This is a genomic window from Micromonospora sp. NPDC047707, assembly GCF_040704235.1.
Taxonomy (GTDB): domain Bacteria; phylum Actinomycetota; class Actinomycetes; order Mycobacteriales; family Micromonosporaceae; genus Micromonospora.
This window is the reverse complement of sequence record NZ_JBEYSU010000036.1, coordinates 1-57,412: the sequence shown is the minus strand read 5'-3', so window position 1 is coordinate 57,412 and position 57,412 is coordinate 1. Positions and strand designations below refer to the sequence as shown.

Genomic DNA, 57,412 nt, shown 5'->3' with positions numbered 1-57,412 from the left:
ACGACGAGCTACGCGACCAGGCCGGCGTGGCGGACGGGCGGCCCATCGGGCGCCTGCACGCCACCCTGCGGGGTTACCGCATCCTCAGCTACACCGACGACGAGGCATTCCTGCGCCTGCTAACCGAGGCGCCGGACGCCTCCGGCAGTCCACTCACGGTCAGCACCGAGGTGCGCGTGCGCTGGACCGGGTCGGACTGGGCACTGCTGGCACCCGCCAACGGCACGTTCGACCAGGCCGTGGCCGCCGCGTCAGACCCCGACATCGCCACGTTCCTCCCCTTCACCGCAGTCAGGTGATCCTCGTGCCGTTGTGTAACCCCTTCGTACCCGTCACCTGCACCGGCGTCATCGTCGACGGAGTCAACGCCCCCGGAGCCGTCCGCGACTCAATGGTCAACATGATCCTCGACGGGCTCGCCGGCGCGGTCCGGGAGGCGATCCAGTGGGTCGCCGGCCTGCTGACCAGCTGGACGCTGATCCCGTCGAACAGCCTGTGCCCCACCAACGGGTCGGACCCGGGCCAGTGGGCGGCCGACTGGGTTGCCCAGTGCAACGGCGCCGCCGGGCCGGCGCAGCAGCTGCGCGGATTCATGCTGCCGATCACGATCCTGGTCCTGGTCGGTGGCCTGGTCTGGCAGGGCATCACCATCGTCATCAGCCGCAAGGGTGAGCCGCTTCTGCAGGCCGTACGCGGTATGTGGAACACCGCTCTGTGGGGCAGCATCGGGGTCGCCGGCACCCACCTGATCCTCAAGGCCGGGGACAGCTACTCGATGTGGCTGCTCAACGATGCGGTTTTCAAGGACTCCGACAAGCCACCCAACGCGGCAATGAGCGAAGCGCTCGGTGCACTGCTGCTTCCCGGCGCCGCGGTGGCCCCGCTCGTGATGATCCTGGTCGGTGTCGTCGTCATCCTCGCCGCCGTGGTGCAGACCATCCTGATGGTCTTCCGCGAGGGCTCGGTGGTCATCCTGGCCGGACTGCTGCAACTGGCGGCGGCCGGCTCCGTCACCCGAGGCACCAGTCAGTGGCTGCACAAGACCCTCGGCTGGTCGCTGGCGCTCGCGCTGTACAAGCCGGCGGCGGTGTCGGTGTACGCCACCTCGTTCGTGATGATGCGCGGCAACGGGCGGGACTGGCTGATGGGCCTCGGGATGCTGGCCCTGTCGGTGATCGCCCTGCCGGCGCTGATGAAGTTCTTCACGACCTTCACCGGCGGCGTCGCATCCGGGGGCGGGGGCCTCGGCATGTTCGGCGCCGGTGCGGCTGCGGGCCTGCACGCCGCCTCGTCGGTGCGCGGCGCGGTCGGTGGTCACAGCGCCGGCGAGCACGCCCGTTACCTCGACTCCCGAGGACCCGGTAGCGGCGGAGGCAGCGGCAACGGCCCGACCGGGGCCATGCCGGCCCCCTCGGCACCCTCGCCTACGGGCGGATCCGGCGGTGGTGCGACTGGAAGCGCGCCGAAGGTGGTGAACGGTAACGCAGGCGGCGGCGCATCCAGTCCGGTAACGCCTACGACCACTGTGCCGGCCGGCACCGGCGCTACCGCGTCCACCGGTGGTAGCGCGGCGGTCGGCGGCAAGGCTGGGGCCGCAGGAGCGGCGACAGGGCCGGCGGCACCGGTCGTCATCGGCGCCGCACTGGTCGCTCAGGCCGGGGTCGCCGCCGCGCAGGCGGGCGCGAACACCGCCAGCCCCGCGATGCGGGAAGGGAACCCGCCGTCGTGAGCAGTGAGCAGGCGCAGGTACGTACGTACGGGGGCTGGCGGCGGGCGCGGGGTATGGGCCTGTTCGGCCTGGGACCGATGCAGACGTTCACCGTGCTTGTGGCGATCACCGTGCTGATCGTCTCCGGGTCCATGGGGCTGCAGGCGCTCGCCGTCGCCGCCGGGCCGTGTGTGCTGCTTGTAGCGCTGCTGGTGCTGCGGTGGGACGGGGTTCCGCTGTCGGCTGGGATCGCGCAGCGGGTGCGGTGGCGGATCGGCACCAGCCGCGGCTACACCTCGTACCGCTCCGGGGTGATGGTGGCCGGTGAGCACGCCTGGCAGTTGCCGGGCGTGCTCACACCCACCACCCTGCTGACCGTCAACGACGAAGGCGGCGGCTACGGGGCGGTCTACCATCAGCGGCTGGGCACCATGACCGTGACGCTGCGCTGCGCGGCCACCTCCACCTGGCTGGCCGACCCGGACGCCAGCGCAGCCTGGGTGGCCAACTGGGGCGGGTGGCTGGCGAACCTGGGCTACCTGCCGATCGTCGACCACGTCACGGTCACCGTGGACACGGCGCCGGATCCCGGGTCCCGGCTGGCCGATCACGTCAGCCGGCGGATCGTGCCGCACGGGCCGGCATCAGCTCGACGGGTGCTGCAACGGCTGGTGGAGGTGTCCCCGGCGGCCGCCGCGGACGTGGAGACCCGGGTGTCGGTGACGTTCAAGCCCGGCGCCTCCCCCAGCAAGCCCAAGAGCCTCGACGAGGCCCTGGAGGAGATCAGCCGAACCCTTCCGGGCCTGCAGGACTCGCTGGGCAGCTGCGGTCTGACCGTCCTCGGCCGGGCCAGCGCCGCGGACATCTCGGCGATCGTCCGTACGGCGTTCGACCCGGCCGGCCGGGGAGACGTGGCCCGGCTGGCCGCGACCCCTGGCCTTGACCTAAGCCAGTGGGTGGACTGGGAGACCGCCGGGCCCGTGATGGCCGAGGAGCACCTCGACCGGTACGTGCACGACTCCGGCACGTCGGTGTCATGGGCCTGGCACGAGGCACCGCGCCAGCACGTGCACGCCGACGTCCTCGCCCGGCTCCTGGCGCCGGGCCCGTACCCGAAGCGGGTGTCGCTGCTCTACCGGCCCTTCCCTGCCGGGGAGGCGGCGCGGATCGTGGAGAGCGAGGTCAACGCGGCGGCGTTCCGCGCGGCCTACAACCGGGCGCAGAAGCGCGACGAATCCGCCCGGGACCACGCCGACCGGGAACGAGCCCTGCAGACCGCGCGGGAAGAAGCGACCGGCTCCGGGGTGGGCCTGATGTCGCTGTTCGTCACCACCACCGTCCTCGCCGCCGAGGACCTGGGCCGGGCCATCGCCGACGTTGAGTCCCGCGCGGACGTGGCCAAGATCCGGCTACGTCAGCTGCGCGCCAGCCAGGCCGCCGGCTTCGCCACCACCCTGCCCTGCGGCGTGTGTCCGCCGCAGCTGGCCCGCCACTGGCCCCACTGACCCACCACCAGGAGGATCGATGAAGAGCACCGTCGTAGACGCGGCCGGGCCAGCACCGGCATGGGGTGTACGGGCACCCGGCGCCGGGCGGGCCAGTCACGTCTCCCCCGGCATGGAGTACCAGGGCACCACCGTCCAGCTGTGCGGACTGTTCCCCTTCGTCGCCGGGTCCGGCGCACCCACGATCGGGGTGCCGATCGGGCGGCACATGCTGTGGGGTGAAGTGGTCTGCCTCGACCCCCTCGAATGGCTGCGCGAGGGTCTGATCACCAACCCGGGTGTGTTCGTCCTCGGCCAGCCCGGCGTCGGCAAGTCCACCGTGGTGAAACGGCTCATCACCGGGATGACCGGGTTCGGCACCAGCGCCCTGATCCTCGGCGACACCAAGCCCGACTACACCCGGCTCGTCGAACATCTGGGCGGGCAGGTCATCCGGATCGGACGCGGCCTGGACCGGCTCAACCCGCTGGACTCCGGCCCGCTCGGCACCGCGCTCGCCCGAATGGGCACCGCCGACGCCCGGCAGCTGCGCCTGGAGATCCGGGGCCGACGGATGTCGCTGCTGCTGGCGCTGTGCGCGCTGGTACGGGGGCAGGCGCTGAACAACACCGAGGAGATCGTCCTGGGCCGGGCGGTCGACGTACTCGCCGAGCGCCTCGACAACGACCCCACGGTGCCCGACGTGCTGAGCCTGGTCGAAGTCGGCGCCGACGAGCTGCTGACCGCGGCCCGGGCGCGCACCGACGGCGAGTACCGCCGCCGAGTCGACCAGCTGGTGCCGACCCTCGCCCTGCTGTGCGAGGGCAGCCTGCGCGGCGTGTTCGACGGACCCACGACCAAGCCGCTGGATCTGGACGCTCCGGCGGTCAGCGTCGACATCTCCCAGGTCGCCGCCGCCGGCGATCAGCTGGTGGCCGCCGCGATGCTGTGCACCTGGGCGTACGGCTTCGGCATGGTCGACGCCGCGTCCGTGCTGGCCGACCAGGGCCTGGCGCCGCGCCGGCGGTACCTCGGCGTCATGGACGAGCTGTGGCGTGCGCTGCGCGGCGCCTCCGGGCTGGTCGAGCACGCCGACGCGCTCACCCGACTCAACCGGCAGCGCGGCATGGCCAGCGTGATGGTCACCCACTCCCTGGCCGACCTGGACGCCCTGCCCACGCCCGAGGACCGGGCCAAAGCGCAGGGCTTCATCGAACGCTCCGCCATCAAGATCCTCGCCGGACTACCGCCACGGGAGCTGAACCGGGTCAACGAGGTGATCAAACTATCGGGACCCGAGCGAGAACTGGTGGCGTCGTGGGCCGCACCGGAAGCCTGGTTCGCAGGCTCCGTGCATCCAGGCCGCGGCAAGTACCTGATCAAGACCGGTGAACGCAACGGGCTGCCGGTGTCGCTGACCCTGGTCGGCGAGGAGTGGGAGCTCTACGACACCGACACGGCGATCCGGCAGGTGCAGCCATGAACACCCGCCCCGTCCAGCCGCGCGGCACCGCCGGCGGACCGCTCACCCCGCTCCTGGTGCTCGGGCTGGTGTGGGCAGCGATCGCCCTGATGTGGCTCTCCTGGCTGGCCGGGCGGATCGCTGCCGCCATGACCGGGCATCCGGCCGGCCCTGGCTTCGGATCGCTGTACCTCGAGGGACTGCTGCAGGCCGACTGGCCCGCGCTGTGGCCCGGGGTGTCCCCGGCCGCAGTCGGGGCCGTGTACGCCGTACTGCTGCTGGTTCTGGTCGGCATGGTAACGGTCGTGGCTGTTTGGTGGCACGAGCGCAAGCCCGACGCGGAGGATCCACTGCCGTCGCTGGCCGGCCCCACCGACGTACGGCCGATGACGTTGTCCGTGGTGGCCATCAAGGCCTGCCGGCTTCGACGCGGCCTGGCGAACACGCCGGTGAAGGAGATCACCGCCGCGTCGGCCGGGGTGATACTTGGCGAACACCGGCGCCGCCGTGGCTCCGGTCCCCGCTTGTACGCCTCCTGGGAGGACGTCATCCTCGCGGTGATGGCGCCCCGCGCCGGCAAGACGACCGCGCTAGCGGTGCACTCGATACTCAACGCGCCCGGCGCGGCCCTGGCCACCAGCAACAAGGCGGACCTGTGGGCCACCACGGCGGCTGTCCGCGCCGAGCGCGGCACCGTGTGGGTATTCGACCCGCAGTCCATCGCCCACGTGCCGCAGGGCTGGTGGTGGAACCCCCTCGCCGCCGTGGAGGACGTTGAGGACGCTCACCGGCTGGCCAACCATTTCGTCCAACAGGTCCGCAAGTCTCAAGGCAGCGACGACTTCTGGATCCAGGGCGCGTTGGACCTGCTCACCTCGCTCGTCCTGGCTGCCGCTCTGGAAGGCCGCACGCTGACCTCGGTGCAGGCGTGGCTGTCGGACTCCACGTCACGCGAGCCGGCGACCATCCTCAAGCACCACGGGTTCGTAGCCTCCGCCCGGGCGATGTCCGGCCGGCAGGCCGGCGCCCCGGAAACCCGCGAAGGGCTCTACGAGACCGCCCGGACCGCCGCCGCATGCCTGACCAACCCGAGCATCATGGCCTGGGTCACGCCACCCGACCGGCCGCTTCCCGCGCTCGATGTCGAGGCGTTCGTCGAGAGCACCGACACGCTGTACCTGCTGTCCAAAGAGGGTGCCGGGGCGGCGGCTCCGCTGGTCGCCGGCCTGACCGACCAGGTACTGCGCGCCGCGGTCACCGCCGCCGAAGCGCACGGCGGTCGACTCGACCTACCCCTGGTCGCATGCCTTGACGAGGCCGCGAACATCTGCAAGATCGCGGACCTGCCAGAGCTGTACAGCCACTTCGGAAGCCGATCGATCATTCCGCTGACCATCCTTCAGTCCTACCGCCAAGGCACCCGCGTCTGGGGCGAGCAGGGCATGGACGCCCTCTGGTCCGCCGCCACCGTCAAACTGGTCGGCGCCGGAATCGACGACGCCCGGTTCGCCGAGGACCTGTCCCGGCTCGTCGGCGAGCACGACGTCACCGTCGTCTCCCGCACCCGCGACGGGATGGGCCGCACGTCGTACCAGACGTCCGTGCGCCGACAACGCATCCTCGGCCCCGCACGGATCCGAGCCCTGCCCAAGGGGACAGCGCTCCTGCTCGCCACCGGGATGAAGGTGGCCATGATCGACCTGCTGCCCTGGTACGACGGGCCAAGCGCAGACCGGCTAGCCGCTTCCATCGCTGCCTCCACCGCTGACATGACCCGCCAGGCGGAACGCACCCGGGCCGCACGCCGGAGTCGCATGTCCCAGCGCTCGTGGCGGGGAACGGCTGGCTGACGCTAGCTTGGACATCGGAGGTAGGCCATGGGCGCACCTCAACTCAACCATCCAATGCACACGGTCCGCGGTGCCGGCGTTCAGCCTCGGCGCTTGTTGGCGGCCGTCGACGCCGCAGTGGCGTACTACCGCGCCCAACTCGAACGCGCCGACGGCCCCCGCGCCTATCTCGCCCAACGCGGTCTCGGGATCCTCGTGCAGCGAGAGTGGCCGTGGCGGATCGGATACGCCCCACCCGGCTGGAACTCGCTGATCAACCACCTGCGTGCCGCCGGCTTCACTGCGGAAGAGCTCGTGGGCGCAGGACTGGCGATCCGCACGCGGGCGGAACCGGACCGGCTCATCGACGTGTTCCGCGACCGAGTCATGTTCCCGGTACGCGACCCGACCGGCCACGTGGTGGCGTTCCTCGGCCGCTCGCGACCTGGTGTTGGCGAGGGCGTGCCCAAATACATCAACAGCCCAAAGACCACGATCTACGACAAGGGACACCTGCTGTTCGGCGTCGCGGAGCAACAGGAGCGCCTCAGCGCTCGCTGGACGCCGGTCCTGGTCGAAGGGCCCGCCGATGTCCTCGCTGTATGGCTGTCCTACACCCGGTCCGGGCGTCCTGGAGCGGTCGCTCTAGCGCCGTGCGGCACCATGCTTACCTCCGCTCAGGCCGCGATCCTGCGAGAGCTGCCCGGCGCCGCACAGGGCATCGTCGCGGCCTTCGACGCCGACCCGGCGGGTCGGACTGGGGTGGACCGCGCGTGGCAGTTGCTCCGGCACCCGCGTCCTCCCGGCCAGCTGCTGGCAGCTGAATTCAGCGCCGGCGCCGACCCTGCAGACCTGCTGCGCCGACCGGACGGCAGGGCTCAGCTGCGGGCCGCATTGCAGCGGCGGGCGCGGCCCATGCTCGACGCGGTGGTCGAACACCGCCTCGCTCAGCTCGTCGAGCGGCATCCTCGGCTGCTCGAGGACATCGACGGCAGGTGCGCCGCGGTGCGCATCCTGGTGCCGCTCTTGTTCGAGGCGACGAGCCCGGATACGGCATTCCGAGTCGCCCGGCGCATCGTCGCCGTCACCGGGGTTGGCGTAGACACGGTCGCGATCGCCGCGATCGCGCACCTGGAAGACGGGCTACACCACATCCGTACGCCTGCCGGGGCTGCTTTGAAAACCAGGTGATGCCTGAAAGCAAGAATTAACGAGGTCTACCTGATCGCTTGCGACCATGCGGCGGCCATCTATCTAGCCGGACTCCAGTCCTAGGTGATTCTGCTCATTGGAGTGACTTGAAACTGCAGATCACTTCGCACCTTGAAGATGCCGGGCGAGATCTCCTCGGACCGCTCCCGGATGGTTTCGCGCAGCGTCGGCGGCCACCGCGTTCCCGCCGACCAAAGAGCCGACGTAAGGCCAGCCTCGTTCAGATCGCTGGTTGCCAAGTCGGCGCCGACCAAGCGAGCACCTTCGCAGGCGGCATGCCGGAGATCTGCTCTGGCCAGGTCGGCACCGGTCAGGTCTGCACCCCGCAGGTTCGCCCAGCTCAGATCCGCCCCGGTCAACCGCGCTCCCGCCAGATTGGCATTCTCGAACCTGGCTCGGCCGAGCTTGGCATTCTCGAACGTCGAGTCGGAGAGATTCGCCCGGTCGAGCCGCGCGTTCCGGAGGTCCGCGTCGTGGAAGGTGGCACCGGGCGCGACCGCTCGGATCAGGCTCGCTGCACGCAGGTTCGCGGCAGACAAATCGCTTTCCCGCATTGCTGCGTCCTCGAGTCTGGCTCCTCGCAGGTCAGCGTGGCGCACCGTCGCTCCGCTGAGGTCGGCCGAGGTCAGGTCCGCCCCGGCCAGATCGAGGCCGGGCAGCCTGGCGCCTGTCAGGTCGGCGCCGCCCAGGTCCACACTCCGCCACCCGCGGCCGGGCGGGACGTCTGGCTCGAGGCCTGAACGCTGTGCCGCGACAACGGACAGCATTGCGTGCCGTGCCGTCCATACGTCGTCCGCCTCTGGGTACGCGGCAGCGAGCAACTCGACCGCCACGTCGAAGAACTCCCGGCGCGTGTCGTCGCTCATGCTCGACTCCGTTCTCGCCGACGTGGTCGCGGCCCCAATCCGGGAGATACACAGATCGGGCACCGATTCCTCAGTGGGGGTTGGTCGAGAACCGCGACGGCGCCGAGTACAGCTTGCCGGATCGCCTCGGACCCTGACGCGTTCTTGTCCACGGCGGTGCTGTCGAGCACGTGGGCGACTATGCGTTCCCAATGGTCCTGGGCTTGTCGCCAGTCGTCTCCGTGCAGTTTGACGAAGGAGGCGGCGAACCCTTCCCGTACAGCAATATGGCCCTTGGTGAAGACTAGGTCCTGCAACCGTGGGATCAAGTCAGGCATCGTCCTCGCCACCGAGCACGCGTAGGGGTGTCGCCGTGCGCCGAGACGAGATGGAGTTGTTCACAACCCAGCCCGCGACCGCGCCTGCGACTGCCGGACCGACAAGCCATCCGGCGAGCGAGAGGGGCCAGGCAAGGTAGGAGAATGCGACCTGCCCCGGTGAGGTGATGCCGATGGTGACGTCGTACGCCTTCTGCCATCCGATGCAAAACCCGTTAACGATGTAGAGGGCCGCCATCAGAGCCACAATGCCCAGGCCCCAGGACCAGATCCAGAAGCGAAGTCCACCATGGCGGCGCATCGAGCGGCGCGACCGCCGTATCCGCTCCCATAGGCGTTCCTTGGGCGGCGGTGGCAGGTCTAAACTACCCACTGATTGGGTCGGCACTGGATAAGGCTACCGAACCGGCGGCCGACGAGCCACATTCGACCATGCGCCGGAGGCCGATCTTCATGCCGAGCGAGGACGAGACCAGGCTAACGCTCGCAGAGATCGCGGCGCTGCTTGGCCGGTCGAAGCGGCAGACACAGTCGCTGATCAAGTCCGATCCGAAGTTCCCAGGTTCAGTTGCGTCCGGTGTGTGGAAAAACGCCGACTTCCAGCGCTGGGCGGCCACTCAAGACGATGCAGGAACGGCTCGTATCGCCGCACCCAAGTATCACCGGGCACCGGCCCACCCGGCGCACTATGTCGGAGCGTCCGCGCTCGACGGCCAGCACATCGTGATGACCTGGGCCACCGCGGTCGGTGATCTGCATCTTGTTTACCCACCGGTGAACGCTGCGCACACTGATCCCGCTACGGCCGCCCAGTGGCTTCCCACGGACTCGTACGCAATCTGTGTGGTCTGGCCGGACTGGGGTTTCCACGGGCCAGCGCTGGAGTCGGTGCTGGGTGTCAGTCCTGGGCGGCGGATTCCGATCACGTGGGCCGACCTGCGCAGGTTCCTTGGCATGCAGGCACCGTACTGGCTTACGAGCTTGCGCGATCCCAAGCGGATGCTGGAGTGGAAGCCTGGTGACCCCACCGTAACCGTGGCCGCCCCCGCCGACGTCGACATCACCCCATGGTTGCTACTGGCCGCGCTTGAGGACGGCGAGACCCCCGTCCGCCGCACACTAGTCAGCCTCGCTCGTGAAGCGCAATCGAGGGCAACCGCGTCGGCCGAGATGGACATCAGCCTGTTCGAAAAGTGTGACGACCGGGAACACATCGCTCTCGCCTCCCGGCCGCTGGTCACGCCAACCGCCCAAGCCTCCGACGTTCCGAAGGATGTTCGGCGGATGGCCTGGAAGGAGATCCTGCAACGAGACGACGAGCTTGCGATCGCTTGCGTCATGGCGGAAGGCATGTACACCGGCGGACGGGATACGCCTTTTCCGCAGACGGCCCGGCTGTCACCGGAGCTCGCCGCTACCGTCTTCGAGTGGACCGCCATGCTGGTGCCAGCTAGCCGGACCGCTGCGCACGCGGCGCTGTCCTACCGCGAAGGGCCCTCTCTAATCTACCTGGAAGATCCGGCTACCGGCGCGCCAGCAGTACGCATCGATGAAGATGAATACCTCACATCAGTACCGTTCGTGCTACCAACCGACTCGCCTCTGAGCGAGCTCATCCTCGACGACGAGGTGTGGATCCGGACGGCAGACCACCGCCTGTTCCTCGCTCCGCTCGGCGACTACGGCGGCGTGTCCTGGGGGTACAGCGGGACTGGGCCGAGCATGCTGGCTGCCCTGGTCGATCGGCTCCTAGACGACATCTCGTCGCCTGCTATCGTCGAGGTCGACGGGCCGGCGGGCCTTGAAGAGCTCTTCGAGATCAAGCACCCGGACGGAACCGTCTTCACCCGGACGGAGCTGGAGCGGGCTCGGTCCGCTAGGCCAGCGCCAATGAAGGGCCGCCCGAGTCCTGGCACCAGTTGAGGGTGAAACCGCGGGAAAGGAGTGCGGTCAAGTCGTCCGCGCGGTGTCAGTCCCACCAATTCCACCAGTTTTCTGGCGCGGGTACGGCTGGCATCTCAGGAGACGAGTAGTGTCGCGTCTCTCCGAGGTCGCCGCCCACGACGCAGTTGCGGAAGGGTCCGTCGTCGCCGCACAGGATGGGCAGCTGGTGGTCGAGCTCCCGCAGCCAGGGAAGCATGCCGCTCATCGCCAGTCGCGCCTGCTCCCAGCCGTACCACAGGGCCGTCAGCCGGGTTACCGCTTCGTCGTGGCGCCACCACTGCTCGCACCAGTGCCACCGCGTCAGCCCGACTTCGCCGACCGGACGCGGGAAGGTCGGCAGCAGGTACTTGGTCACCCACTGCTCGACCGTCGAGTACAGCGGCGGCTGCTCATGCCCGTCGCCGGCCTGGGCGCGTTCGGCTTGGGCCTGCTGGAGGTCGGCCACCCCGGCCGCAAGTCTCGCCACCTCGGCAGCGAGTTCGTCAAGCTCGCTAACCGCGTCGTTGCGGGTCTGCGGTGACGTGGTGGCCGTCATCGTGTCCTGCCCCGCGTCGGCAGCGCGGTTACCGCTGCCGCCGGTTGCATCGCAGTGACCTTCGGGTTGACCTGGGCTACGCGAAGCTTCGGGAAGGCCTGCGTCCAAGCCGGCGTCGCGAGCGTGTCAACGTGGTGGAGCGCAGCCGCGGTGGCGACGGTGTGATCGGCATTGTTGTCGCGGAGCACGCTCGCCGACTGTCCGGCTGCCTGCTCATCAGTTGAGGTACGAGGGTTGTCGACCGTCCCGCCGTCGCGGACCCCCTCGCCCCGCTCGGCAGCCGCCCGGCGTTGCAGATCGCGGGCCAAGGCCTTCTCCACGTGGCCCTGCGCTAAGCGGATTGCTTCGACCGGCTGCCCGTCAGCTTCGCCGGCCCTGATGGCCTGGTTCATCTCCGCTGCGAGGTCGCGAAGTAGCTGCACCGGTTCACCTGCGGGAAGCCTGCCACTGGCCCGCCACTGACGCTGTAGTTCGTCGAGGGCTTCGGGCCGTACGTGCTGCGCCAGGTTCATTGCCTCTTGTCGGACAGCGGCGTCGAAGTCGTCGACCAGCGCACTGCCACCCGGCGGAAGCGCGGCTGGCCCGTCCTGGGCTATCCCCGGCCGAGCTGGTGTACCGCCGTGGGCGCGAGCGCCGTGCTGGCGGTGGCCGGCACGGGCATCGCTCTCCCACACCTCCCGAGCTGCGGCACGCATGGCCTCCGGAGTCGGAGTTCCGCCCTGCCGGTGGCGTTCGTAGACGGCCATCAGGTCCGGGCGGAACCGGCGCAGGCGATGCTCGGCGAACTCTGCTACCCGCCGGGCTACCGGGTCGGTGCCGGCGTGGATCGTCGCGGTCCGCCACACGGCGGCGGCCTCGACGAAGGTGGCCTTGTTGACCAGCCAGTCGCCGTCCAGCGACGCCGCCATCCGTTCGCGGTCCGCGCGTACCTTCGCTGCCAGTCGATCGGCTTCACGGCGGGCCTTCCCAGCGGCCTGGTCACGTCGGGCCTGGCGTTCCCGATCGGCGGCCTTGTTCTGGATGCCGACGGCCGCCCAGCGGGCGCCGGCCTCGCCGACGGTCGCCATCGTCGCCAGCCCTTGCAGGAACTGCTGGCGGGTCTCCGCGATCGGGTCGTCGTGTTGCTGCGGGTGCGTCACCTTCGCCTCCCTTGCCCGCTCAACGGCCGCGCGCAGCACGCCGGCCGCCTCCCACTGTCGGCTCTGGAGTTGGCGTGACAGTTAGCGGCAGCGTTACCACCGGTTGCCGGCCGCCCGCTACCACCCGCAGCCCGTCGGCCGCAGCCCGGGCCGCCTCAGCCTGGTGAAGGCGCTGCTGGGCCTGCCGCAACTGCTCAAGAGCGTCGGCGAGCCGGGCCAACTCCATCACCAACGCGAGCGCGGCGATCGCATCGTCGTCGCCGGAGATGCGGCCCATGAGCGCTACCAGCCGCGACATGGCCCGCATCTCCTGCGAGCGACTGGTGGACGGACGGACCCGCCCGTACAGGTCCCGGGCCGCCCGGTCGAACACCTCGCCTGCCCGGTGTAGCGGCCCGCGCCGGTCACCCTCCACCGCGTACGCCAGGCTGGTAAGCAGGTCTGCCGCAGCGACCGCAATGGCCTGCGCTTGTCCAGGCGCTGCGTGGGCATCGCGCCGGATATCGCCGGCAGCCGCAGTGACCACCTTGGCGGCCTGGCGCATCGCCTCGACGCGCTCGGCGCGGCCGACCGTCGGCGCCGCCGTCAGCGGCGTCGAGCTGCTCCACCGCAGCCGTAGCTTCGGCAGGGTCATGTCAGGCGCCAACCGGCCTCCGCCGAAGTACACCGGCTGCCCGCTGGCGGTGCGTGCGCCGGGAAGCGCCACCGCATACCCTGTGACCTTCTCAGGATCGGTGCTGCTGTGGCGGAGTCGGACCAGCACCCCATCCTCGCGTAGCCGGGCGAAGAACTCCTCCTCGGCGCCGGCGGCGGCCACGGCCTTGCGTACGCGCCGGCGCAGCTCGTCCCGGGGAGTCTGCGCGCGGCCGGTGCGACGGGCCTTGCTGACCTCGACCGGGTGCGGGCGGCGGCGGGCGGTGCGGTCAGCCGGCGGGACCCGGCGATGCAGGTTGTAGCGGCGGGCGACGTTGTAGGTGGCCTTGACGCAGCGCGGGTAGTCGTTGCGCATCCAGTTGGTGCGGCCGTCCTCCCGCACCAGGGTGGCGACGATGTGCACGTGGTCGTCGGCGTGCCGCATGGCGATCCACCGCAGGCCCGCATCGGTTGCGGCGGTGGCGATCCCGACCTCGGTGAGCATCTGCACCGCCATGTTCGCCCAGGTCGAGTCGCTGATCGTGCGGTGTCGGTCTTCGGGCGCGAGGCGCATGCTGGCGTGCCAGACAAACTTCTTCGGCGGCCGGTAACCGGCGCGTACCGGCTGCTCCAGCAACGCGGTCAGCGAGCGAAAGTCGCGCTTGCCGGTGGTGGTGACCTTGGGCTCGAGGTCCGTCAGGGGGCCCGCGCCGTCCCAGGCGGCCACCAGACGCGGATTGGTGTGTTCTTCCGCCTTGCCCGGGCCCCACAGGTAGCGCAGCAGCCCGCCGACCCGCGAGCCGCGCCGGTGCACCCGCGTGATCACCGAAGCCGCCTATCGATCAAGGAGATCACCTCGTCGAGCCGGGCCACCGCGGCCGCACACAAGCAGACGGCTTCGGAGGCCCAGTCCGGCAGCTGGCCGGTGGCGTTGAACGCCGCAGCGGCCTGGTTGACGTTGTTGCCGAACATCACCACGGCCCGGCGGGCGGCGAACAGCTCGTGCTGCAGGTCGCGTAGGTCGCCAGGGGTGCCACCTGGTGCCTGCCCGGCGGACGCGGCGGCGACGGCGGCCTTCGCCGCGTAGCCCGTTGGAGTCAGCTGTGCGGCCGCGGCCGCAACCTCGATCGCGGCCTTCTCCTCGTCGGACAGCCGGAGCAGCACCGCGTGCGGACGGGCCGGCCGACGGTGGGCACGGTGTCGCACCTTGCTGGGCCGGGCGGGCTGATCGCTGTCCATCGCCGCCACTGTGCACCCCGGGTGTTGCCGGCGACGTGAACACCTGCGGGCTACCAACACCAGCCGTACCCTCGGCGTACGGGTTTCGTGTGCCGAACGCAAACGCTGAACGTGCTCGTTCCCCGTACCCGCCCATGCCTCTGAGCATCAGGCAGCTGTCGGCATGGATCGATTGAGGCGGCGCCTGGGGGTCGTGGCCTGGGGAGGCCATGCTTGCGCTTGCCCGACCTGCCGGCGTCGTTGCGGTTCTCAGCGAGCGCTGCGGTCGTGATTCGATAGCAAGCCGACCCGCACCGCAGCCGCGCAGCGGCGAGGAGCGGAAGCGGCGCGGTAGTAGGGGTAGTCGCCAGCACGGGCCGCTGCGGCGGGCGGGCCTCCTCAATTGCCGATCTGCGACCGCGCCCGGTCGCAGATGGATAAGCAATGGCCATATCTTGCTTCGTCCACCAGGCGCGCACTGGCCACCAGGCTGCGCCGTTTGCCGGTCGGCCTCCGCGTGAGCCCGGCAGCAGCCCGCAGCCGGGCAGGGCTGCATCAGCGGGAACGACGTGTCTTCGAGGGCGAGGCTGGCGCCTCAGGTCCCGGCCGGCTCGGTTCAGAGCTGGCTGAGGTCGCCGCCTTCAGCGACAGCGATACCCGCTCGCGCGCGATATCGACGTCGAGGATCTGCACGGTGACCGTCTCACCCACGTTGACGACCTCGGACGGGTGCTCGACACGGTGGTCTGCCATCTGTGAGATGTGGATCAAGCCGTCGATCTCGCCCAAGGTGACGAAGGCACCGAAAGGCGTCAGTCGCTTCACCGGTCCTGCGACGGTTTGACCTGCTGCGAGCTTGCTGAGTGCTGCCCGGCGTCGTTCTGCCCTTGATGGCGCCGTGGGCCGCCAGGCCTCCTGTTTGATACCGCTGCTCGGTGCGAGGCGTTGGTTCGTTTGGGTGGCGTCAGAGCCGGGCCCGGCCTCGGCGCGGTATTTGGCGGGAAGGGTGCCGACCACCTCGACCGCGTGGGCGCATGCCTCGGTCAGGTAGGTGTCGTAGGCGCGGTCGGTGAGTGCATCGTCCTGGACGAGTTCGCCGTCGTCTGGGCGGTAGATGCGTGACGGCTCGCCGCGGAAGGACAGCCAGTTGAAGTTGGTGGTGATGTAGTAGCTGTCGCTGATCAGCATTTTCGCCGGGGTGGTGGCGATCCGCACGACGGCGAGGCGGTTGGCGCGGCGGGCGGCGGCGTGCAGAGCGTCGAGGGCTTCCTGATCGGTTCCATCGTTGTCACCTGGGCCCCACACGATCGTCACGTCGACAGTGCGGGCCAGCTTCTCCAGCGCACGGATCCACCGGCTGGACGTGACGGCCGTGCGGATCTGTGGGCTGCTGATGAGCAGCCGGCGCCGTGAGGTGGCGAGGGCGTCGTCGAGCCATGCTGGGTGTTCGTACACGCCCAGCCAGCGGATCGCCGCCCGGTTCAAGGCGGCATTCGCACCGTCGCCGTCCGGATCGTCTCCGCCCGCTTGGAGGGCGAGGACTTCTGCTTTGCTCAGCCGCTTGCCAGGGTCGGTGACGGGTGCGTGGGGGTGTTCGACCGGTGCGGCCGACAACCGCAGGCGTTCGACGGCGCCGATGCTCTCCAGCGCGGCGGTGTGCGGTTCGCTCCACTTGCCGTCGACGTCGACGCCGAGGCGTATCTGGCGGGTCTCATCGTCGGTGAAGACGAGCAGGATGGCGTCGTGGTAGAAGTTGCGGTTCTCGGTGACGCCGCTGATCCCGAGCAGGCGTGCCCCGTCGCGGCTGCGCGGGTCCAGGGTGCTGGTGAGCGCGGCGAGGCTGAGGTCGACGGCGCGGACCGGCATGCTGCTCGCCGGTGGCAGCAAGAGGCGCCCGGGATCGGCTTTCGCCTGGTTGGAGCGGCGCAGGGAGTTGCGTCGCCAGTCGGTCACGGTGCCGGTGAGGCGGTCGTAGACGACCGGCATGGTGGTGGGCATCGGGCGGCGTAGCTGGGCGTCGCGGGCGGCTTCCTGCCCGGCGGGCAGCAGCTGCAGGCGCCGCAGGCCGCCGTCGGCGGGTGGCTGATAGCTGATGTACTCGGCGAGGAGGAGTCCGGCGACGGCGCGGCCGGTGTCGCCGTCGTTGAGGCCGAGAAACAGTTGCAGGTCTTCGACGGTGTCGATGCCGCCGAGCAGGGCGCGCAGGGTGTACTTCTGGCCCGCTTCGAGGTCTTCGGACTGCTCGGCCAGAACGTCGACGGTCAGCACGGAGGCGGGGATGGCGCATGGCTCCGCGGCGAGCAGGGTGTGTCCCGGCAGCGCGTGGGCGTGGCGGCGTGCGGCGTCGGCGAAGATGTCGCGGCTCACAGGTACTGCACCCTTCCGCCGGTGGTCGTGATGTGGGTAAGTACCCGGTTGAGGGGGCCTTGTTTGCTGCTGCAGAACTCGGAGTCGCCGACGATCCAGAGCAGTTCCCGGGCGCGGGACAGGGCAACGTTGACGCGGCCCTGGTATTGGTCGGCGAGGAAGCCGAGTTCGCCGCTGAGGTTGCTGCGGGTGACGGAGAAGATGACCGCGTCGGCTTCGCGTCCTTGGACCGCGTCCACAGTCTTGACCTGCACGGCGACGTGCTGCAGGGTGAGGCGCCGGAGCGCGCGTTCGATCTCGGTGCATTGCCGGCGGTATCCGGTGAGGATCAGCACTTCCAGCTTGCCGCCGTCGGTGCGGGCGTACTTGCCGGCTTGGACATCGGTGTCGAGACGCGCGACGAGGTCGGCGGCCTTCGCCGCCTCGAGCTTGTTCGACGTGCTCACGCTGCCGGCGTGGCGGGCATCCTCGCGGCGGTTGGTGCGTCGGCTGGTGGAGAACCACACCAGCCGGTCGCTGTCGTCAACGGACTCGGGTGCCAGGACCGGTACGGGGTCGTGCACGAGGGTGCCGGCGTAAAAGACCTGCGAGATCAGCTCGCCGATCGGTTCGGCCATGCGGTGCTGGGTGACCAGACTGGCCGTGCAGGCCGGCGGTGCCTCGCCGAGCAGGATGTCGAACAGCGACGAGGTGAGGAACATCTTGTCCAAGTCGAAGGTGTCGACCAGGTCACGATGCTCAAAGACCTCCTCCACCATGGGTGGGAGTTGCTGGGTGTCGCCCACCATCACCCACCGCTTGGCTCGGGTCATCGGCACCAGCAGTTCAGGGGCGGTGGCCCGGGACGCCTCGTCGATGATGCACAGGTCGAACTGCATGTCTTGGATGTGCGGGTTGGCCAAGAAGCCCATGCAGGTCCCGGCGACCACGCTTTGAGTGGGCAGGAACATCGGTTCAGCGGTCTGCGGGTCGTTGAGGCTGGCCAGCCAGTCGCCTTGGGTCCGCAGCAGTTCCCGCAGCCGCGGTCCGGCACCGGGCCCGTCCAGTAGACCGGCGACGAGCTTCTCCAGCTCCGGTTCCCCGAGCTCGTACGGGACGGCGACCTCGAGGGCCGTGGCTGCGGTGCGGACTTCAGCGGCGGCGGTGTCGGCGCGCTCGACGGCGCGCAGATAGTCCGCCAGCAGCTCGGCACGTTCCTCGGGCAGGTCTTCGTTGTCGAGCCGGTCGTCGTCATCAAGCGGGCCAAGCAGCTCGGCGGTCTCGGTCTTCTGCCGCAGTGTGGCCAGGGCTTCCTCAGCACGAAGTGCGAGGGACAGATGGTCGATGTGCACACCCTCGCGATCGGCCAACGCGGCCATGCCGGTGCGGGCGCGAGCGCGGATCTCGTCTGCCCACGCGCGCAGCTTGTTCGACAGCAGTAGGTGGGCGGCGTCCGGGTCGACGTTGTCGTCGCGGCTCGACAGACGCACGACCGAGGTGACGCCGGAGCGGTACAGCCGGGTGACCGCGTTGTCGATGGCGACGTGCATCTGACTGACCAGCAGGATCTTGTCGCCGGGCCGTGCGGCGAGGTGCTGGTGAACGAGTTCGGCGATGAACGAGGTTTTGCCCGTGCCTGGCGGGCCTTGGACGAGGAACAGGTCCGGCGAGCCGAGCGCGTGCGCGACGGCAAGTTTCTTGTCGTCGTCGAAGTCCGGGCGCAGCGGCTCGAACGCCACCGGCTCCGGCGTGCTTGCCACTGACGGGTCCAGCACCAGCTCACGCAGGTGCGGGCGGGCGGAGCTGCCGTCGCGCAGGGCGGCGAGCGCAGTCTTCTGCCGACGGATCGCGGCCTGCGACGGGGTGCGGTCGCGCACCAGCACACCGTGGGCAGGTAGGTCGGCGCCGGGCCGGGTCGCCCGCACTGTGATGTCCGTGCCGTCGACCTCGGCGATTGTCACCGCAACCCCCCGAACCGCGGGCTCGTCGACGGGGCGGGCCATGCGCTCCTGGTCAAGGAACGCGCCGGTCAGCGGGGTCGTCGTCTCTACGTCGAACTGGGCGCCGTCGCGGCTGACCCGCGTGTAGTTGATGGGTTCCTCAAGGCGTTTCTCCAGCGCTTCCTTGGCCTCGATCAGCTGTGACCAGTTGGTCAGCCGTGCCTGCTTGAAGGTGTCGCTGTGGCGATCACCGGCGTCCTGGACAGCCTTTTCCAGCAGCAGGTGCAGCTCGTCGGCGGCTGCGGCGGCTCTTTGCAGGCTGGTCGGCCGCAGTGCCGTCCAGGTGAAGTCGCGGCTGTCCAGGACGATCGCGTCGTCGTTCTGGCGCCAGCGTTCCAGCTCGTCGAAGTCCTTGATCTCCGCGCGGATACAGAGCAGCTGGTGGCGGTTCTTGAAGACGAGCACCAACTCGACTTGGTCGCCTATAAGGCGGAACTCATCGGCGGTGAGGATCGTGCGCCCGGCGATGTTCTTCAGCCGGGGCAGTACGTAGGTGGCCGCGCCGAGCAGCCCCACGATGACGGTTTCGGCGGAGCGTCCGTCACCGGCGTCCTCCAATGATCGGCGCGCCGTGCCGGACAGCTCGAACGACAGCACCTTCTGGTCGTGCCAGTTTTCGCTGCGCGCCGCCTGGATGGCCTGCAGCTCGAGGTAGAACTGCTGTCCATCGGCCGGCCGCTTCGCCGCATCGACGTCCAGGGAGCGCCGCAGCAGCGCCAGGACGGCGGGCGGCAGGTCGGCCTCATCGAGCGCTCGGGTGATGTCCGGCAGGTCACGTAGCTCCCAGCCGGTGACGCATTGCAGCAGCGTCGCGGCCAGGCTGTAGACGTCGAACCTGGTCGAGCCGCGCGAAGCCAGGTCCGGCGGCGCCCACGGCGCGCTGGTCATCCCGGCAACCGTCGCGTCGGTTGCGCCCGCGAGTTGATCCTTGATCTTGCTCAGGGCGAAGTCGGCGAGCAACGGCTTTTCGCCGTCCCACAGCACGTTGCTGGGCTTGATGTCGCGGTGCAGCACCGCCATCGAGTGTGCGTGGGCCAACGCCGACGCCATCGGCAGAGCGATGAACTCAGCAACATCGTCCCAGCCCGGAGTCGCGGGCGCGGTTGTCAGCCAATCCTTGAGCGACACCGGCACCCAGCTGAGCACAACGTAGTACACGCCCAGGCCCTGGTCGGTGCCGCTGTCCAGCAGCGACACGATGTTCGGGTGGTCCAGCTTGTGGTGCGCCGCGGTCTCCCGCTCGAAGTAGATGCGGTAGATCTCATCGGAAGTGGCGGGAACCAGCTTCACGGCCACGTGCCTGCCGCCCTGATGCAAGTCGGCGGCTTCGAAGACCTCCGCCTGACCACCAACACGACGGGTGTTCGCGATCTCGGCATACCGGCCGGCGATCAGACGCACCGCCCACGCTCCTTCCAGGAACGACCTGTTCGTGCGGACCGGCCGCTCAGGATACTGGACCACGGCGCCGAGTCTGGAGTCCGCCGAGCGGTATCCGTGGCCTTCAGGAACAGCGGGCAAGGGTCTGCCGCTGGCGACCTGCCCGGCGCTGGCGGTGTTCGGCGACGGTCGGCACCGATGTTCGGCTCGGGGTGACAAGGGCACGACTTTTCGGCAGTTGTCCGTGACGCACGGTCACGCCGCTTCACAGGAGCAAGCCTTGGGTTCAATCGGACACACTTCTCCTTGACGGGTCTGCCGACAGGTAATCAGCAGGGTGTGACACCTTCCCTTGGGTCAGGCGTCAGGCAGGTAAGCCCGCGGCGGTTAGGTTCGGCGGCCGGCAGCTCGGCGCGTGCTCGGGGTAGCAGAAGGCAGACGCCGGCGGGACGGCTTCCTGCGGGGTGGCGTTCCGCGGCGAGACATGGTTCGGGCTCTCCTTCGTCCGGGATCACCGCGCCCCTAGTGGCCGCGGCCCGATCAGGAGAACACCGCCGCCTGTCCCTAACCCGGATGAGTTTGCGGGGCTGTGGGTACTTAGCCGCGCATCTTCGGCGGCGTGCCCGGGAAGCCACCAAGCCTTGGGAACCAGGCGTTGATCGACTACGCCCGGAAACAAGGAGTCGTAGTGACCGATACGCAGCTCGAGCACTGGCGTCGCGTGGGTCTGCTTCCCGCGAACACGCCCATGAGGCAGGGCTTCGGCGGGAGTTCCTCGCAGCCCGCGCCCGGAGCGGTCGACTTGGTCACCTGGCTCGGCTCCCACGCTGGCCGGGGCCAGCGCACTCACGACGTAGCGCTGCGCGCGTTCGGCGACGGGCACGCAGTGCCTGAGCCGACCGTCCGAGCCGCCTTCCTCTCCGCTGTCGCCCTAGCCTTGCCGGATCCCGTTGCGGGCGGTGAGGACGCCGGCGATCTCGCGCAGGACGCGGCGGCGCGACTTCCGGGCCGGGACACGACCGCGCTGATCCCCCGCGGATGCGCCGCATCGACGCTCCAATCAAGGCCGCCGGGATCTCCTTCGCCCCCGCCGAGCTGCTGCCCTTCGATAAAGGACGCGGGCTAGCTGAGCCTTTCACCCCGGCCGACTTACAGCTGATGTCCACGACCGTGGCACTCGACGGCTCCGAACTGAACGGAACCGGCATGGCCGCGCTCGTACGGTCGATGAGCCCTGCCGGAGCGGCCGTGCCAGGCGTCTCGATGCTCGGAGTTTCCCGACGGGGTACAGGCCATCGAGCTGGCCGACGAATCCGGGAAAACACTTGCCGACCGGAGACGTCCGAGTCGAGCTACGCCGTGTGGTCGAGGAGTCGACGCTGGAGCGGCTGCGTGCCGGTAGGGCCATGGCGGTCCCAGGTCGTCGAAGAAGACGCGGCTGCCTTGCTCGTTGACGTAGAAGGAGACCGCCGCGTCGCAGATCGGGCAGCGCGCATTCGGGCTGATCCATCCCACTGCACTGCTGGACGCGCCCGCAGGCGTCCGCGGGGTCACCGCTGACGCCGTAGAAGACGATCTCGCGTAGCTCCGCCGAAGCGACGCGGAGGGCCTGCCAGACGAGCGGGTCACCTTGTGATTGCTAACTCAGTGCCGAGTGCCGCCCGAACTTGTACGCCAATGCCCGCGACGTCGGTACGTCGTCACCGGATCACCGCCAGGCGCTGCGCCAGCATCGCTGAAGGATAGCCACCGTCGCAGTGAGGAGGATGGGCAGGTGATCAACCAGGGTTACGGTCTCTGCCATGATCGAGCGAACATGAGTCCGCCGGGCAGCAGGGGCACTCGGCCGACCTAAGCGAGCCGCCGGACCTTGGCGGCTACTCCACGGCAACCAAATTGAGGATCGCCTGTACGGGGACCAGGTACCGCCGGCCGACGCGTAGGAGACGCACTGGAAACTGATTGTTCCTGGCCAGGGCGTAGGCCTTGGTGCGCCCGATACCGAGGATCGCTGCCGCAGTCTCCACATCGGTCGTGACCCCGAGGTTCCGCACCGCCTCGATCGTCCACACCCGGTCCTGCGTCCGGCTCGCCTTGCGTCCGCCTGTCGTTGTGGTTGACATCGTCCCCGCCCTCCCGCAGTCGTCAGTACGCCGGTTCCGGCGTCCCTCTCACGGTGCAGTCGGCCCCTTAGCTGCTGCGTTGCCGAAGGTGATCAACCGCCAGCGCGAGCGGGTGTTACCAACACGGGTTACGCCGCGGGAGACCAGGTCGCTGCGTCTCCGAGCACCGCCTCCATCAGCTCCGCGGCCTTGCGCTCGCTCTCCGGCAGCACGTGGGTGTAGACCTCCCGCGTCGTCCGGCTGTCAGCGTGACCAAGCCGCCGCTGCATCACATGTTCCGGAACACCGGCGTCAGCACCGGTCGTAGCGGAGGTGTGCCGCGCGTCGTGCAGCGCGATCATCGGGACCCCGGCGTCAGCGCACGCCTTCGCCCACTGGTCGGTGAAGTACTTCGGGTAGTACGGCTCCCCGTCCTCGCGGCAGAACAGGTAACCGCCGTCGTGGTACAGGACGCCGGCGTCAGCCTTCTCCACGGCCTGGCGCTCCTGGTGGGCGCGCAGCTCCGCTACCAGCGCCGGCCCGAGCGCTACCGCCCGCTTGCTCTTGCCCTTCGGCGCTTTCTCCACCACCCCGTTGCTGGTGGTGGTGCGTTGCCAGTGCAGCAGCAGCACGCCGCGATCGAGGTCGACGCGTGGCCACTTGAGGCCCGCCAGCTCCCCCCGCCGCGTACCGACGACGATCGCCAGCACCCACGCGGCACGCAGCCGGTGGTCGGCGTGGTACTTGAGGAACTTCGCCGACTGCGCCGGCGTCCAGACGCCCTTACGCCCCATCGTCTCCCGCTCGGCCTGCCGGGGCTGCCGTACACCGTCGACGTTGACGCCGAGGTCGCCCAACGCCTTCATCAGGATCCGGTGCACGATGCGGACAGTGGTCGGCGACAGCGGCCCGCCATTCTTGCCGCCACTCTTGAGCAGCTTCTTGTAGAGATCGTGAATGACCCGCTTGTCGAGGGCGTAGAGCTGTCGCCCGCCGATGTGCGGGACCACGTAGCAGCGGATGACGTCCCGGTAGTTGCTGAGGGTCGTCTCTTGGACGTCCAACTCGCGCTCGTTGAGCCAGCTCTCCAGCTCGGCAGCAACGCTGCCGTCCGCGCCGAGGTCCGCTCCCCCGTACGCGGCGCGCGCCTCGTCCTCCGCCTTCAGCGCAGCGGCCTGGTTGGGGAACCCCTGCCGCTTGTGCTGCCGGCGACGCCCGTTCGCGTCGGGCGGGAGGTCGATGATGAAGAACCAGCGGGTCTGGCCGTTGGCGAGGCGGTAGCTGTAGACAGCCATCGGGCTGCACCTCCGCGGTAACGGGATCAGGGGGCACTGCCCACGCTAAGCGATCTCCGTTACCGCCAGCGTTACCGCAAGATCACAAACGATCTTCTATATCCGCTGGTGAATACCAGTCGGGACGGCCGGATTTGAACCGACGACCCCTTGACCCCCAGTCAAGTGCGCTACCAAACTGCGCCACGTCCCGATGCTCCCGCGCGGTCTCCCCCGCGACAGCCGGTACAGCTTACCGCACGATCTTCCTGGCGTCGCACTCGCCCCTCCCGTGCCATGTCGGGTCACCGGCGCTGCCGGCGACCCACCCCACCACCCCTAAAGCGTCCTAGGAGGGTAGGTGGGAGCGAGGGTCAGCCGTGTGCCTTGCCGCGTCCGCCCGGGCCGAGCTTCTTGCGGGGGCGTACCGAAATCTCGATCGGGCTGCCCTCGAAGCCGAACTCCTCGCGGAGCTTGCGCTCGACGAAGCGCTGGTACCCGGCGTCCAGCGGACCGCTGGTGAACAGCACGAAGCGGGGCGGTGCCACCCCGGCCTGGGTGGCGAAGAGGATCTTCGGCGCCCGTCCCCCGCGCACCGGGTGCGGGGTGGCCTGAACCAGCGCGGTCAGCCACGCGTTGAGCTGCGCGGTCGGCACCCGGGTCTCCCAGCTTGCCAGGGCCTTGCGCAGCGCCGGAGCGAGCTTGTCGACCGCGCGGCCGGTCTTCGCCGACAGGTTGAGCCGGATCGCCCAGGGGATGCGGCGCAACTCCCGCTCGATCTCCTTGTCGAGGTAGTACCGGCGGTCGGCGTCGACCAGGTCCCACTTGTTGAAGGCGATCACCAGGGCGCGGCCGGCCTCGGTGACCATCGACAGGATCCGCTGGTCCTGCTCGCTGATGACCTCGCCGGCGTCGAGCAGCACGACGGCCACCTCGGCGGCCTCGATGGCCGACGAGGTACGCAGGCTCGCGTAGTACTCGGTGCCGCTGGCCTTGCCGACCCGCTTGCGCAGGCCGGCGGTGTCGACGAGCTGCCAGGTCTCGCCGCCGATCTCGACCAGACTGTCGACCGGGTCGACGGTGGTGCCGGCGACCGCGTCGACGACCGCCCGCTCCTCCCCGGAGAAGCGGTTGAGCAGGCTGGACTTGCCGACGTTGGGCCGGCCGACCAGGGCGACGCGGCGCGGGCCGCGCGGCCGGTGCTCGACGATCTTCGGCGCCTCCGGCATCGCCTCCAGGATGGCGTCGAGCAGCTCACCGGAGCCGCGACCGTGCAGGGCGGACACCGGGTGCGGCTCGCCGAGGCCGAGCGACCAGAGCGAGGTCGCCTCCATCTCGATCGAGCTGTTGTCGGCCTTGTTCGCCACCAGGATCACCGGCTTGGCGCTGCGGCGCAGCATCCGCACCGCCGCCTCGTCGACGTCGGTGGAGCCGACCATGGCGTCGACCACGAACAGCACCACGTCGGCGGTGGCGACCGCCGACTCGGCCTGCGCGGCGATGGCGGCGGCCCGGTCCTTCGCGTCCGGCTCCCAACCGCCGGTGTCCACGACGGTGAACTGCCGGCCGTTCCACTGCGCGTCGTACGGCACGCGGTCCCGGGTCACCCCGGGGACGTCCTCGACGACCGCCTGGCGGCGGCCGATGATGCGGTTGACCAGTGTCGACTTGCCCACGTTGGGACGGCCGACCACGGCCACCACGGGCTGCGGGCCGGTCGGCTCCTCGACGTCGAGGTCCGGCTCCCGCAGCTCCACCCAGCCTTCGTGCTCGCTCACGCCACTCCCCGCTCGGTCAGCAGGTCACGCAGGCGCGCCACGACCTCGTCGATGCCCAGCTCGGTGGTGTCCAGCACCACGGCGTCCGGCGCCTGCGCCAGCGGGTCGGCCGTGCGGGTCGAGTCGAGCCGGTCCCGGCGGGCCAGGTCGGCCGCGGTGGCGGCCACGTCGGTGGCGTCCTCGGCGCTGCGCCGGGCCGCGCGGGCGGACTCGGAGGCGGTCAGGTAGACCTTCAGGTCGGCGTCCGGGGCGACCACCGAGCCGATGTCGCGCCCCTCCACCACGATCCGGCCGGCGGCGGCGATCATCTCCCGCTGCCGGGCGACCAGCAGCGCGCGGACCGCGGGGACGGCGGCCACGGCGGAGACCGCCCCGGTCACCTCGGGACCCCGGATCTCCACCTCGACGCCGACGCCGTCGGCGGTCACGCCGTACCCCTGGGGCTCGGTGCCGATCCGCAGGTCGGTCTCGCCCGCGACCTTGGCCACCGCCGAGGCGTCGGCCAGGTCGACGCCGGAGCGCAGCACCGCCCAGGTGATCGCCCGGTACATGGCGCCGGTGTCCAGGTAGCGGGCGCCGAGGCGCACCGCGAGGCGCCGCGAGACGGTGGACTTACCCGAACCGGACGGCCCGTCCACAGCGACCACGCAACGCCCGGTCCGTGCCTCTTCCTCCACCGTCGTCCTCCTCAGTCCGTACCTCGCGGATCCTGCCCGCGAGCGGAAACCACACACTGCCTTCAATCATGCCCGGCACCGCGCCGTGCGCCGGCGTCACGCCGCCGCGAGGCGACGCGCGCCACCGGCGCGGAGCCGCCGGAAGCCTACCGGCAGCGGTACCCGCCGCCGCCCGCCTCAGTCGCCGACGGCCTTGAACAGCGCGGCGACCTCCGCGTTGGTCAGCCGGCGGGTGCGCCCGGTGCGCAGGTCGCCGAGCCGGATCGGCCCGATCGAGGTCCGCACCAGCCGCGACACCGGGTGGCCGACCTCGGCGAGCAGACGCCGCACGATGTGCTTGCGCCCTTCGTGCAGCGTCACCTCCACCTGGGCGGTCTTACCCAGAGTGTCCACCACCCGGAACGAGTCCACCCTCACCGGGCCGTCCTCCAGCTCCACGCCGGCCGCGAGGCGCTTGCCGAGGTTACGCGGGATCGGCCCGGTGACCTGGCACAGGTACGTCTTCGGCACCCCGTATGACGGGTGCATGAGCCGGTGCGCGAGCGTGCCGTCGTTGGTGAGCAGCAGCAGGCCCTCGCTGTCGGCGTCGAGCCGCCCCACGTGGTAGACCCGCTGCTCCACCCGGTTGCCGAGGAAGTCGGCGAGCGCGGTGCGCCCCTTCTCGTCGGCCATCGTCGAGACCACGCCGCGGGGCTTGTTCATCGCGAGGTAGACGAGGCGGGTGTCCACCTGGAGGCGCTGCCCGTCGACGTGGATGACGTCGCGGGTCGGGTCGGCCCGGTCGCCGAGCTGCGCGACCCGGCCGTTCACCGTCACCCGCCGGCGGAAGATCAGGTCCTCGCAGGCCCGCCGGGAGCCGACGCCCGCGGCGGCGAGCACCTTCTGGAGGCGCTCGGGCCCGGTGTAGACGGGCGCGTCGGTCTTCGGGGCACGGTCATCGCGAGGCATCGGCAAGGTCTTCCACATCGTCGGGGAGGAACGGGGCCAGCGGCGGCAGGTCGGCGACGCTGTCCAGCCCGAGCTTCTCCAGGAAAAGGGTGGTGGTCCGGTAGAGGTGGGCGCCGCTCTCCGTCTCGGTGCCGCACTCCTCGACCAGCCCCCGGGAGACCAGGGTACGGATCACGCCGTCGCAGTTGACCCCGCGGATGGCGGAGATCCGCGAGCGGGTCACCGGCTGCTTGTAGGCGACGACGGCCAGGGTCTCCAGCGCCGCCTGGGTCAGCCGCACGGACTGCCCGTCCAGGACGAACCGCTCCACGTACCCCGCGTATTCCTGCCGGGTGTAGAGCCGCCAGCCGCCCGCGGCCCGGCGCAGCTCGAACCCGTGGCCGGCCGCCGTGTAACCCGCGGCGATCTCGGCCAGCATCGCCGCGATCCGCTCCGCCGGCTGTTCCAGCACGTCGGCGAGGGTCGCCTCGGCGACCGGCTCGTCCACCACCAGCAGGATCGCCTCCAGCGCGCCGCGCAGCTCCGCGTCGTCGAGGACCGGTGCCGGCTCCGGCGGCGCCGGCACCCGCCGCCGGGGTCGCGGCGCCCTGTCGGGTACGCGGACAGCCTCCCCGCCCGGCGCCGACTTCCCGGCCTCGCCCGTCGGCGCCACCGGCTCCCCGGCGTCCCCGCTCGGCCGCCGCTGCTCACCAGCGGGCTCCCCCACACCCGCAGCGGCCTCCTCGGCGGCCGCGCCGTGGTCGGCGCGCGCGCCTTCCCCCGAGATCTCGGAAGGATCCGGCCCCTCCGAGGGCCGCTTCTCTCCACGGTCTTCGGTGACGTGCTCGGTGGCGGGCTCGGCCGGCGCCGTAACGGAGTCGGTGGCGGGCTCGGCTGGTGGTTCGGGGCGGCGTTCCCACGGCGGGATCCAGGCGGCGGCCTGGTCGGCCAGGGAGTCCCGGCGTTCCTCGTCACTCATCCCGCTCGTCCTCCGTCGGTCCCGTCCCGTCCGCCGCGCCGGCCCGCCCCGCCAGTCCCGGATCCGTGCCGCCGGGCCCGGATTCCGTTCCGGCCGGCTCTGGCGCCGCCCCGTCCGTCGCCGTCTCCGCCGACGGGGACGGGGTGCCGGCGTACTCGTCGATGTCCAGGTCGGTGTCGCCGTCGGCGGGGCCGGTCCAGCGTACGGTCAGCTCCTCCAGGGCCTGGTCCTGGACGAACGCGACGAGGCCCTCCCGGTACAGCTCCAGCAGCGCGAGGAACCGGGCCACCACCTCCAGGGTGACCTCGCAGTCCGCGCAGAGGCCGGCGAAGGTCGCGGTGCCGGCCCGGCGCAGCCGCTCGGCGATGATCCCGGCGTGCTCCCGGACGCTCACCCGGACCATGTGCACGTGGGCGATCGACACCTCGGGCGCCGGCTTCGGGGTGAACGCCTTCACGGCGAGCGCCCGCAGCCGCTCCGGCCCGATGCCGAGCACCAGGTCGGGCAGGGCCTGCGCGTAGCGGGGCTCCAGGGTGACCGCGCGCGGCCAGCGCCGCCCGCCGGCCTCCTCCAGGGCCCCGATGTGGGCGGCCGCCTCCTTGTACGCCTTGTACTGCAGCAGCCGGGCGAAGAGCAGGTCCCGCGCCTCCAGCAGCGCCAGGTCCTCCTCGTCCTCGACCTCGGCGGCGGGCAGCAGCCGGGCCGCTTTCAGGTCCAGCAGGGTGGCGGCGACGAGCAGGAACTCGCTGGTCTCGTCCAGGTCCCACTGGTCGCCCATCGCCCGGAGGTAGGCGATGAACTCGTCGGTGACCTTGTGCAGCGCCACTTCGGTGACGTCCAGCTTGTGCTTGCTGATCAGTTGCAGCAGCAGGTCGAACGGGCCGGTGAAGTTGGCCAGCCGGACGGTGAAACCGGTGGTCTCCTCGACGGTCGCCGGGTCGGCGGGCACCACGTTGTCGACCTCGGCGGCCAGTTCCGCGGCGGCCACGGGATCGTCGGCGCCGTGCGGCGGGTCGAGGGGCGGTGCGGTCACCGGGAAACCGTAGTCCACGGCCCGGACACCCGGCGTCCGGCCCAGGGCGTGGGTCGACGTCCCGGCCCGGCCGCGGCGGGGCCTCGCGACACGCGCTAGCGCTCCGCCTGGGCGGCGATCACCTCGCGGGCGAGCTGGCGGTAGTTGCGCGCGCCCGAGGAGGCGGGGTCGAGGGTGGTGATCGGCGCACCGGCCACGGTGGACTCGGGGAACTTCACCGTCTTGGTGATGACCGTCTGGTAGACCTTGTCGCCGAACGCCTCCACCACCCGCTGGAGCACCTGCCGGCAGTGGGTGGTGCGGCTGTCGTACATGGTGGCGAGGATGCCCTCGAGCTCCAGGTCGAAGTTGAGGCGCTCGCGCACCTTGTCGATGGTGTCCAGGAGCAGCGCCACACCGCGGAGGCTGAAGAACTCGCACTCCAGCGGGATGAGCACCCCGTGGGCGACGGTCAGCGCGTTGATCGCCAGCAGGCCCAGGGAGGGCTGGCAGTCGATCAGGATGAAGTCGTACTCCTTGCGGACGGTCTTGAGCACCCGGGCCAGGGCCATCTCCCGGGCGACCTCGTTGACCAGCTGGATCTCGGCCGCGGAGAGGTCGATGTTGGCCGGGAGCAGGTGCAGCCCGGCCACGTCGGTCTTGATGAGCACGTCCTCGGCGGTGACGTCGTCCTGCATCAGCAGGTTGTAGACCGACAGGTCCAGGTTGTGCGGGTTGACGCCGAGGCCCACCGAGAGGGCGCCCTGCGGGTCGAAGTCGACCAGCAGCACCTTGCGGCCGTACTCGGCCAGCGCCGCGCCCAGGTTGATGGTCGTCGTGGTCTTGCCGACGCCGCCCTTCTGGTTGGCCATCGCGATGATCCGCGCCGGGCCGTGCCGGTCGGTCGGCATGGGCTCGGGGATCGGCTTGCGCATCGTGTACGCGGCCGGATCGGCCGGGCCGAGATCCGCGCCGAGCGTGGCCTGCTGCTCACGGAGCTCCGACGTCCAGGTCTCGGCACGGTCACCGTTGCCTGCCATGTCCTCGTTGCCCCCTCCCGACGACCACCCGGCGTCGGAGTCGACCGACGTCCCTTTCGCGGCGCCGCCGCGCACCCTGCGTCCGCGTCGCCCCGCCAGGTCCGCGCCGAACCCGACTCTACGCCACCGGCGAGCAGGGCGTTCGGCACCGGTACGGCGTGTCGGCGGGCGGGCTGCTACCCCCGGGCCCTCGGGTGGGCCGTCGCGTACACCTCACGCAGCCGCTCGACGGTGACCAGCGTGTAGACCTGCGTGGTGGTCACCGAGGCGTGGCCGAGCAGTTCCTGCACCACCCGGACGTCCGCCCCGCCGTCGAGCAGGTGGGTGGCGTACGAGTGGCGCAGCGTGTGCGGGGAGACCGCCCCCGGCCCGTCGACGGGCAGCCCGGCCCGCTGGGCGGCCCGCCGCAGGATCGTCCAGCCCCCCTGCCGGGACAGTGGCCCGCCCCGGGCGTTGAGGAACACCGTCGGGGTGCCCCGGCCCGCGGCGGCCAGCGCGGGCCGCGCCCGGACCAGGTACGCGCGCAGCGCCTCGACGGCGTACCCGCCGATCGGGACGAGCCGGCTACGGCCGCCCTTGCCGCGCAGCAGCACCGCCCCCTCGGCGGCGTCGACGTCGTCCACGGCGGCGCCCACCGCCTCGGAGATGCGCGCGCCGGTGCCGTACAGGAACTCCAGCAGCGCCCGGTCGCGCAGCGCGAGGGGCGCGCCCTCGCCGGTGGCGGTGACCGGGCCGGCCGTCTCCAGCAGCCGGACCACGTCGTCGACCGGCAGCGCGCGCGGCAGCCGGCGCGGCGGCGTGGGCGGGCGGACGTCGCGGCTCGGGTCCACGCCGGCCAGGCCCTCCCGCAGCGCGAAGCGGTGCAGGCCGCGGACGGCGCTGGCCGCCCGCGCGGCGGACGAGGCGGCGAGCGGCGGGTGCCCGTCGTCGCCGGCGCGCAACCGGGCGAGGTGGGCCTCCACCTGGCCGGGGCCGACCGCCGCCAGGTCGGTCACCCCGGCCGACGCCAGGGTGCCGAGATAGCGGTCGAGGTCCCGGCGGTACGAGGCGAGGGTGTTCGCCGACAGTCCACGCTCGACGGTGAGGTGGTCGAGGTAGCCACGGACGGCACGGCGCAGGGCCGGCCCGGGCTCCACGCCCGGGCCGGCCTCGTCCTGCGTGGTCAGGCTGTCGCCCCTCAGGCCAGCACCTCGGCCAGCGGCAGGGTGGCCATGCCGTGCGCCTCGGCGACCGGGCCGTAGACGACCTGGCCGGCGTGGGTGTTGAGACCCAGGGCGAGCGCCGGGTCGCGGCGCAGCGCCTCCCGCCAGCCGTGGTTGGCCAGCTCCAGGGCGTACGGCAGGGTGACGTTGGTCAGCGCGTACGTGCTGGTGTGCGGGACCGCGCCCGGCATGTTCGCCACGCAGTAGAAGATCGACTCGTGGACCTGGTAGGTCGGGTCCGCGTGCGTGGTGGGGCGCGAGTCCTCGAAGCAGCCGCCCTGGTCGATGGAGATGTCGACCAGCACACTGCCCGGCTTCATCCGGGAGACCATCTCGTTGGAGATCAGGGTCGGGGCCTTCGCGCCGGGCACCAGCACCGCGCCGATGACCAGGTCCGCGTCGAGCACGGCCCGCTCGATCTCGTACGCGTTGGAGGCGACCGTCTGCAGGTGGCCCCGGTAGATGGCGTCGGCCTGGCGCAGCCGGGCGACGTTCTTGTCGAGCAGCAGCACCTCGGCCTGGAGGCCGAGCGCGATGGCGGCGGCGTTCATGCCGGACACGCCGGCGCCGATGACGACGGTCTTGGCCGCGTAGACGCCGGAGACGCCGCCCATGAGGACGCCGCGCCCACCGCCCTGCCGCTGCATGTGGTAAGCGCCGACCTGCGGGGCGAGCCGGCCGGCCACCTCGGACATCGGGGCGAGCAGGGGCAGCGACCGGTCGGGCAGCTCGACCGTCTCGTACGCGATGCCGGTGACCCTGCGGTCGATGAGCGCGTCGGTGCACTCCTTGGAGGCGGCCAGGTGCAGGTAGGTGAAGAGCACCTGCCCCTCGCGCATCCGGTGGTACTCCTCGGCGATCGGCTCCTTGACCTTGAGCACCAGCTCGGCGGTGTCCCACACCTCGTCCGCGGTGGGAAGGATCTTGGCGCCGGCGGTGGCGAAGTCGTCGTCGCTGATGCTGGACCCGACGCCGGCACCCGACTCGACGAAGACCTGGTGACCGGCGCGCACGAACTCGTTGACGCCCGCCGGCGTGATCGCCACGCGGTACTCGTGGTTCTTGACCTCGCGTGGGATTCCGACCTTCACGATGCAGACACCTTCCTCCGGGGCTGCCGCCCCGACTGCTCGGCGCCACGACGGCCCCATTGCCGCCGCGGTCCACCGGTCCCGCCGGCGGCAGTCTAGGCGCGCCGTCGTCCGTGGGGAGCCAGCACAGTGACATGCGGTGACCGCTCCCCCTGACGAAGTGTCAGGCGCCGGCCCGGCCGGCGGTCGGCGACCGCCTCGGCCGTCAGGACGGTGTTCTCCATTATCGTCCCACCCGGCGTGTCCCGCCGGGGACAGCAGGCATGTGGACCACCGTCGTGTCGGTCAACGGGTGGCACCGGCGCGCAGGGCGGCCCCCGCGCGACGATCCGACCCGGACGACGAGGGGCCGCGCGGGTTCACCGCGCGGCCCCTTCTCGCGTACGCCCTCAGCGTGGCAGCGGTGCGTCCGCCCGGCGCAGCGCCGACCAGCCCACGTCGCGGGCCCGCGCGGCGGCGAGCAGCCCGGCGACCGCCGAGGCGTTGGTGATCTCGCCGTTCAGCACCATGCCGACCGCCTCGTCCAGGCCGATCCGCACCACCTGGAGGTCGGCCTCCTCCTCGCGGCGGTCATGCCGCTGCTCGGCCGGCACGTCGGCGAGGTCGCGGGCCAGGAAGACCCGGACCAGCTCGTTGGTGAACCCCGGCGAGCTGTGCAGGTCGACCAGGACGTCCAGCCGCCCCGCGCTGAGGTCGGCCTCCTCGGCCAGCTCCCGCCCGGCGGTGACGGCCGGATCCTCGCCCGAGACGTCCATCAGCCCGGCCGGCAGCTCCCACAGGTGCCGGCCGACCGCGTGCCGGTACTGCCGGATCAGCACCACCTGCCCGGCGCCGTCCAACGCCACCACCGCCACCGCCCCGACGTGCCGGACGTGGTCGCGGACGGCGGTGCCGCCGCCGGGCATGGTCACCTCGTCGCTGACCACCTCGAAGATCCGGCCCCGGTAACGCTCGGTACGCGACCGCAGCTCGTACCGGTGCTCGACGGCACTCACACCGCCGCCCCGCGGGTAAGGAAGGGCCACCTGTTAACGCCTCCGGTAGAGGAAGGGTCCCCTCTTAACACTCGCCCGCGCCGCCCGCTCACGACTTCGCCGCCGCCTTCGTCGCCGTGCCGCCGTTGCGGGCGGCCTTCGCCGCCGCCGGCGCCGCGCCGTCCAGGTCGACCGGGAGCTGGTCGGCCTCCGAGTACGCGATGGCAGCCTTCACGAACGACGCGAACAGCGGGTGCGGCCGGGTCGGCCGGCTCTTCAGCTCCGGGTGCGCCTGGGTGGCCACGAAGAACGGGTGCAGGTCGCGGTCCAGCTCGATGAACTCGACCAGCCGGCCGTCCGGCGAGGTGCCGGAGATGTGCAGGCCCGCCTTGGTCAGCGCGTCGCGGTAGGCGTTGTTGACCTCGTACCGGTGCCGGTGCCGCTCGCTGACCTGCGTGCTGCCGTACGCCTCGGCGACCAGGGAGCCGTCGGCGAGCGTCGCCGGGTACGCCCCGAGCCGCATGGTGCCGCCCAGGTCGCCCTTGCCTGCGACGATGTCCTCCTGGTCGGCCATCGTGGCGATGACCGGGTGGGCGGCGTCCTCGTCGAACTCCAGCGAGTTGGCGCCGTCCAGGCCGGCGAGGTGGCGGGCCACGTCGATGGTCATGCACTGCAGGCCGAGGCAGAGGCCGAGCAGCGGGATGCCGTTCTCGCGGGCGTACCGGGCGGTGCCGATCTTGCCCTCGATGCCACGCACGCCGAACCCGCCCGGGATCACGATCCCGTCCACGCCGGCCAGGGCGTTCGCGGCGCCCGCCGCGCTGACGCACTCGTCGCTCGGCACCCAGCGCAGGTGCACCCGGGCCCGGTGGCCGAAGCCGGCGGCCCGGATCGCCTCGCTGACCGACAGGTACGCGTCGGGCAGGTCCACGTACTTGCCGACCAGCGCCACGGTCACCGTGTGCCGCGGCTGGTGCACCCGCTCCAGCAGGTCGTCCCAGCTCGACCAGTCCACGTCCCGGAACGACAGGCCCAGCCGGCGCACCACGTACGCGTCGAGACCCTCGCGGTGCAGCACCTTGGGGATGTCGTAGATGCTCGGGGCGTCCGGGGCGGCGGTGACCGCCTCCAGGTCCACGTCGCAGTAGAGCGACAGCTTCTGCTTCACCTTGTCCGGGATGTCGCGGTCGCAGCGGAGCACCAGCGCGTCCGGCTGGATGCCGATGCTGCGCAGCTGCGCGACCGAGTGCTGGGTCGGCTTCGTCTTCAGCTCGCCCGACGGCGCCAGGTACGGCACCAGCGACACGTGCAGGTAGAAGCAGTTGTCCCGGCCCAGGTCGTGGCGGACCTGCCGGATCGCCTCCAGGAACGGCAGCGACTCGATGTCGCCGACGGTGCCGCCGACCTCGGTGATGACGACGTCGGGCACCTGCCCGCCGGCGTCCGGGTCGGCCATGCCGAGGATGCGCGACTTGATCTCGTTGGTGATGTGCGGGATGACCTGGACGGTGTCGCCCAGGTACTCGCCACGCCGTTCCTTCGCGATCACGTCCGAGTAGATCTGACCGGTGGTGACGTTCGCCTTGCCGGACAGGTCCCGGTCGAGGAACCGCTCGTAGTGGCCGACGTCGAGGTCGGTCTCGGCGCCGTCCTCGGTGACGAAGACCTCGCCGTGCTGGAACGGGTTCATCGTGCCGGGGTCGACGTTGAGGTAGGGGTCGAGCTTCTGCATGACCACGCGCAGGCCGCGCGCGGTGAGCAGGTTGCCGAGGCTGGAGGCGGTGAGGCCCTTACCCAGCGAGGAGGCCACGCCCCCGGTGACGAAGATGTGCCTGGTCGTCCGTGCTGAAGGGGCCAAGGCCTGCTCCCGTGTCGTCCGTCGCGGTCGTGCAGACCGCCGTGCCGATCAACCAAGTGATCACGCGATCCACGGGATTCCACGGTAACACCTCGCCGGCCGCCGGGCCCGGGCGCACCCGCGTCGAGCGCCGGGTGTCGCCCGCCGGTCAGCCGGTCGTGACCTCGCTCGATGCCCGGGCGGTCGGGATCCGCCCGCCGGTTTCCGGGGCGGCACCGGCCGACCCGCCGACGTCCGCGCCCCCGGTCGCCGGGCCCGTCCCGGCCCCGCCCCGGGCGTCGGTGTCCCGGGCCTCGATCCGGTGACCGGTCGCCGGGCCGCCACCGGTGGGCGCGCCGTCCCGCCGCGGGCCGCCGCCTCCCGGGCCGTCACCGGGATCGGCCGGGCCGGAGCCGCCCCCGGCCGGACCGCCGTCGCGGGCGGTCTCCGGCCTCGTCCGGTCGGCGGAGTGGTCGAGCACCCGCAGCGAGGCCAGCGCCGCCATCGGCACCACCAGCGCGGCGGCCGCACCGGCCACGTCGAGCGCCGACCCGCCCAGCACCCCGCCGATCGCCGCCGCCACCGCGGTGCCGGCCATCGCCGCCCGCACCGCCGGATAGATGCCGAAGAGCCGCATCAGGCCACCCCACGGCTGCAACAGGGCGAACCAGACCAGCAGGGCGCCGGCCACCGCGAGCACCGTCAGCGGGCTGTCGACCAGCGTCTCGACGTTGGCGGCGCCGGACCGGTGGACGGTGAGCCCGCCGGTGCCGTCGCCGATCGCGGCGAGGAACCGGCCGAGGCTGCCGCGCTCGGCGACCGGACGACGTACGTCCACGACGGCGACGCCGATGGTCAGGGCCAGCCCCGCCATCGCCGCCCACGCGAGCCGGCTCAGCGTCAACCAACCGCCGGCGCTGATCGCCGCGGCGACGCTCACCCCGGCGGTCAGCGCGACCGCGCCGATCGAGTCCGCCCCGAGGTACGGGCTGCCGACCAGCACCACGGCGGGAGCGCCGACCGCCACCACCACCATCGGCCGCCAGGACCGGCGGACCCGCTGCGCGAGGCAGCCGCCGGTGAGCAGCGCGCCGGCCAGCAGCACGCCGAGCCCCACCGTGCCCAGGCCCGCGTACCGGCCGCCCTCCAGGGCCGAGTAGCCCACCACCGCGTTGAGTTGGAGGCGGGCACCGGTCAGCACGTCCGCGCCGACGGTGAGGGTGGCGAGACCGGCGACCGCGCCCAGCGGGCCGAGGGTGCTCGCGTACCCGGGCAGCGACCGCACCAGCACTGTCGCCGCGACCACCAGGGAGACGGTGGCGGCGGCGAACCACACCCCGGCGTGGTCGCCACGCCACCAGGGAACCAGGTCGGCCAGCAGCGCCGCGGGTACGGCGAGAGCGGCGCCGACGAGCAGCAGTTCCACCGCCGCCACGACCCGCCGGGACACCGGCTCCGGGCCGTACGGGCCGGCGTGCCGGCGGGCCCGGCGCAGCAGCGGCAGCACCGCCACCCCGAGCGCCACCTGGGCGGCGGCGAGGAGGCCGAAGAACCAGCCGGCCACCTCACGCTGGGCGGCGGCCTCCCGGTCGGCGTCGGCCGGACCGGCGATCGCGGCGGCGAGGTCGGCGGGCCGGCCGCCCAGCGGCTCGGCGGGCCGGCCGAGGAACGGCCGCTCGGGCAGCGGCCGGCCCAGCGCGGTCAGCGCGGTCGGGGCGAGGTCGACCAGTTGCAGGTACCCCTCCCGGGCGGTGGTCGGGGAGGTCAGCCAGCCCTGTTCCCAGCCCGGGCCGTGCGCGACGGCGACGTGCAGCCGGGACGGCGCCTCGGTGTCCGACACCCCGGCGACGATCACCAGGGAGCGGGGTGGGCGGGCCGCCAGCACCCGGGCGAGTCGCGTGTCGGCGGCGCGGGCCGCCGCGGCCCGGGTCGCCGGGTCGTCGCCGGCGACCGTGCCGGCGTCGACGATGCTGAGCACGCACGAGCGCAGCAGGCCGGACGGGTCGGCCGGCAGCTCCGGCGCGTACCGGTCCACCCGCCCGAACGGCCGCGCCGCGGCCACCGCCGCGCCCGGACCGACCGCCACCGAGCAGCGCACGGACTCGGACAGGGAGCCGGGGACCGCCCCCCACGGCAGCCGCTCCTGGTTGTGCAGGACCACGCTCTCCTGGTCGGGCAGGTTCGCGCCGATGCCGTCCGGCCGCTCCACGACGACGTCCGTGGCGGGGCAGGCGCCGGCGGGCCGGTTGCCGGGCCACGCCGCGAAGCTGCCCGCCCCGAGGGTCAGCCAGCCGTCCACCGGGCAGGTCGGCCGGTGCGCCGAACGCGCCGACAACGAGCCGATCGAGCCGTCGCGGGCCATCCGCCACAGCGTCGGCGTGGTCTCCGGGTCGACGTCGTCCCAGCGCAGCCCGGCCACCCCGACCAGGACCACGTAGTCGGCGGTGCGCTCCGGTGTGCGGTTGGCCGGGCGGGCGGCCAGCGCGGCGACACCGAGCGCCACGACGAGGAGGGTCAGCAGGACCGGGGCGAGTCGGCGCAGCATCACCGGCGTCCCGTCGACGGGGCGTCGGCGTCGGGGGTCGTCGGGCCGGCCGCGTCCGAGGTCAGCTCGGCGTAGAGCGCGGTGAGCTGGCCGAGGGTCTCCGTCTCGGTGGGCCAGGTCGCCGCGCGGGCGGCACCGAGCCGGCCCAGCTCGGCCCGGCGCGGGGCGTCGTCCAGCAGGCCGCGCACGGCGTCGTCGACCGCGTCGACGTCGCCCGGCGGCACCAGCACGGCGGCGTCGCCGACCAGCTCCGGCAGGCCGCCGACCGCCGTGGCCACCAGCGGTACGCCGGCCCGCATCGCCTCCTGCGCGAACAGCTGCCGGGCCTCCCAGTCGCTGGTCACCAGGGCGAGGTCGGCCCCGGCGAGCAGGTCGGCCACGTCGGTGCGGTGCCCGAGCAGGGTGACCGGTGCCCGGGCGGCGGAGATCCGGGCGGCCAGTTGCAGGTAGGCGGGGCCGCTGCCGGCGATCACCACCGCCGGCGCCGGCGTCCGCGTACGCCACCGCGCGGCGGCGTCCACCAGCACGTCGTACCGCTTCTGCGGGTGCAGTCGACCGACCGAGAGGATCAGCGGTTGGTCACGGCCGACGCCGAACTCGGCGCGGACCGCCTCGCGGCGGCGTCGCGGCGCGGGCAGCGTCGGCGCGGCCACCGGCGCGAGCCGGGCGTCCGGCGCGCCCAGCCCGGTGGCGCGCTCGACCAGGTCGGCGGAGGCGCCGAGGCTGACCCGGGCTCCCCGGGCGACGACCCGCTCGGCCAGCCGCGACACGCTCCCCCGCAGCCCGCCGACGAGCACGGCGTTGTGCCAGGTGACCACCAGCGGAACCGCGGGCCGGGCGAGGACGGCCACCAGCCCGGCGCGCAGCCCGTGGGCGTGCAGCACGTCGACCGGCTCGGTGGCGAGGGCCCGGCGCAGCGCCGCCACCGCGCGCGCGTCGGCGGGCGTGGGGCTGGCCGAGATCTCCACCGCCTGGAAGCGGGCGCCGACGCCGGTGAAGCCGAACTGTTCCTCGGTCGCCGCGGGGCCGCAGACGAGCACCGAGGTGCCCGTCGCGGTGAGGCCGGCGGCCAGCGAACGGACGTGCTGCCCGACACCACCGGTGCTGGAGGCGAGCAGCAGGGCGACCGTGCCGCGCCAGCCGGCGCGTGAGGTCGGTTCCGTCACCGGGACACCGTCTCCTTCCCGTCGCCCCGCTCCGGGGGGACCCCGTCCTGCTGCGTCCCGCCGTCCGGGGCGTCGTTCGCCCCCCGGCGGGCCCGCCCGAGGCGCCGCAGCACCCCGGCGAGCAGCGGTCGTACGTCCGGCCGGTCCAGCGTCCAGGCCACCGCGAGGAACACGGCGCCGACCAGGACACCGGACAGCATGCCCTGTACGAGTGCCGCCGGTGCGCCCGGGGTGCCGTCCCCGGCGGCGGCGAGCCACCGGGACACCGCCCATCCCGCGAGGGCGGCCAGCACCGCGCCGGCCGACCCGGCCACCGCCGCCCGGGCGAAGCCGGCGAGTGCCGCGGCGCCGGCCGTCCGCCGGACCGCGACGACCAGGAGGGCACCCAGCACCAGCATGCCCGCAGAGTTGGCGAGAGTGACCGCCGGCACCCGGTCGGCGACCGGGAACACCGCGGCGAGCAGCACGGCCGCCGGCGGCACCACGAGCCAGCCGACGCTGATGGCGGCGGTGGCCGGTCGGGTGGCGCCGTGGGCGTAGAGCGCGCGGGAGAGCACCGCGAAGAGGCCGTAACCCACGAGCCCGGGGGCGAAGCCGACGATGGCCGCCGCGGTGACCTCCGGGTCGAGCGGGAAGAAGTGGCCGACCGGCACCGCGGTGCCGACCAGGGTCGCCGCCCCGAGGCAGCTGAGCAGCAGGACACCCCGGGTGGTGTCCGCGACCGTGCGCCGGTACCGCCGTTCCTCGCCGCCCGCCGCGGCCGCCGCGAGGGCCGGGTACGCGGCGGTGGCCAGCGGCACCGCGAGGACTGCCCACGGCAGCAGGTACATGGTCTGGGCCAGGTTGAACACCTGCGGCGAGCCGGTCGGGCCGCCGGAGACCCGGTTGAGCATCACGACCAGGGCGACCTGCTGGGCCGTGACGGTCACGGCACCGGCCACGGCCAGCCCGCCGATGCGGGCCCGGGCGTCGGCGGGGAACGCGAAGCCGGGGCGCAGGCGCAGCCGTAGGCGGCGCAGGGGGATGAGCAGGGAGAGCGACAGCGCAACCACACCGAGCGTGGTCCCGGCGGACAGGATCAGCTCACCACCCGGGCTGACCCGCGCCACGCTCACGGCGCGCCCCTCGGCGGCACCGAACGTCAGGTAGACGCCGATCACGGTGACGCTGGACAGCAGCGGCGCGATGACCGGCCAGGCGAACCGGCGGTGCGCCTGGAGCACCCCGGTCAGCACGATGCCGATGCCGTAGAGCGGCAACTGCGGCGCGAAGACCCGCAGCATCCGCGCGCCGGCCGCCAGTTCCGCGTCGGACCGCCCCTCGCTGATGAGCGCGACGATCGGGTCGGCGAGGAGCGCCACCACCACCGCCAGCGGCACGAGGAGGGTGACGGTCCAGGTGAGCAGGGCACCGGTCGTGGCGGTCACGGCCCGCCGGTCGCCGGCGGCGACCGCTCCGGCGAGCAGGGGCACCACCAGGCTGGCGAGGGCGCCACCGGCCACGATCTCGAAGACGATGTTCGGGACGGTGTTGGCGATCACGTACATGCCGCCCAGGTCGCTCTCCTGCACGACCCAGGTGAAGACGGCGGTGCGGCCGAAGCCGGCGAGCCGGCTCACCACCGTGAGGGCGGCGATCAGCGCGGCCGCTCCGGCGACGCGGCCGGCGCCGGCGAGGGGTGCCGGAGTCGTCACGTCAGTCGGCGCGACGGCCCAGCGCGTCCAGCTCGCGCAGCCCGGGGGTCCGCTGGATGACCTGGGTGAAGCTGACCTTCTCGCTGGCGGCGGTGAGCCCGGCGAGGACGGCGAGCAACCCGGCCCGGCCGACGGGCCCGGTGCGGGCGGCGAGCGTGACGCCGAGCAGGGCACCCAGCGCGTTGGCGCCGCTGTCGCCGAGCATCACGTCCTCGCCCAGGTCGGCGGGGAGCAGGCCGGCGGCGGCGCCGACCGCGCCGGCGGCGATTCCGCCCTGCGGCCCCGGCAGCAGCGGGGCGCCGACCAGCAGCCCCGACTTCAGTGCCCGGCCCGGCCGCAGGTCGAGCAGGTTGAGCAGGTTGGCGGTGCCGGCGATGACGCCCGCGCCGAGCAGCACGTCGACGCCGCGCCCCACCGCGCCCTGCCGCTGGCGGCGCCGGTGCCGGGCGACCGTCGGGTCGGCGGCGAGCAGCGCGGCGGCGCCGAGCCCGGCCGCCCCCACGCCGACGATCTTGACCAGGCCGGCGGTGACCCGCCCCTCGCGCAGCGCGGCGAGGTGCCCGGCGAAGCCCTTGGCGGCCTTCTGCTCGGGCCGGGCCCCGACCACGTCGTCGTAGAGGCCCACCGCCCCGGCGCCCAGCCCGGCGACCAGGGCCGCCCCGCCCGCCGCGCCGCTGGCGGCGCCGAACGCGCCGGCCGCCGCGGCGCCGGCGGCGAGCGCCGGGCCGGCGGCCAGGGTGACCGTGCGGCCGCGGAAGTTCGTCCGCTCCAGCGCCGGGCCGGCCGGGGAGGTACGCACCTCGCGGAGCGCGTACCGGGCGACTGCCGCGCCGGCGCCGGCGACGAGGATCCGACCGAGCAGCCTCACGCCGTCACCTCGCTCCGCTCGGCGATCGCGCGGGACGCCCGCCTGCCGTGCCTGACGGTTCGCTCGGCACGCTCGCTCACGCCGCCCCCCTCTCGGACGGGGGTGGACGGACCGGACACCGGGGTGGATGCGTCGCTCACTGGGGCAGTCTAGGCAGCAGGGAGGTGGCGTTGTCGCCGACGCCGTACTGCCCGGCCTTCTTCTCGGTGAGCTGCTGCACCAGCGCGAGCGCGGTGACCAGTTGGCCCTGGACGGTGTTCGCGTTGTCGACCGAGGAGATCGACTCGGCCAGCACGGCGTCACCCCGGACGAACGCCACCAGGTTGCCCCCGGCCGAGCCGTTGCCGGCCACGACGATCGCGCCGGTCCGGTCGAACTGCTCGGCGACCTTGACCACCGACTCGTCCTTCTTCGCGGAGTCCTTGTCGACGTACGGCTGGCCGCTGACCACGACGACCGCCTCGGCGGAGGCGGTGACCCGCTCGGAGGTGGTGAGGTAGTTCGCGTTCGTGTACGCGGCCAGCACCGCCCGCCGGTCGGCCTCGCTGACCGGTGTCGCGCCGGGCGCCCGGTCGAGCAGCACGGTGGCCAGCAGGGCGCTGGAGGTCTCCACGCCGTGCCCGTTGCCGGGGAGGTTGGCGGTGGGGGCGCTGGTGGGCCGGGCGGCGGTGACGGCCAGCTCCAGCAGGTCGTTGTTGTTGTCCGGGTTGATGAACTTGTCCTGCAGGTCGATGCGGCCGGTCACGTCGGCCCCGCCGAGCTGGAGCATCTTGATCACACCCTCGGTGTGGTCGCGCCCGGTGGGCAGGCTGAGCACCAGCACCCGCTTGCCGCTGAGCTTGCCCGGCAGGACCACCCCGGCGATCTCGGCTGCGAAGTCCTCCTCCCGGGCCAGCTCCTCCTCCATGTTGTTGACCGCCTGGCGCATGAGCTGGTTGTCCTTGCGCAGCCCGTTGACGGTCTCCTTCAGGGAGTCGGCCACCGGGCCGTTCAGCGCGGCGGTGCCGACCACCAGGCCGATCGCGAGCGCCAGGAAGACCGCGGTCAGGGACACCACGTGGTACCGGAAGTTGATCACACCTGCAGCCTCTTGTCGGTGGAGCGGCGTCAGAAGAGCCGTTCCAGCTGGAACACAAAATTGTTCCACCACTCGGAGACCACGCCCAGGTACGCCTTGCCGACGGTGGAGACCGCCACGGCCGAGGCCATCGCGGCGATCGCGGAGAGCACCAGCAGCAGCAGGGAGGACCCGGAGATGCTCTGCCGGTAGAGCCGGCTCACGCCCTTGGCGTCGACCAGCTTGCCGCCGACCTTCAGACGGGTGAGGAACGTCGACGCCATGCCGCCCCGGCCCTTGTCGAGGAACTCGACGAGCGTGGCGTGCGTGCCGACGGCCACCAGCAGCGAGGCGCCCTTCTCGTCGGCGAGCAGCATCGCCAGATCCTCGCTGGTGGCGGCGGCGGGAAAGGTGACCGCCGGCACACCGAGGCCGTTGACCCGGGCCAGCCCCGGCGCCCGCCCGTCGGGGTACGCGTGCACGATCACCTCGGCGCCGCAGCGCAGCACGTCGTCGGTGACCGAGTCCATGTCGCCGATGATCATGTCCGGCGTGTAGCCGGCCTCGACCAGCGCGTCCGCCCCGCCGTCCACGCCGATGAGCACCGGCTTGAACTCCCGGATGTACGGGCGCAGCACGTCCAGGTCGGCCTTGTAGTCGTAGCCACGGACCACGATGAGGCAGTGCCGCCCCTGGATCTCGGTGCGGATGTCCGGCACGCCGACGCCGTCGAGGAGCAGGTCCCGCTCCTGCTTCAGGTAGTCCATGGTGTTGGCGGCGAACGCCTCCAACTGGACCGAGAGCCCCTCCCGGGCGTCGGCCATGGCCTTCGCCACGGACTCCGCGTCCTGGAGGGCGCCGTGCGCCACCGGCTCCTCGCCGACGTAGACGGTGTTGCCCTCGATCCGGACGGTGTCGCCCTCGCGGATCTGCTCGAAGACGCCCTCCCCCAGGTCGTCCAGGAGCGGGATGCCGGCGCTGATCAGCACCTCCGGCCCCAGGTTGGGGTAGCGACCGGACACCGACGGCTTGGCGTTGAGCACGGCGGCGACACCGACCGCGACGAGCGAGTCGGCGGCGACCCGGTCCAGGTCGACGTGGTCGATGACCGCGATGTCACCGGGGCGGAGCCGCCCGACCAGGCGTTTGGTCCGGCGGTCGAGGCGCGCGGTGCCGACGATCCGGCCCGGCTCCGCGGGCCGCGTCCGGCGCAACGTGGGTAGACGCATCGTGACCATCCTGGCATGTGAGGCAGGCATCTCCGGCGCGACATGCCTGAGCAGGGCCGCCTGTCCAGGGAAGCACACTACGGCGCAGGTCGGTGTGCCTGTGGTCACAATCCGCCCGGCGCTACCCCCGCCGCTCCCGCGTCGCCACGGCCAGCAGCTCCTCCGCGTGCGCGATACCCAGATCGGAATCGGGCAAACCCGCGAGCATCCGGGCCAGCTCGCGGGCACGCTCCGTGTCCTCCACGACGCGGACCCCGCTCGTGGTGACCGCGCCGCCGGTGTCCTTCGCCACCACCAGGTGCCGGTCGGCGAACGCGGCGACCTGCGGCAGGTGGGTGACCACCAGCACCTGGTGGCTGCGGGCCAGCCGGGCCAGCCGCCGGCCGATCTCGACCGCCGCCCGGCCGCCGACCCCGGCGTCCACCTCGTCGAAGACCAGCGTGGGCGGCCCGCCCGAGCCGGCGAAGACCACCTCGATGGCGAGCATCACCCGGGACAGCTCGCCGCCGGAGGCGCCCCGCTGCAACGGCAGCGACGGCGCGCCCGGGTGGGCGAGCAGCCGCAACTCCACCTCGTCGCCGCCGTCCGGCCCGACGCCGACCTCGACGCCGTTGACCGGCAGGCTCGGCTCGGACCGCCCGGCCGGGCGGGGCAGCACGACCACCTCGACGCGCGCGTGCGGCATGGCCAGGCCGGCCAGCTCCTCGGTGACCTGCGTGGCGAACCGCCCCGCCGCCTCCTGTCGGGACGCCGACACCCGGCCCGCCAGGTCGGCGACCTCACCGGCCAGCCGGGACGCCTCCCGGTTCAGCTCGTCGAGCAGGTCGTCCGAGGTGTCCAGGTCGGACAGCCGCGTCCGGGCCCGCTCCGCCCAGGCGATCACCCCGTCGACGTCGTCGGCGTACTTGCGGGTGAGCGCGCGCAGCGCCGCCCGCCGCTCGTAGACCACCTGCAACCGCGCCGGGTCGGCGTCCAGCCCCGCCAGGTACGCCGACAGCTCGGCGGAGACGTCCGCGACCAGGGTCGCCGCCTCCTCCAGACGCGTCGCCAACTCCCCGAGCGCGGGATCGGTGCCGGCCTGCGCCTCCAGGGTGCGGCGGGCGGTGCCGAGCAGGGTGGTCGCATCCGGGGTGTCGTCGGCGGCCTCCACGCCGCCGGCCACGCAGTGCTGGGCGAGCTGCGCCGCCGTCCGCAGGCCCTCGGCGTGCTCCAGGCGCTGCGCCTCCGCCTTCAGCTCGTCGTCCTCCCCCGGCTGCGGGTCGACCCGGGTGATCTCGTCCAGGCCGAGGCGCAGCAGGTCGGCCTCCTGGTTGCGCTCACGCGCGTTGCGCCGCCGGTCGGCCAGGTCGTCGACCACCGACCGCCACCGGGTGTACGCCTCACGCAACGCGTCGAGCAGCTTCTCGTGCTCCGCGCCGGCGAACCGGTCCAGCGCGGCGCGCTGCTCGCCCGGGCGCAGCAGCCTCAGCTGGTCGGACTGGCCGTGCACGGCGAGCACCTGCTCGCCCACCTCGGCGAGCATCGACACCGGCATGCTGCGGCCACCCAGATGGGCGCGGGAGCGCCCCTCCACCGTCACCGTGCGGCTGAGCAGCACCGAGCCGTCCTCGTCCGGCTCGCCGCCGGCGTCGGTGATCCGGGCGTGCACGGTGTCGGCGACCTTGCCGGCCAGCCGCAGCCGGCCCTCGACCGCCGCGCGGCCGGGGTCGGCCCGGACCCGGCCGGCGTCGGCCCGCCCGCCGAAGAGCAGACCGAGACCGGTGACCACCATCGTCTTGCCCGCGCCGGTCTCGCCGGTGATGACGTTCATGCCGCCGGTCAGCGGCAGCGTCGTGTCCTCGATGACGCCCAGCCCGGTGATGCGCAGCTCTTCCAGCACAGCACCCGACAGTAGACGCGGGCCCCGACAGTTGACCAGCCGGCGACACCGGGTGAGAGCCCGGCGGGCGGGGTCGTACAGTTCTGCCCCGTGCTGGACGTGATCGGTCTGACCCCGGACGAGGAGCAGCTCTACCGCTGTCTCGTCCAGCTCACCACCGCCCGGGTGGGCGAGCTGGTCGAACGGCTGCGCCGGCCACGCGCCGAGGTCCTCGCGCAGCTCGACGCGCTGCGCGACAAGGGCCTGGTGCTGCCGACCGGGCCGCAGCCGGACGCGCCGCTGCGGCCGCTGGCGCCGGACGTACCGCTCGGCGAGGCGCTGCTGCGCCGGCAGGAGGCCCTGGAGTCGGCCCGCGCCGCGGTCACCCAACTGACCGAGGAGTACCGGGCCGGGATGCGGCGGCACGACGCCGACCACCTGGTGGAGGTGGTCACCGGCGCGCGGGTGCTTCGCGAGCGGCTGCGCGACCTGCAGAACAATGCCCGGGTCGAGGTGCTCTGGTTCTGCCGGGCGAACCCCATCGCGATGCCGGGCCAGGAGAACGCCGAGGAGTTCGACGCCCTGGCCCGCGGCGTCCGCTACCGGGCCATCTACGAACGGGCGATGCTTCTCGAACCGGGCGGGCTGGAGGACATCGAGCGGGGCGTACGCGCCGGCGAGCACGCCCGCGTCCTCGACCGGCTCCCGGTCCGGCTGGCCATCGTGGACGGCCGGACGGCGATCTGTCCCCTGGTGCCGGAGCGCGGCGACGGCGAGCCGACCGCCGCGGTCATCGGCCGCAGTCAACTCCTCGACGCCCTGCTCGCCCTCTTCGAGAGCCACTGGCTCATGGCGACGCCACTCAACTCGTCCACCCCGGCGCCGCCGTCCGGAGTGGACGGCTACCGGCCGGGGGCCGACGAGGCACGGCTGCTGTCGCTCTTCGTGGCCGGCGTGCCCGACAAGTCCATCGCGTCCCAGCTCGGCGTGAGCCGCCGTACCGTGCAGCGGCGGCTCGCCGACCTGATGGCGGTCGCCGGGGTGGACACCCGTCCCGGACTGGCCTTCCAGGCCGCCCGGCTGGGCTGGATCTGATCCTTCCGGCATCCCGTCACCGGCCGCGCCGCCGCCGGCCCGCCACCCGAAGGCGTGCCGACGGCGGCCCCGGCCGCGGCCCGGCCCGGTCGCCCACCACTGCTGGCGGGCAGCCGGGCGGGCCGCCGGGGACGTCCGCGCGGTCAGGGGGGATCGACCCGCGCGGACGCCGGCTCAGCGCAGCCCGTACGCGTCGATCACGGTCTGGTCGACGACGTTGCCGGCGCGGTCGGCGGCGTGCACCCGCAGCGACACCGCTCCCTTGCCGGCGGGCAGCTGCGCGGTGTACCGGGTGCCGGAGCCGCGCACCGGCACCGACCGCCACGTCGCGCCGGAGTCGAACGACACCTCCACCCGCAGGCTGGTGCCCTTCGGGGCGGGTACGCCGGCCGGCTGGCGCAGCGTCAGGCCGAGCTTGTGCCCGTGCCGGCCGGACACCTCGCCACGCAGATCGGCCGGGACCTGGTAGTCGACCTGGAGCAGCGGCAGCGGCCGCGCGGCGTCACCGGTAGGGCGGGCCGAGGTGAACTCCCAGGCCGTCTCGGTCCGGGTGGCCCAGCGCCACTCCTCCGAGGAGCGCCGCGTGGTCAGGTCGAGCCGGTAGCGAGCCGGTCCCGCGGTGGTCGCCACCGGCGTCCAGCCGCCGGAGAGGTCGGCGATCGGCCGCCCGTCCCGGCTGAGCCGGCGCTCGACGGTGTCCTGCTCCTCGCCGAACCCGGCCGGGCTGTAGTGGCCGTCGGCGTCGACGAACTCGGCCACCCGCAGGTCCAGCGTGTCTCCGGTACGCGCCGGCACCGGCAACCCGCCGCCGGCCGGCACCGCCGGGCGCACCACCGGAGCGTGCCAGGTCTCGGTGATCCGGTCATCGGCGGCGTACCGCCGGGGCTGCTGGCTGGCGCCCCCGGTCAGCCGGCCCCAGGACCAGGGGAGCCGGTGCAGCACCCGCTGCTGCCACCAGTTGTCCCCGGCGCTGACGAACTCCTGCCGCGTGGTGCCGGTACGCACCAGCCGCTTTTCGTCCATCCAGGAGTACTGCTGCCAGGGCCGCCAGCCGAACCGCTGCTCGCCGGCCCAGTCGAACCCGCCGGTGTCGGCGTAACGGGCAATCACCTCGGCGGTGTTGTCCGCGGTCACCCGGTGCACGACGCGATCCGGGACCCGCCCCTTCGACACCTGCCACACGTCGTACAGGTAGGGGCTGTTCGGGGTCAGCGTCAGTTCCAGCGTCACGCGTCCGGCCTTCGCCGCCGCGATCATCCGCTGCCCGTCGTCGTAGGCGACCACCATCGACGGAATCGGAAGGCGGTCCCCGTCGGGAGCCCAGACCGTCCACGCGCTCCAATCCGCCGGGCGGACGATGAGCACCATCGCGGCGCCCGCCGCGGCGGCATCGGCGACCAGCTGATCCTCCGCAACGTGTGCGGGGTCACCGGCGACCAGCGCGGCCGCACCTCGGACCCCGGCTCGGGACAGCTCGGCGGCGCTGCCGTCGCCCGCCCACACCAGCGGCAGCTTCCGCCGGCCGTCCGGAGCCGGCGACTGGTGCAGCAGGTTGATGTCCAGCGGACCGGAGACGTTGCTGACCTCGGCGTCCACCAGGGGGGCGACCAACTGCCACCGCGAGGAGAACTCGAACTGGCCCTGCCGCACCGCCCGGGTCGGCGTGACGTTCACCTGCTGCACCGTGCTGAACGTCATCACGCCGTGGTCGACCTGCCGGCCGTTGCCGAAGACCCGGTGCTCGTAGAAGCTGATCACCGCCCGCTGCTCGGTCGGCTTCGGCGTCTCGATCCGCACCGGGGTGCCCTTGCGCGGGTCGAGCACCACGGTCATGTCCCGGTCGACCATCAGCTCCGGGTCGGTGACCAACGTGACCTGCTCGTCCAGTGGAGCGCCGTGCTCGATCAGCCCCTCGAGCAGGTACGGGCCCTCCTCGATCTGCACCTGCCACTCCATCCCGGGGAAGAGGAAGAAGAGCCGGTCGGACTCGGGGTGCTCGCCGAACAGGGTCACCACGGGTGCCGCGCCGGGCTGCCCCTGCATGTCCAGCGCCTTCACGGTGACGACGTGCTGCGGGCCGCTGAGGGTGAGCCCGACGGCGGTACGCACCGTGACGCCGTCCGCGCCGGTGGCCGCCAGCCAGCCGCCGTGCGGGCCGCGGTCCAGCTTCGCCGGGTCGGCGCGTAGCGGCACGGCCACGCTGCCGCCGGCCGGCACGGTCACCTCGGCCGAACCGACGGTGACCCCGTCCGGCTCGGCCGCGCCGCTGTCCAGGTTGCGCAGGTCGAGGGCCAGCCGAAGGGTCTGCGGTGCCGTGGTGCCGTTGGTGTAGGTCACCGTCCGCTCCACCGCCGCGCCTCCGGAGACCACCCGGGCGAAGTCGGCGGTGGCCGAGCCGTACACCCGCTGGCCGAGCGCCCGGGCCACGTCGACCCGGCCGCCGCCCTGCTCGAAGACGGTCAGCTCCGGGTTCGCCTTCGTCGTGCTGACCAGCGCGTCCTTGAGCTTGCCGGCGGTCCAGTCGGGGTGCTCCTGGGCGAGGATCGCGGCCGCGCCGGCGATGTGCGGGGTCGCCATCGAGGTACCGGACGCCCGGGTGTAGGCGTCGTCCACCGGCGTCCCCATGGCGGTACCAGTGGCCCGGGCGGCAACGATGCCGACGCCCGGCGCGGTGATCTCCGGCTTCAGGCCGTTGTCGCCGAGCCGCGGCCCACGGCTGGAGAAGTCCGCCAGGTTGTCGTCGCGGTCAACCGCACCGACGGTCAGCGCGGCGGCGGCCGCGCCCGGCGCGCCGACGCTGCGCGGCGCGCCCTCGTTGCCGGCGGCCACCACGAACAGCGCGCCGGTCTCGGCGGTCAGATCGTTGAGCGCCTGGCTCATCGGGTCGGTGCCGTCGGTCGCGGAGCCACCGAGGCTCATGTTGACGACCTTCGCGCCGGAGCGGGCGGCCCACTCCATGCCCGCGATGATCCCCGAGGCGTAGCCGCTGCCCCCGTCGTCGAGCACCTTGCCGACCAGCAGGCGGGCACCGGGGGCGACGCCCTTGCGCAGTCCCTCCGAGGCGGCGCCGCTGCCGGCGATGGTGGCGGCGACGTGGGTGCCGTGGCCGTGCCCGTCCCGAGGGCTGCCGCTGCCGGAGAAGTCCTGCGCGTCGGCGATCCGGCCGGCCAGATCGGGGTGGGCAGCGTCGACGCCGGTGTCGAGCACCGCCACCGTGACGCCGCTGCCGTCCCGACCGGCCGCCCAGGCCGCCGGGGTGCCGATCTGCGCCACGCTGTGCTCCAGCGCCGGGCGGACCCGCTCGTCCAGCCAGACGCGGGCGATCCCGCCGCCGAGCCGGGGCGTGCCGGCAGCGGTCCGAGCCTCCGGCGTGCCGCGCAGGGTGGTCCACAGGCCGCCGAGGTCGCCCTTGCCGACGCGCAGCGCGGCGCCGTTGATGCTCTCCAGCGGCCGGGCGTCGGTGGCACCCGTGAGCGGCCGAACCCGGCCGGCGGCGTTCTCCTGGTAGCGCACGATCAACGGCAGGGCGCCCTGCGCCGCGTCGCCGTACCCGTCGGCGAGCAGTTCCTGCACGTCGAACAGATCGGGATCGAGGGTGCCGGAGGCGACGTACGGCACGACGTCGCTCGGCAGCACCCGCAGCCCACCGTCGGCCTCGATCGTGTGGAAGGTGATCCGCTCCCGGCCGGGGCCGGGGCGGACGGTCGCGGCGACCCGGCCGGGTGCGGCCGGGACGAGGTCCACCTGGTCGCCGGTGATCAGGGTGATCCGGGCGGCAGTGGTGCCCGGGGTGGTCGTGCCCGGGCTCGGGCCGGTGGGCCGGGCGGGCGGGTCGGCGGACGCCGGTGCGGCGAGGCCGACCACCAGCGCCCCGGCCGCGCCGGCGGTGAGCCAGCGTGGGGGCCAGTGCATGCGATGCGCTCCTCTACTCCAGGGCCGGTCTCCGGGAGATCGACCGCTCGGAGTCTGCGACGGAGCGCGTGGGGTGGTCACTAGGTGCGGCACGCCGCACCGGCGACATGTCGCCAGGTGGACATCCCGCGGCTGCCCACCGGACCACAGGTGTCCGGCGGGTTACCACCGGTTGCGCCGCGCCCGCTACCGGGCGCGAACACCGACGGCGGCCGGGCGAAGCCCCGGGAGGACGCGTCAGCGGCGGGCCGGAGCGCCGCCCGGAAGCGTCAGCGGCGGTTGCCCCGCCAGCCGTGCACCGGCAGGTCGAACTTGGCCACCAGCCGGTCGGTGAACGGCCGGGCCTTCAGCCGCACGATCCGCACCGGCAGGCCGCCCCGGCGCACCGTCACCCGCGCGCCCGGCGGCAGGTCGTAGACCCGCCGCCCGTCGCAGCACAGCACGGCCAGGGTGGTGAACGGGTCGACGGTGATGACGAACGTGGAGGTGGGCGCGGTCACCAGCGGCCGGCTGAACAGCGCGTGCGCGCTGATCGGCACCAGCAGCAGAGCCTCGACCTCCGGCCAGACCACCGGGCCGCCGCCGGAGAACGCGTACGCCGTCGAGCCGGTGGGCGTGGCGCAGACGACGCCGTCGCAGCCGTACCGGGACAGCGGCCGCCCGTCGACGTCGACGAGGAGTTCGAGCATCTGGGCCCGCTCCCCCTTCTCGACGCTGATCTCGTTGAGCGCCCAGGACTCGATCGTCGGGCCGCCGTCGAACTCGGCGGTCACGTCCAGCGTCAGCCGTTCGTCCACCGTGTAGTTGCGGCCGACGACGTCGCGGACCGCGGAGTCGAGGTCGTCGATCTCGGCCTCGGCGAGGAAACCGACCTTGCCCAGGTTGATGCCGAGCAGCGGAACCTTCGCCGGCCGGGCCAGTTCGGCCGCCCGCAGGAAGGTGCCGTCCCCGCCGAGCGCGAAGACGATCTCGGCGCCCTCGGCGGCCTCCGGGCCGGTCACCGGCACGACGCCGGGCAGGTCCAGGTCGTCGGCCTCCTCGGCGACCACCCGGACGACGAAGCCGGCCGCGATGAGGTCGGCGGCGACCGCCCGGGCGTGCTCGGTGCTGCGCCGGCGCCCGGTGTGCGTCACCAGCAGTGCGGTCCGGCTCACCGCGCCGGCCGTCCCGTGGGCACCACGCGGTCGGCGTTTCCGCGCGCCACGGGGCTCGCCTGCTCGCTCACCCGGCCACCTCCTCCGTCGCCGTGTCCGGCAGGTCGCCGGACGCCGGGCCCCCCGGCCCGGCCGTCACCACGGCACGCACCCGCTCCGGATCGGCGGTGGGCGCGCCCCGGCGTAACCATACGAAGAACTCGACGTTGCCGCTCGGCCCCGGCAGTGGACTGGCGCACACGTCGGCGAGGCCGAGACCGAGACCCGCCGCCGCGGCGGCCACGTCCAGCACCGCCTCGACCCGCAGTTCCGGCTCGCGGACGACGCCACCGGCGCCGACCCGATCCTTGCCGACCTCGAACTGCGGCTTGACCATGAGCGCGAGGTCGCCGTCGGGCCGGGTGCAGGCGGCGAGCGCCGGCAGCACCAGCCGAAGGGAGATGAAGGACAGGTCGGCGACGGTCAGGTCGACCGGCCCGCCGATCGCCTCCGGGGTGAGCGTACGGACGTTGGTGCGCTCGAACACGTGAACCCGCTGGTCGGTACGGAGCGACCAGGCGAGCTGCCCGTACCCGACGTCGACGGCCGCCACCTCGGCCGCCCCGGCGCGCAGCAGCACGTCGGTGAAGCCGCCCGTGGAGGCGCCCGCGTCGAGGCAGCGCCGGCCGGCCACGGTCAGCCCGCCGGTACCGAAGGCCGCCAGGGCGCCGGCGAGCTTGTGCCCGCCGCGGGAGACGTACTCCGAGCCCGGATCCGCACCGGTGACCAGCAGCGGGTCGGCGGGGTCGACCATCGCGGCGGGCTTGCGGGCCGGCACCCCGCGCAGCTGGACCCGGCCGGCCTCCACCAGCGCGGCGGCCTGCTCGCGCGAGCGGGCCAGACCGCGGCGGACGAGTTCGGCGTCCAGCCGTGTACGACGTGCCATGGGTGGTTCTCCGGCTCCTCAGGACTGGTCGATGCTGGCGAGGGTCTCCCGCAGCGTCTCGTAGGCCGCCTCGTACTGCGCGATCTGGTCGGCCGGCGGAAGCCCGGCGGCGTTGACCATCGCCTGCACGGCGGCGTCGACGGCCGGGTGCCGTACCTCCTCGTCGTCCCCGACGGGCACGGCGGGCGGCCCGGGCCGGTGGCCGGCGGGCGGCCCGGGCCGGTGGCCAGCGGGCGGTCCGGGCCGCGGGCCCGGCTGCGGTCCGCCGCCGCCCGGTCGACCCCCCAGGGGTACGCCGGACGCCGACGCACCGGGCGGCGGGCCGGGGCGGGCCGGGCCGGTCACGACCGGCTCCCGGGGCGGCGGGTGACGGGGGCGCCGCTCATGCCGCACCGCCCGGCTGCTGCCTGCGCGGCGCCTTCTTCGCCGGCTGCGGGGCGGGCGGCTCGCCGGTGGGCGTCAGGTCGGCGGACGGCCGGGTGGCCACCGCCTTCTTCGCGACGGCCTTCTTCGCCACCGCCTTCTTCGCGACGGCCTTCTTGGCCACCGCCTTCTTCGCGACAGCCTTCTTGGCCATGACCTCCCTCGCCGGGGCCGGCCCGGGCGCCGCGTCCCTGCCGGGGGTGGCGGGCGTCGTGGTGGGCGCGGCGGCCGAGGGCGGCGTGGCGGGCTCGGCGGCACCGGGTGCCGCACGCTCGGCCGGTCCGCCGGCGGCCGGCGCGACCGGGCCTGGACCGCCGACGGCGGCGCCCGTGCCGGCGGCCGTGGCGACCGGGCCGGTACGGGCCTCGCGGAGCTGCCGTTCCAGCTCGTGCACGCGGCGGGTCAGCTCGGCCACCTCGTCGGCGGTGGCGAGCCCGACGGCCCCGAGCGCCCGGTCCACCTCGAACCGGACCAGCTTGGTCAACGCCTCCCGGTTGGCCGCGCTGGTCGACATCAGCTCCTCGGCGAGCGCCTGCAACTGGGTGGCCGTCGCGCCGCCCGTGCCGACGAGCCGGCGGACCGCCTCCTGTGCCTTCTTCCGGGGCGCCTCCGTCAGGCCCATGGCCAGCTCGAGGTAGGCGCGCCACGCGTCCTGCATGCCTGAGTCCTTCCGCGGGGCGGGGGTGTGCGGTCCTCACGCTACCGGGCCCGGCCGAACCCGCCGTGCGGTACGGTGCCGGGGAGTGCGTGGCGCAGGCGTGAGGGGGCGATGGTGGCCAGCGTGGACGAGTGCCGGCAGGCGTTGCAGGATCTCGCCGCCCGGCTCGACCGCAACGCCGAGGCGGTGCGGGAACGGGTCGACCTGGACCGCACGCTCGCCTGCCGGATCACCGACCTGGACACCGCGTTCCACGGCCGGATCAGCGGCGGCCGCCTGGTGGACCTCGCCGACGGCGACGACCCGAAGGCCAAGATCGCGATGAGCGCCACCAGCGACGACCTGCTCGCCCTCGTCCGCGGCGAGCTGGACGTGACCCGCGCGGTGGCGTCCCGGCGGGTCTCGATCAAGGCGAACCCGTTCGACCTGATGAAGCTGCGTAAGCTGCTCTGACCGCGGGCGGTCGCCCCGGGTCAATCGGCGAGCAGACCCAGCGCCGCGAGCGCCAGGTCGGCCTCGGGCGACGTGGCCCGCACCGACACCGGTTCCGCCGCCGACCACGCCGCCGCGCAGAGCGCCGGCAGCGCGTCCAGCGGGCGTCCCGCACCGGAGAGCTCCACCCGCCCGTCGCGCACCGTCGCCGACCAGCCCGCGGCCTCCGCCGGGCCGGGCACCCGCACCGCGGCCGCCGGGTCGAAGAGCCCGGCCAGGTCCTCCGACACGTACGTCGGCCGCCGCTCGGGAACGGCGGCCAGCAGCTCGGCCACGCCGCTGACACCGGTGAGTACGAGCAGACTGTCCAGGCCGGCCCGGACGGCGCCCTCGATGTCGGTGTCCAGCCGGTCGCCCACGACCAGCGTCCGGCCGGTGCGGGCGCGGCGGGCGGCGGTGGCGAACAGTTGCGGCTCCGGCTTGCCCACGACCACGTCCGGGTCGCGGTTGAGCGCCGTGCGCAGCGCGGCCACCAGGGCGCCGTTGCCGGGCAGCGGGCCACGGCCGCTGGGCAGGGTCCGGTCGGTGTTGGTGGCGATCCAGGTCGCGCCGCCCCGGATCGCGACCGCGGCTTCGGCGAGGTCGCTCCAGCCGACCTGCGGCCCGTACCCCTGGACGACCGCGACCGGCGACTCCTCGACCCGGCTGACCGGGGTGAGCCCGGCGGCGCGGACCTCGGCGCGCAGCGCCTCGGCGCCGACCACCAGGACCGGCGCCGCCGCCGGGTACCGGTCGCGGAGCAGTTCCGCGGCGGCGGCCGCGGACGTCAGGACCTCCTCCGCCCGGGCGGCGACGCCCATGCCGGTGAGCAGGTCGGCGACCTCGCTCGACCGGCGGGAGGCGTTGTTCGTCGCGTACGCGACCGCCCGCCCCTCGGCGTGCAGCCGGCCGACCGCCTCGACCGCGCCGGGGATCGGCTGGTCGATCAGGTAGATCACGCCGTCCAGGTCGAAGACGACCAGGCTGTACCCGTCGACCAGCCGCCCGTCGGTCATCGCCGGTCGGCGCCCGGCTCGTCGCGCCGGGCCTCGTCGACGTCGGCCGCGCCGATGTCCGACGCGCCCCCGAGGTGGCGCGCCTCGGTGTCGGTGAGCTCGTCCTCGGCCAGGTCGTCGGCGACCGCACCGGCGTCCGGCACCGCCGTCCCCGCGCCGGCCGCCGGCACCTCGACGTCGGCGTCACCGGCCTCGGCGTCACCGGCGTCGGCGTCACCGGCGTCGGTGTCGCGGCCGGCGTCGTCGGCGGTGTGGTCCTCGGCGTCGGCCGCCCGACGGTCGCCTGCGGCGGCGTCGGCGCCGGTCGCCGGCTCGACGTCGCCCCCACCGGTGAGGTCGGCGTCCGGCTCCGCCGGAACCGCCCCCGGCGCGCCGGGCCCGGCGGCGAAGTCGTCGGCCTCGTCCTCGTCGTCGCCCTCGATCACCACACCGTCGAGTTCCAGCAGGCGCTCGGCCGCGTCGGTCTCGCCGTCGGTGTCGACCTCCGCCGCGCGGGAGAACCACTCGCGGGCCTCCTCGCGGCGGCCCACCGCGAGCAACGCGTCGGCGTACGCGTACCGCAGCCGGGACGTCCACGGCTCGGCCGCGTCACTCGTCAGCTCCGGAACCTGGAGCATCGCCACCGCCGCGTCCTTCTGGCCCAGGTCACCGCGGGCTCCGGCGGCCACGATCAGCAGCTCGATCGCCACGGCCTGGTCCAGCTTGGCCCGGTCCGCGCCCCGGAACAGGTCGACGGCCCGCTCCGGGCGGCCCAGGGCCCGCTCGCAGTCCGCGAGGACGGCGAGGTGGCTCTGGAGGCCGGTCATCCGGTGGTACGTCCGCAGCTCGGCCACCGCCGTCTGCCACTCCCCCGCGTGGTACGCGGCCAGCCCGACCGCCTCCCGGACAGCGGCGATACGCGAAGCGATCCGGCGGGCCGCCAGGGCGTGCGCCAGCGCCTCGGCCGGGTCCTCGTCGATCAGCTGACCGGTGGCGACCAGGTGCCGGGCGACCTTCTCCGCCACGCCCTTGGCCAGGGAGAGCAGTTCCGCCCGGACGTCCTTGTCCAGGTCGGTCGCGACGATCTCGTCGGACAGTACCGGCGCGGCCGGCGCCTCGGGCCCGGTCTCGGCCTCGGGCCGCTCCCGGCGGTCACCCCGGAAGCCACCCTCACGGTCACCGCCCCGATAGCCACCCTCACGGCGCTCGCCACCGCGGAAGCCACCCTCACGGTCACCGCCCCGGAAACCACCCTCACGGCGCTCGCCGCCCCGGAAGCCACCCTCACGGCGCTCGCCGCCCCGGAAGCCACCCTCACGGCGCTCGCCGCCCCGGAAGCCACCCTCACGGCGCTCGCCACCGCGGAAGCCACCCTCACGGCGCTCGCCGCCCCGGAAGCCACCTTCACGCCGGTCACCGCCGCGGAAGCCACCCTCACGGCGCTCGCCACCGCGGAAGCCACCCTCACGGTCACCGCCCCGGGAGCCACCCTCACGGTCACCACGGAAGCCACCCTCACGGCGCTCACCGCCCTGGAAGCCACCCTCACGGCGCTCACCGCCCCGAGCGCCCTCACGGTCACTGCGGAAGCCACCCTCACGGTCACCGCGGAAGCCACCCTCGCGGCGCTCACCACTGCGGAAGCCACCCTCGCGGCGCTCACCACTGCGGAAGCCACCCTCGCGGCGCTCACCACTGCGGAAGCCACCTTCACGGCGCTCACCACCGCGGAAGCCGCCCTCGCGGCGGTCACCGCCCCGGAAGCCACCCTCACGGCGCTCACCACTGCGGAAGCCACCTTCACGGCGCTCACCACCGCGGAAGCCACCCTCGCGGCGGTCACCGCCCCGGAAGCCACCCTCACGGCGCTCGCCGCCCCGGGCGCCCTCACGGTCACTGCGGAAGCCACCCTCACGGGAGCCGTACCGGTAGCCCTCCTCGCGGCGGAAGCCCTGGTCGGGGCCGCGGAATCCCTGGCGGTCGCCACCACGGGCGCCGCCCTCGCGGCGGTCGCCGCGGAAGCCCTCGCCGCGGTCCCGGAAGCCGCCCTGCCGCTCGTCGTCGCGGGACCGGAACTCGCCCCGGCGGTCGCCGCCGCGCTCGCCGCCGCGGTCGTCGCGGTACGACGGGCGGTCGCTCCGGCGCGGGGTGCCGTCGCGGCCGGCCGGACGGTCTTCGTATCGACGCGGGCGATCGCCGCCGTGCGGTCCTGAGCTCACAGGTTCATCCTTCCTGATTGCGCCACTGGGGCGCCACGCAGTCGAGGGCCGACCCGGATGGGGCGGCCCTCGACTGGAAGATTGTCCGGCGGTGTCCTACTCTCCCACACCCTCCCGAGTGCAGTACCATCGGCGCTGGAGGGCTTAGCTTCCGGGTTCGGAATGTTACCGGGCGTT

General features: G+C 72.9%; 44 protein-coding genes, 1 tRNA gene, 1 rRNA gene and 1 pseudogene. 10 read left to right on the top strand and 37 right to left on the bottom strand.

The annotated features are described in order from the left end of the window. From AB0873_RS27160 to AB0873_RS27135, 6 genes and pseudogenes are all read left to right on the top strand, one after another. A pseudogene (locus AB0873_RS27160) lies at positions 1 to 299 on the top strand (hypothetical protein); the annotation flags it as partial. A gap of 5 nt (positions 300 to 304) precedes the next feature. Next, positions 305 to 1,729, top strand: a complete 1,425-nt coding sequence (locus tag AB0873_RS27155; RefSeq protein WP_366603177.1) for a hypothetical protein — start codon at positions 305 to 307, stop codon at positions 1,727 to 1,729. Beyond that, the gene (locus AB0873_RS27150; RefSeq protein WP_366603175.1) at positions 1,726 to 3,213 is read left to right on the top strand and encodes an SCO6880 family protein; all 1,488 of its coding nucleotides are present in this window, start codon (positions 1,726 to 1,728) and stop codon (positions 3,211 to 3,213) included. Before AB0873_RS27155 ends, AB0873_RS27150 begins: the two co-directional genes overlap by 4 nt. A gap of 19 nt (positions 3,214 to 3,232) precedes the next feature. Then, positions 3,233 to 4,675 (top strand): hypothetical protein, encoded by a 1,443-nt coding sequence (locus tag AB0873_RS27145; RefSeq protein WP_366603174.1) that lies wholly within the window; start codon positions 3,233 to 3,235, stop codon positions 4,673 to 4,675. Then, positions 4,672 to 6,504, top strand: coding sequence for a TraM recognition domain-containing protein (locus AB0873_RS27140; RefSeq protein ID WP_366603172.1), 1,833 nt, complete (start codon positions 4,672 to 4,674; stop codon positions 6,502 to 6,504). The genes AB0873_RS27145 and AB0873_RS27140 overlap by 4 nt, the downstream gene beginning before the upstream one ends. Before the next feature lie 93 nt (positions 6,505 to 6,597). After that, positions 6,598 to 7,674 carry a toprim domain-containing protein gene (locus tag AB0873_RS27135; RefSeq protein WP_366603171.1) on the top strand — a complete coding sequence of 359 codons (1,077 nt, stop codon included), beginning with the start codon at positions 6,598 to 6,600 and terminating at the stop codon, positions 7,672 to 7,674. Positions 7,675 to 7,754: 80 nt separating this feature from the next. Here the strand turns inward: AB0873_RS27135 and AB0873_RS27130 are convergent, their stop codons facing one another. Genes AB0873_RS27130 through AB0873_RS27120 form a run of 3 tightly spaced genes read right to left on the bottom strand, consistent with a single transcriptional unit; the run spans position 7,755 to position 9,179 of the window. Next, positions 7,755 to 8,561, bottom strand: a complete 807-nt coding sequence (locus AB0873_RS27130) for a pentapeptide repeat-containing protein (protein WP_366603170.1) — start codon at positions 8,559 to 8,561, stop codon at positions 7,755 to 7,757. Beyond that, positions 8,558 to 8,878 carry a DUF6313 family protein gene (locus AB0873_RS27125; protein WP_366603168.1) on the bottom strand — a complete coding sequence of 107 codons (321 nt, stop codon included), beginning with the start codon at positions 8,876 to 8,878 and terminating at the stop codon, positions 8,558 to 8,560. The genes AB0873_RS27130 and AB0873_RS27125 overlap by 4 nt, the downstream gene beginning before the upstream one ends. Then, positions 8,871 to 9,179, bottom strand: coding sequence for a DUF6313 family protein (locus tag AB0873_RS27120; protein ID WP_366603183.1), 309 nt, complete (start codon positions 9,177 to 9,179; stop codon positions 8,871 to 8,873). The genes AB0873_RS27125 and AB0873_RS27120 overlap by 8 nt, the downstream gene beginning before the upstream one ends. 152 nt (positions 9,180 to 9,331) lie before the next feature. Between AB0873_RS27120 and AB0873_RS27115 the strand changes: the two genes are divergently transcribed. Continuing rightward, the gene (locus AB0873_RS27115) at positions 9,332 to 10,801 is read left to right on the top strand and encodes a hypothetical protein (RefSeq protein ID WP_366603166.1); all 1,470 of its coding nucleotides are present in this window, start codon (positions 9,332 to 9,334) and stop codon (positions 10,799 to 10,801) included. Between the two features lie 46 nt (positions 10,802 to 10,847). Here AB0873_RS27115 and AB0873_RS27110 read toward each other — a convergent pair whose 3' ends face one another. The 26 genes from AB0873_RS27110 to recN all read right to left on the bottom strand — a co-directional run bounded on the left by AB0873_RS27110 (position 10,848) and on the right by recN (position 45,404). Continuing rightward, positions 10,848 to 11,357, bottom strand: coding sequence for a DUF4913 domain-containing protein (locus tag AB0873_RS27110; protein ID WP_366603164.1), 510 nt, complete (start codon positions 11,355 to 11,357; stop codon positions 10,848 to 10,850). Beyond that, positions 11,354 to 12,496: a hypothetical protein gene (locus AB0873_RS27105; RefSeq protein ID WP_366603162.1), complete on the bottom strand. Its 1,143-nt coding sequence runs from the start codon at positions 12,494 to 12,496 to the stop codon at positions 11,354 to 11,356. The genes AB0873_RS27110 and AB0873_RS27105 overlap by 4 nt, the downstream gene beginning before the upstream one ends. A 19-nt stretch (positions 12,497 to 12,515) precedes the next feature. Beyond that, positions 12,516 to 13,955 (bottom strand): relaxase, encoded by a 1,440-nt coding sequence (locus AB0873_RS27100; protein WP_366603160.1) that lies wholly within the window; start codon positions 13,953 to 13,955, stop codon positions 12,516 to 12,518. After that, positions 13,952 to 14,368 carry a hypothetical protein gene (locus AB0873_RS27095; protein WP_366603158.1) on the bottom strand — a complete coding sequence of 139 codons (417 nt, stop codon included), beginning with the start codon at positions 14,366 to 14,368 and terminating at the stop codon, positions 13,952 to 13,954. Before AB0873_RS27095 ends, AB0873_RS27100 begins: the two co-directional genes overlap by 4 nt. Before the next feature lie 534 nt (positions 14,369 to 14,902). Continuing rightward, positions 14,903 to 16,714: a S1 RNA-binding domain-containing protein gene (locus AB0873_RS27090; protein ID WP_366603157.1), complete on the bottom strand. Its 1,812-nt coding sequence runs from the start codon at positions 16,712 to 16,714 to the stop codon at positions 14,903 to 14,905. Beyond that, positions 16,711 to 20,094: an AAA domain-containing protein gene (locus tag AB0873_RS27085; RefSeq protein ID WP_366603156.1), complete on the bottom strand. Its 3,384-nt coding sequence runs from the start codon at positions 20,092 to 20,094 to the stop codon at positions 16,711 to 16,713. The genes AB0873_RS27090 and AB0873_RS27085 overlap by 4 nt, the downstream gene beginning before the upstream one ends. 1,856 nt (positions 20,095 to 21,950) lie before the next feature. Continuing rightward, complete coding sequence (locus AB0873_RS27080; RefSeq protein WP_366603155.1) at positions 21,951 to 22,145, bottom strand: helix-turn-helix domain-containing protein; 195 nt, start codon at positions 22,143 to 22,145, stop codon at positions 21,951 to 21,953. A gap of 179 nt (positions 22,146 to 22,324) precedes the next feature. After that, complete coding sequence (locus AB0873_RS27075; protein ID WP_366603154.1) at positions 22,325 to 23,470, bottom strand: tyrosine-type recombinase/integrase; 1,146 nt, start codon at positions 23,468 to 23,470, stop codon at positions 22,325 to 22,327. Positions 23,471 to 23,589: 119 nt separating this feature from the next. After that, a tRNA-Pro gene (locus AB0873_RS27070) sits at positions 23,590 to 23,663 on the bottom strand. 160 nt (positions 23,664 to 23,823) lie between these two features. Beyond that, positions 23,824 to 25,227: a ribosome biogenesis GTPase Der gene (der, locus tag AB0873_RS27065; protein ID WP_366603153.1), complete on the bottom strand. Its 1,404-nt coding sequence runs from the start codon at positions 25,225 to 25,227 to the stop codon at positions 23,824 to 23,826. Beyond that, positions 25,224 to 25,904, bottom strand: coding sequence for a (d)CMP kinase (cmk, locus tag AB0873_RS27060; RefSeq protein WP_366603152.1), 681 nt, complete (start codon positions 25,902 to 25,904; stop codon positions 25,224 to 25,226). Before cmk ends, der begins: the two co-directional genes overlap by 4 nt. A gap of 177 nt (positions 25,905 to 26,081) precedes the next feature. Continuing rightward, a complete protein-coding gene (locus AB0873_RS27055) occupies positions 26,082 to 26,852 on the bottom strand; it encodes a pseudouridine synthase (protein ID WP_366603151.1) in 771 nt (256 codons plus the stop codon). Continuing rightward, positions 26,839 to 27,810, bottom strand: a complete 972-nt coding sequence (gene scpB / locus AB0873_RS27050) for an SMC-Scp complex subunit ScpB (protein WP_366603149.1) — start codon at positions 27,808 to 27,810, stop codon at positions 26,839 to 26,841. The genes AB0873_RS27055 and scpB overlap by 14 nt, the downstream gene beginning before the upstream one ends. Further along, positions 27,803 to 28,843: a segregation/condensation protein A gene (locus AB0873_RS27045; protein ID WP_366603148.1), complete on the bottom strand. Its 1,041-nt coding sequence runs from the start codon at positions 28,841 to 28,843 to the stop codon at positions 27,803 to 27,805. Before AB0873_RS27045 ends, scpB begins: the two co-directional genes overlap by 8 nt. A gap of 95 nt (positions 28,844 to 28,938) precedes the next feature. Further along, the gene (locus AB0873_RS27040) at positions 28,939 to 29,862 is read right to left on the bottom strand and encodes an AAA family ATPase (RefSeq protein WP_155332644.1); all 924 of its coding nucleotides are present in this window, start codon (positions 29,860 to 29,862) and stop codon (positions 28,939 to 28,941) included. A gap of 176 nt (positions 29,863 to 30,038) precedes the next feature. Then, on the bottom strand, positions 30,039 to 31,028 hold the full coding sequence (locus tag AB0873_RS27035) for a site-specific tyrosine recombinase XerD (protein WP_366603181.1): 990 nt from the start codon (positions 31,026 to 31,028) through the stop codon (positions 30,039 to 30,041). An 11-nt stretch (positions 31,029 to 31,039) separates the two neighbouring features. After that, positions 31,040 to 32,155 (bottom strand): alanine dehydrogenase, encoded by a 1,116-nt coding sequence (gene ald, locus AB0873_RS27030; protein WP_366603146.1) that lies wholly within the window; start codon positions 32,153 to 32,155, stop codon positions 31,040 to 31,042. A gap of 389 nt (positions 32,156 to 32,544) precedes the next feature. Continuing rightward, positions 32,545 to 33,150 carry an NUDIX hydrolase gene (locus AB0873_RS27025; protein WP_155332647.1) on the bottom strand — a complete coding sequence of 202 codons (606 nt, stop codon included), beginning with the start codon at positions 33,148 to 33,150 and terminating at the stop codon, positions 32,545 to 32,547. A gap of 88 nt (positions 33,151 to 33,238) precedes the next feature. After that, positions 33,239 to 34,987 (bottom strand): CTP synthase, encoded by a 1,749-nt coding sequence (locus tag AB0873_RS27020; protein ID WP_366603144.1) that lies wholly within the window; start codon positions 34,985 to 34,987, stop codon positions 33,239 to 33,241. 148 nt (positions 34,988 to 35,135) lie between these two features. Continuing rightward, a complete protein-coding gene (locus AB0873_RS27015) occupies positions 35,136 to 37,511 on the bottom strand; it encodes a hypothetical protein (protein ID WP_366603142.1) in 2,376 nt (791 codons plus the stop codon). Further along, positions 37,511 to 38,677 carry a glycosyltransferase family 4 protein gene (locus tag AB0873_RS27010; protein WP_366603140.1) on the bottom strand — a complete coding sequence of 389 codons (1,167 nt, stop codon included), beginning with the start codon at positions 38,675 to 38,677 and terminating at the stop codon, positions 37,511 to 37,513. The genes AB0873_RS27015 and AB0873_RS27010 overlap by 1 nt, the downstream gene beginning before the upstream one ends. Continuing rightward, positions 38,674 to 40,371 carry a lipid II flippase MurJ gene (locus tag AB0873_RS27005; protein WP_366603139.1) on the bottom strand — a complete coding sequence of 566 codons (1,698 nt, stop codon included), beginning with the start codon at positions 40,369 to 40,371 and terminating at the stop codon, positions 38,674 to 38,676. The genes AB0873_RS27010 and AB0873_RS27005 overlap by 4 nt, the downstream gene beginning before the upstream one ends. Position 40,372: 1 nt before the next feature. Beyond that, entirely contained in the window at positions 40,373 to 41,239 is an 867-nt protein-coding gene (locus AB0873_RS27000; protein ID WP_366603138.1) for a hypothetical protein, read from the bottom strand. Between the two features lie 136 nt (positions 41,240 to 41,375). Then, the gene (locus tag AB0873_RS26995; RefSeq protein WP_155332653.1) at positions 41,376 to 42,317 is read right to left on the bottom strand and encodes a copper transporter; all 942 of its coding nucleotides are present in this window, start codon (positions 42,315 to 42,317) and stop codon (positions 41,376 to 41,378) included. Between the two features lie 29 nt (positions 42,318 to 42,346). After that, on the bottom strand, positions 42,347 to 43,525 hold the full coding sequence (gene steA, locus AB0873_RS26990) for a putative cytokinetic ring protein SteA (RefSeq protein ID WP_155332654.1): 1,179 nt from the start codon (positions 43,523 to 43,525) through the stop codon (positions 42,347 to 42,349). A gap of 121 nt (positions 43,526 to 43,646) precedes the next feature. Next, positions 43,647 to 45,404: a DNA repair protein RecN gene (gene recN, locus AB0873_RS26985; RefSeq protein WP_366603136.1), complete on the bottom strand. Its 1,758-nt coding sequence runs from the start codon at positions 45,402 to 45,404 to the stop codon at positions 43,647 to 43,649. Between the two features lie 90 nt (positions 45,405 to 45,494). Between recN and AB0873_RS26980 the strand changes: the two genes are divergently transcribed. Beyond that, positions 45,495 to 46,478: a helix-turn-helix domain-containing protein gene (locus tag AB0873_RS26980; RefSeq protein WP_366603135.1), complete on the top strand. Its 984-nt coding sequence runs from the start codon at positions 45,495 to 45,497 to the stop codon at positions 46,476 to 46,478. 174 nt (positions 46,479 to 46,652) lie between these two features. On the opposite strand, the gene AB0873_RS26975 is transcribed toward AB0873_RS26980, so the two are convergent. The 5 genes from AB0873_RS26975 to AB0873_RS26955 all read right to left on the bottom strand — a co-directional run bounded on the left by AB0873_RS26975 (position 46,653) and on the right by AB0873_RS26955 (position 53,550). After that, positions 46,653 to 50,390: a S8 family serine peptidase gene (locus tag AB0873_RS26975; protein WP_366603133.1), complete on the bottom strand. Its 3,738-nt coding sequence runs from the start codon at positions 50,388 to 50,390 to the stop codon at positions 46,653 to 46,655. A gap of 269 nt (positions 50,391 to 50,659) precedes the next feature. After that, the gene (locus AB0873_RS26970; protein WP_155332658.1) at positions 50,660 to 51,544 is read right to left on the bottom strand and encodes an NAD kinase; all 885 of its coding nucleotides are present in this window, start codon (positions 51,542 to 51,544) and stop codon (positions 50,660 to 50,662) included. A gap of 67 nt (positions 51,545 to 51,611) precedes the next feature. After that, positions 51,612 to 52,469 carry a TlyA family RNA methyltransferase gene (locus AB0873_RS26965; RefSeq protein WP_366603131.1) on the bottom strand — a complete coding sequence of 286 codons (858 nt, stop codon included), beginning with the start codon at positions 52,467 to 52,469 and terminating at the stop codon, positions 51,612 to 51,614. Positions 52,470 to 52,487: 18 nt separating this feature from the next. Next, the gene (locus AB0873_RS26960; RefSeq protein WP_366603179.1) at positions 52,488 to 52,757 is read right to left on the bottom strand and encodes a hypothetical protein; all 270 of its coding nucleotides are present in this window, start codon (positions 52,755 to 52,757) and stop codon (positions 52,488 to 52,490) included. 94 nt (positions 52,758 to 52,851) lie between these two features. After that, entirely contained in the window at positions 52,852 to 53,550 is a 699-nt protein-coding gene (locus AB0873_RS26955; protein WP_366603130.1) for a hypothetical protein, read from the bottom strand. A 114-nt stretch (positions 53,551 to 53,664) separates the two neighbouring features. Here AB0873_RS26955 and AB0873_RS26950 point away from each other — a divergent pair, with 114 nt between their 5' ends. After that, positions 53,665 to 54,003 carry an SCP2 sterol-binding domain-containing protein gene (locus AB0873_RS26950; protein WP_366603128.1) on the top strand — a complete coding sequence of 113 codons (339 nt, stop codon included), beginning with the start codon at positions 53,665 to 53,667 and terminating at the stop codon, positions 54,001 to 54,003. 20 nt (positions 54,004 to 54,023) lie between these two features. Here the strand turns inward: AB0873_RS26950 and AB0873_RS26945 are convergent, their stop codons facing one another. Then, entirely contained in the window at positions 54,024 to 55,037 is a 1,014-nt protein-coding gene (locus tag AB0873_RS26945; RefSeq protein ID WP_155332663.1) for an HAD-IIA family hydrolase, read from the bottom strand. Continuing rightward, positions 55,034 to 56,041 carry a Replicase polyprotein 1ab gene (locus AB0873_RS26940; protein ID WP_366603127.1) on the bottom strand — a complete coding sequence of 336 codons (1,008 nt, stop codon included), beginning with the start codon at positions 56,039 to 56,041 and terminating at the stop codon, positions 55,034 to 55,036. Before AB0873_RS26940 ends, AB0873_RS26945 begins: the two co-directional genes overlap by 4 nt. Here AB0873_RS26940 and AB0873_RS26935 point away from each other — a divergent pair. Then, entirely contained in the window at positions 56,018 to 57,229 is a 1,212-nt protein-coding gene (locus tag AB0873_RS26935; protein ID WP_366603126.1) for a hypothetical protein, read from the top strand. The two genes, AB0873_RS26940 and AB0873_RS26935, sit on opposite strands and share 24 nt — an antisense overlap. An 89-nt stretch (positions 57,230 to 57,318) precedes the next feature. On the opposite strand, the gene rrf is transcribed toward AB0873_RS26935, so the two are convergent. Beyond that, positions 57,319 to 57,412 (bottom strand): 5S ribosomal RNA (gene rrf, locus AB0873_RS26930); the annotation flags it as partial.

Bases quoted from the DNA above. Each gene is read 5' to 3' on its own strand.
- AB0873_RS27145 (WP_366603174.1), top strand. From the start codon at position 3,233: ATGAAGAGCACCGTCGTAGACGCGGCCGGGCCAGCACCGGCATGGGGT.
- AB0873_RS27140 (WP_366603172.1), top strand. From the start codon at position 4,672: ATGAACACCCGCCCCGTCCAGCCGCGCGGCACCGCCGGCGGACCGCTC.
- AB0873_RS27130 (WP_366603170.1), bottom strand. From the start codon at position 8,561: ATGAGCGACGACACGCGCCGGGAGTTCTTCGACGTGGCGGTCGAGTTG.
- AB0873_RS27125 (WP_366603168.1), bottom strand. From the start codon at position 8,878: ATGCCTGACTTGATCCCACGGTTGCAGGACCTAGTCTTCACCAAGGGC.
- AB0873_RS27120 (WP_366603183.1), bottom strand. From the start codon at position 9,179: ATGCGCCGCCATGGTGGACTTCGCTTCTGGATCTGGTCCTGGGGCCTG.
- AB0873_RS27115 (WP_366603166.1), top strand. From the start codon at position 9,332: ATGCCGAGCGAGGACGAGACCAGGCTAACGCTCGCAGAGATCGCGGCG.
- AB0873_RS27110 (WP_366603164.1), bottom strand. From the start codon at position 11,357: ATGACGGCCACCACGTCACCGCAGACCCGCAACGACGCGGTTAGCGAG.
- AB0873_RS27095 (WP_366603158.1), bottom strand. From the start codon at position 14,368: ATGGACAGCGATCAGCCCGCCCGGCCCAGCAAGGTGCGACACCGTGCC.
- AB0873_RS27075 (WP_366603154.1), bottom strand. From the start codon at position 23,470: ATGGCTGTCTACAGCTACCGCCTCGCCAACGGCCAGACCCGCTGGTTC.
- AB0873_RS27055 (WP_366603151.1), bottom strand. From the start codon at position 26,852: ATGCCTCGCGATGACCGTGCCCCGAAGACCGACGCGCCCGTCTACACC.
- scpB (WP_366603149.1), bottom strand. From the start codon at position 27,810: ATGAGTGACGAGGAACGCCGGGACTCCCTGGCCGACCAGGCCGCCGCC.
- AB0873_RS27040 (WP_155332644.1), bottom strand. From the start codon at position 29,862: ATGGCAGGCAACGGTGACCGTGCCGAGACCTGGACGTCGGAGCTCCGT.
- AB0873_RS27015 (WP_366603142.1), bottom strand. From the start codon at position 37,511: ATGCTGCGCCGACTCGCCCCGGTCCTGCTGACCCTCCTCGTCGTGGCG.
- steA (WP_155332654.1), bottom strand. From the start codon at position 43,525: ATGCGTCTACCCACGTTGCGCCGGACGCGGCCCGCGGAGCCGGGCCGG.
- AB0873_RS26975 (WP_366603133.1), bottom strand. From the start codon at position 50,390: ATGCACTGGCCCCCACGCTGGCTCACCGCCGGCGCGGCCGGGGCGCTG.
- AB0873_RS26965 (WP_366603131.1), bottom strand. From the start codon at position 52,469: ATGGCACGTCGTACACGGCTGGACGCCGAACTCGTCCGCCGCGGTCTG.
- AB0873_RS26955 (WP_366603130.1), bottom strand. From the start codon at position 53,550: ATGCAGGACGCGTGGCGCGCCTACCTCGAGCTGGCCATGGGCCTGACG.
- AB0873_RS26945 (WP_155332663.1), bottom strand. From the start codon at position 55,037: ATGACCGACGGGCGGCTGGTCGACGGGTACAGCCTGGTCGTCTTCGAC.